Origin of the sequence: Alteromonas sp. CyTr2, from assembly GCF_947311905.1 — a bacterium.
Taxonomy (GTDB): Bacteria; Pseudomonadota; Gammaproteobacteria; order Enterobacterales; family Alteromonadaceae; genus Alteromonas; species Alteromonas macleodii.
The window spans coordinates 1-57,671 of the sequence record NZ_CAMZMZ010000019.1; the positions used below are offsets into that span (position 1 = coordinate 1).

General features: G+C 44.5%; 56 protein-coding genes. 12 read left to right on the forward strand and 44 right to left on the reverse strand.

Features of this window, described 5'->3' with window-relative positions:
• Nucleotides 1-81 precede the first annotated feature (81 nt).
• From tusA to rph, 3 genes are read right to left on the reverse strand one after another with little or no spacing between them, the layout of a single operon-like run.
• On the reverse strand, nucleotides 82-342 hold the full coding sequence (tusA, locus tag QME20_RS11360) for a sulfurtransferase TusA (RefSeq protein ID WP_014951430.1): 261 nt from the start codon (nucleotides 340-342) through the stop codon (nucleotides 82-84).
• Nucleotides 332-973: an orotate phosphoribosyltransferase gene (gene pyrE, locus QME20_RS11365; protein ID WP_039228851.1), complete on the reverse strand. Its 642-nt coding sequence runs from the start codon at nucleotides 971-973 to the stop codon at nucleotides 332-334. Before pyrE ends, tusA begins: the two co-directional genes overlap by 11 nt.
• A gap of 57 nt (nucleotides 974-1,030) precedes the next feature.
• Nucleotides 1,031-1,744, reverse strand: coding sequence for a ribonuclease PH (gene rph / locus QME20_RS11370; protein WP_014951432.1), 714 nt, complete (start codon nucleotides 1,742-1,744; stop codon nucleotides 1,031-1,033).
• A gap of 301 nt (nucleotides 1,745-2,045) precedes the next feature.
• On the opposite strand from rph, the gene QME20_RS11375 reads away from it, so the two are divergent.
• Nucleotides 2,046-2,909: a YicC/YloC family endoribonuclease gene (locus QME20_RS11375; protein WP_014977829.1), complete on the forward strand. Its 864-nt coding sequence runs from the start codon at nucleotides 2,046-2,048 to the stop codon at nucleotides 2,907-2,909.
• Between the two features lie 98 nt (nucleotides 2,910-3,007).
• On the opposite strand, the gene QME20_RS11380 is transcribed toward QME20_RS11375, so the two are convergent.
• The 5 genes from QME20_RS11380 to QME20_RS11400 all read right to left on the reverse strand — a co-directional run bounded on the left by QME20_RS11380 (nucleotide 3,008) and on the right by QME20_RS11400 (nucleotide 11,141).
• Nucleotides 3,008-3,289, reverse strand: a complete 282-nt coding sequence (locus tag QME20_RS11380) for a helix-turn-helix transcriptional regulator (protein WP_231514345.1) — start codon at nucleotides 3,287-3,289, stop codon at nucleotides 3,008-3,010.
• Nucleotides 3,279-4,619, reverse strand: a complete 1,341-nt coding sequence (locus tag QME20_RS11385; RefSeq protein WP_231514346.1) for a HipA domain-containing protein — start codon at nucleotides 4,617-4,619, stop codon at nucleotides 3,279-3,281. The genes QME20_RS11380 and QME20_RS11385 overlap by 11 nt, the downstream gene beginning before the upstream one ends.
• Before the next feature lie 291 nt (nucleotides 4,620-4,910).
• Entirely contained in the window at nucleotides 4,911-6,416 is a 1,506-nt protein-coding gene (locus QME20_RS11390; RefSeq protein WP_168534006.1) for a tryptophan halogenase family protein, read from the reverse strand.
• Complete coding sequence (locus QME20_RS11395) at nucleotides 6,394-8,067, reverse strand: tryptophan halogenase family protein (RefSeq protein ID WP_281715958.1); 1,674 nt, start codon at nucleotides 8,065-8,067, stop codon at nucleotides 6,394-6,396. The genes QME20_RS11390 and QME20_RS11395 overlap by 23 nt, the downstream gene beginning before the upstream one ends.
• 143 nt (nucleotides 8,068-8,210) lie before the next feature.
• Nucleotides 8,211-11,141 (reverse strand): TonB-dependent receptor, encoded by a 2,931-nt coding sequence (locus tag QME20_RS11400; RefSeq protein WP_014977831.1) that lies wholly within the window; start codon nucleotides 11,139-11,141, stop codon nucleotides 8,211-8,213.
• 524 nt (nucleotides 11,142-11,665) lie between these two features.
• On the opposite strand from QME20_RS11400, the gene QME20_RS11405 reads away from it, so the two are divergent.
• The 3 genes from QME20_RS11405 to QME20_RS11415 are packed head-to-tail and all read left to right on the forward strand — an operon-like array spanning nucleotide 11,666 to nucleotide 15,675.
• Nucleotides 11,666-13,003, forward strand: coding sequence for a GH1 family beta-glucosidase (locus tag QME20_RS11405; protein WP_281715959.1), 1,338 nt, complete (start codon nucleotides 11,666-11,668; stop codon nucleotides 13,001-13,003).
• 17 nt (nucleotides 13,004-13,020) lie between these two features.
• Nucleotides 13,021-14,628 (forward strand): MFS transporter, encoded by a 1,608-nt coding sequence (locus tag QME20_RS11410; protein WP_281715960.1) that lies wholly within the window; start codon nucleotides 13,021-13,023, stop codon nucleotides 14,626-14,628.
• Nucleotides 14,629-14,673: 45 nt separating this feature from the next.
• The gene (locus tag QME20_RS11415; protein WP_281715961.1) at nucleotides 14,674-15,675 is read left to right on the forward strand and encodes a LacI family DNA-binding transcriptional regulator; all 1,002 of its coding nucleotides are present in this window, start codon (nucleotides 14,674-14,676) and stop codon (nucleotides 15,673-15,675) included.
• Between the two features lie 139 nt (nucleotides 15,676-15,814).
• Here QME20_RS11415 and QME20_RS11420 read toward each other — a convergent pair whose 3' ends face one another.
• A complete protein-coding gene (locus QME20_RS11420; protein WP_049586385.1) occupies nucleotides 15,815-16,984 on the reverse strand; it encodes a heparan-alpha-glucosaminide N-acetyltransferase domain-containing protein in 1,170 nt (389 codons plus the stop codon).
• Between the two features lie 201 nt (nucleotides 16,985-17,185).
• On the opposite strand from QME20_RS11420, the gene QME20_RS11425 reads away from it, so the two are divergent.
• On the forward strand, nucleotides 17,186-17,653 hold the full coding sequence (locus tag QME20_RS11425; protein WP_281715962.1) for a nuclear transport factor 2 family protein: 468 nt from the start codon (nucleotides 17,186-17,188) through the stop codon (nucleotides 17,651-17,653).
• Between the two features lie 52 nt (nucleotides 17,654-17,705).
• Here QME20_RS11425 and QME20_RS11430 read toward each other — a convergent pair whose 3' ends face one another.
• The 3 genes from QME20_RS11430 to QME20_RS11440 all read right to left on the reverse strand — a co-directional run bounded on the left by QME20_RS11430 (nucleotide 17,706) and on the right by QME20_RS11440 (nucleotide 20,303).
• Nucleotides 17,706-18,347, reverse strand: coding sequence for an OmpA family protein (locus tag QME20_RS11430; protein WP_014951442.1), 642 nt, complete (start codon nucleotides 18,345-18,347; stop codon nucleotides 17,706-17,708).
• A gap of 350 nt (nucleotides 18,348-18,697) precedes the next feature.
• Nucleotides 18,698-19,897, reverse strand: coding sequence for an HD-GYP domain-containing protein (locus tag QME20_RS11435; protein ID WP_049586384.1), 1,200 nt, complete (start codon nucleotides 19,895-19,897; stop codon nucleotides 18,698-18,700).
• A 67-nt stretch (nucleotides 19,898-19,964) separates the two neighbouring features.
• Nucleotides 19,965-20,303 carry an MGMT family protein gene (locus QME20_RS11440; protein ID WP_014951444.1) on the reverse strand — a complete coding sequence of 113 codons (339 nt, stop codon included), beginning with the start codon at nucleotides 20,301-20,303 and terminating at the stop codon, nucleotides 19,965-19,967.
• 79 nt (nucleotides 20,304-20,382) lie between these two features.
• Here QME20_RS11440 and QME20_RS11445 point away from each other — a divergent pair, with 79 nt between their 5' ends.
• The gene (locus QME20_RS11445; protein WP_049586383.1) at nucleotides 20,383-20,964 is read left to right on the forward strand and encodes a tRNA-uridine aminocarboxypropyltransferase; all 582 of its coding nucleotides are present in this window, start codon (nucleotides 20,383-20,385) and stop codon (nucleotides 20,962-20,964) included.
• 23 nt (nucleotides 20,965-20,987) lie between these two features.
• Here QME20_RS11445 and QME20_RS11450 read toward each other — a convergent pair whose 3' ends face one another.
• From QME20_RS11450 to QME20_RS11570, 25 genes are all read right to left on the reverse strand, one after another.
• Entirely contained in the window at nucleotides 20,988-21,587 is a 600-nt protein-coding gene (locus QME20_RS11450) for a glutathione S-transferase family protein (RefSeq protein WP_039228873.1), read from the reverse strand.
• Between the two features lie 163 nt (nucleotides 21,588-21,750).
• Nucleotides 21,751-22,737 (reverse strand): hypothetical protein, encoded by a 987-nt coding sequence (locus QME20_RS11455; protein WP_239217919.1) that lies wholly within the window; start codon nucleotides 22,735-22,737, stop codon nucleotides 21,751-21,753.
• Nucleotides 22,738-22,936: 199 nt separating this feature from the next.
• Nucleotides 22,937-23,350, reverse strand: a complete 414-nt coding sequence (locus QME20_RS11460; RefSeq protein WP_014951448.1) for a F0F1 ATP synthase subunit epsilon — start codon at nucleotides 23,348-23,350, stop codon at nucleotides 22,937-22,939.
• Nucleotides 23,351-23,410: 60 nt separating this feature from the next.
• A complete protein-coding gene (atpD, locus tag QME20_RS11465) occupies nucleotides 23,411-24,796 on the reverse strand; it encodes a F0F1 ATP synthase subunit beta (RefSeq protein WP_281715963.1) in 1,386 nt (461 codons plus the stop codon).
• A gap of 33 nt (nucleotides 24,797-24,829) precedes the next feature.
• The gene (atpG, locus tag QME20_RS11470) at nucleotides 24,830-25,690 is read right to left on the reverse strand and encodes a F0F1 ATP synthase subunit gamma (protein ID WP_012520217.1); all 861 of its coding nucleotides are present in this window, start codon (nucleotides 25,688-25,690) and stop codon (nucleotides 24,830-24,832) included.
• Nucleotides 25,691-25,748: 58 nt separating this feature from the next.
• Entirely contained in the window at nucleotides 25,749-27,290 is a 1,542-nt protein-coding gene (atpA, locus tag QME20_RS11475) for a F0F1 ATP synthase subunit alpha (RefSeq protein WP_014951450.1), read from the reverse strand.
• A gap of 13 nt (nucleotides 27,291-27,303) precedes the next feature.
• The gene (gene atpH / locus QME20_RS11480; protein ID WP_281715964.1) at nucleotides 27,304-27,837 is read right to left on the reverse strand and encodes a F0F1 ATP synthase subunit delta; all 534 of its coding nucleotides are present in this window, start codon (nucleotides 27,835-27,837) and stop codon (nucleotides 27,304-27,306) included.
• A 14-nt stretch (nucleotides 27,838-27,851) separates the two neighbouring features.
• Nucleotides 27,852-28,322: a F0F1 ATP synthase subunit B gene (atpF, locus tag QME20_RS11485; protein ID WP_014951452.1), complete on the reverse strand. Its 471-nt coding sequence runs from the start codon at nucleotides 28,320-28,322 to the stop codon at nucleotides 27,852-27,854.
• Nucleotides 28,323-28,367: 45 nt separating this feature from the next.
• Nucleotides 28,368-28,589 (reverse strand): F0F1 ATP synthase subunit C, encoded by a 222-nt coding sequence (atpE, locus tag QME20_RS11490; RefSeq protein WP_012520222.1) that lies wholly within the window; start codon nucleotides 28,587-28,589, stop codon nucleotides 28,368-28,370.
• 99 nt (nucleotides 28,590-28,688) lie between these two features.
• Nucleotides 28,689-29,522 carry a F0F1 ATP synthase subunit A gene (atpB, locus tag QME20_RS11495; protein ID WP_012520223.1) on the reverse strand — a complete coding sequence of 278 codons (834 nt, stop codon included), beginning with the start codon at nucleotides 29,520-29,522 and terminating at the stop codon, nucleotides 28,689-28,691.
• A 101-nt stretch (nucleotides 29,523-29,623) separates the two neighbouring features.
• A complete protein-coding gene (locus QME20_RS11500; protein ID WP_014977839.1) occupies nucleotides 29,624-30,010 on the reverse strand; it encodes an ATP synthase subunit I in 387 nt (128 codons plus the stop codon).
• 206 nt (nucleotides 30,011-30,216) lie between these two features.
• A complete protein-coding gene (locus QME20_RS11505) occupies nucleotides 30,217-31,095 on the reverse strand; it encodes a ParB/RepB/Spo0J family partition protein (RefSeq protein WP_014951454.1) in 879 nt (292 codons plus the stop codon).
• 45 nt (nucleotides 31,096-31,140) lie between these two features.
• Nucleotides 31,141-31,935, reverse strand: coding sequence for a ParA family protein (locus QME20_RS11510; RefSeq protein ID WP_014951455.1), 795 nt, complete (start codon nucleotides 31,933-31,935; stop codon nucleotides 31,141-31,143).
• A gap of 35 nt (nucleotides 31,936-31,970) precedes the next feature.
• Entirely contained in the window at nucleotides 31,971-32,606 is a 636-nt protein-coding gene (rsmG, locus tag QME20_RS11515) for a 16S rRNA (guanine(527)-N(7))-methyltransferase RsmG (protein WP_014951456.1), read from the reverse strand.
• Nucleotides 32,607-32,924: 318 nt separating this feature from the next.
• Nucleotides 32,925-34,826 carry a tRNA uridine-5-carboxymethylaminomethyl(34) synthesis enzyme MnmG gene (gene mnmG, locus QME20_RS11520; RefSeq protein WP_014951457.1) on the reverse strand — a complete coding sequence of 634 codons (1,902 nt, stop codon included), beginning with the start codon at nucleotides 34,824-34,826 and terminating at the stop codon, nucleotides 32,925-32,927.
• An 898-nt stretch (nucleotides 34,827-35,724) separates the two neighbouring features.
• Nucleotides 35,725-36,552 carry an ATP-binding protein gene (locus QME20_RS11525; protein WP_281715965.1) on the reverse strand — a complete coding sequence of 276 codons (828 nt, stop codon included), beginning with the start codon at nucleotides 36,550-36,552 and terminating at the stop codon, nucleotides 35,725-35,727.
• Nucleotides 36,553-36,558: 6 nt separating this feature from the next.
• Nucleotides 36,559-37,227 carry a DnaT-like ssDNA-binding domain-containing protein gene (locus QME20_RS11530; RefSeq protein WP_187446846.1) on the reverse strand — a complete coding sequence of 223 codons (669 nt, stop codon included), beginning with the start codon at nucleotides 37,225-37,227 and terminating at the stop codon, nucleotides 36,559-36,561.
• A gap of 27 nt (nucleotides 37,228-37,254) precedes the next feature.
• Nucleotides 37,255-37,692: an FMN-binding protein MioC gene (gene mioC, locus QME20_RS11535; RefSeq protein WP_239217933.1), complete on the reverse strand. Its 438-nt coding sequence runs from the start codon at nucleotides 37,690-37,692 to the stop codon at nucleotides 37,255-37,257.
• 97 nt (nucleotides 37,693-37,789) lie between these two features.
• Entirely contained in the window at nucleotides 37,790-39,178 is a 1,389-nt protein-coding gene (gene mnmE, locus QME20_RS11540; protein ID WP_014951461.1) for a tRNA uridine-5-carboxymethylaminomethyl(34) synthesis GTPase MnmE, read from the reverse strand.
• A 2-nt stretch (nucleotides 39,179-39,180) separates the two neighbouring features.
• Nucleotides 39,181-39,663, reverse strand: a complete 483-nt coding sequence (locus QME20_RS11545; protein WP_039228889.1) for a YajQ family cyclic di-GMP-binding protein — start codon at nucleotides 39,661-39,663, stop codon at nucleotides 39,181-39,183.
• Nucleotides 39,664-39,727: 64 nt separating this feature from the next.
• Entirely contained in the window at nucleotides 39,728-41,386 is a 1,659-nt protein-coding gene (yidC, locus tag QME20_RS11550) for a membrane protein insertase YidC (protein ID WP_049586373.1), read from the reverse strand.
• A 10-nt stretch (nucleotides 41,387-41,396) separates the two neighbouring features.
• The gene (gene yidD, locus QME20_RS11555) at nucleotides 41,397-41,645 is read right to left on the reverse strand and encodes a membrane protein insertion efficiency factor YidD (protein WP_014951464.1); all 249 of its coding nucleotides are present in this window, start codon (nucleotides 41,643-41,645) and stop codon (nucleotides 41,397-41,399) included.
• On the reverse strand, nucleotides 41,630-41,989 hold the full coding sequence (gene rnpA, locus QME20_RS11560; RefSeq protein WP_015000154.1) for a ribonuclease P protein component: 360 nt from the start codon (nucleotides 41,987-41,989) through the stop codon (nucleotides 41,630-41,632). Before rnpA ends, yidD begins: the two co-directional genes overlap by 16 nt.
• A gap of 15 nt (nucleotides 41,990-42,004) precedes the next feature.
• Nucleotides 42,005-42,139, reverse strand: a complete 135-nt coding sequence (gene rpmH, locus QME20_RS11565; RefSeq protein ID WP_014290886.1) for a 50S ribosomal protein L34 — start codon at nucleotides 42,137-42,139, stop codon at nucleotides 42,005-42,007.
• A 20-nt stretch (nucleotides 42,140-42,159) separates the two neighbouring features.
• Nucleotides 42,160-42,327 carry a hypothetical protein gene (locus QME20_RS11570; protein WP_155279887.1) on the reverse strand — a complete coding sequence of 56 codons (168 nt, stop codon included), beginning with the start codon at nucleotides 42,325-42,327 and terminating at the stop codon, nucleotides 42,160-42,162.
• A gap of 438 nt (nucleotides 42,328-42,765) precedes the next feature.
• Between QME20_RS11570 and dnaA the strand changes: the two genes are divergently transcribed.
• From dnaA to gyrB, 4 genes are all read left to right on the forward strand, one after another.
• Nucleotides 42,766-44,421 (forward strand): chromosomal replication initiator protein DnaA, encoded by a 1,656-nt coding sequence (gene dnaA / locus QME20_RS11575; RefSeq protein WP_049586370.1) that lies wholly within the window; start codon nucleotides 42,766-42,768, stop codon nucleotides 44,419-44,421.
• A 32-nt stretch (nucleotides 44,422-44,453) separates the two neighbouring features.
• Complete coding sequence (gene dnaN, locus QME20_RS11580; protein WP_012516526.1) at nucleotides 44,454-45,554, forward strand: DNA polymerase III subunit beta; 1,101 nt, start codon at nucleotides 44,454-44,456, stop codon at nucleotides 45,552-45,554.
• 125 nt (nucleotides 45,555-45,679) lie between these two features.
• Nucleotides 45,680-46,768 carry a DNA replication/repair protein RecF gene (gene recF, locus QME20_RS11585; protein WP_101563203.1) on the forward strand — a complete coding sequence of 363 codons (1,089 nt, stop codon included), beginning with the start codon at nucleotides 45,680-45,682 and terminating at the stop codon, nucleotides 46,766-46,768.
• Between the two features lie 8 nt (nucleotides 46,769-46,776).
• Entirely contained in the window at nucleotides 46,777-49,197 is a 2,421-nt protein-coding gene (gene gyrB, locus QME20_RS11590) for a DNA topoisomerase (ATP-hydrolyzing) subunit B (RefSeq protein WP_239238868.1), read from the forward strand.
• A 171-nt stretch (nucleotides 49,198-49,368) separates the two neighbouring features.
• On the opposite strand, the gene QME20_RS11595 is transcribed toward gyrB, so the two are convergent.
• The 3 genes from QME20_RS11595 to glyQ all read right to left on the reverse strand — a co-directional run bounded on the left by QME20_RS11595 (nucleotide 49,369) and on the right by glyQ (nucleotide 52,884).
• Entirely contained in the window at nucleotides 49,369-49,812 is a 444-nt protein-coding gene (locus tag QME20_RS11595) for a hypothetical protein (RefSeq protein ID WP_039234509.1), read from the reverse strand.
• 85 nt (nucleotides 49,813-49,897) lie between these two features.
• Nucleotides 49,898-51,976, reverse strand: coding sequence for a glycine--tRNA ligase subunit beta (gene glyS / locus QME20_RS11600; RefSeq protein ID WP_110289606.1), 2,079 nt, complete (start codon nucleotides 51,974-51,976; stop codon nucleotides 49,898-49,900).
• Between the two features lie 2 nt (nucleotides 51,977-51,978).
• Entirely contained in the window at nucleotides 51,979-52,884 is a 906-nt protein-coding gene (glyQ, locus tag QME20_RS11605; RefSeq protein WP_014947716.1) for a glycine--tRNA ligase subunit alpha, read from the reverse strand.
• A 146-nt stretch (nucleotides 52,885-53,030) separates the two neighbouring features.
• Between glyQ and QME20_RS11610 the strand changes: the two genes are divergently transcribed.
• Complete coding sequence (locus QME20_RS11610) at nucleotides 53,031-53,639, forward strand: DNA-3-methyladenine glycosylase I (RefSeq protein ID WP_187446856.1); 609 nt, start codon at nucleotides 53,031-53,033, stop codon at nucleotides 53,637-53,639.
• Between the two features lie 112 nt (nucleotides 53,640-53,751).
• Here the strand turns inward: QME20_RS11610 and QME20_RS11615 are convergent, their stop codons facing one another.
• From QME20_RS11615 to QME20_RS11630, 4 genes are all read right to left on the reverse strand, one after another.
• Nucleotides 53,752-54,213: a DUF2489 domain-containing protein gene (locus QME20_RS11615; RefSeq protein WP_039222303.1), complete on the reverse strand. Its 462-nt coding sequence runs from the start codon at nucleotides 54,211-54,213 to the stop codon at nucleotides 53,752-53,754.
• Nucleotides 54,214-54,232: 19 nt separating this feature from the next.
• On the reverse strand, nucleotides 54,233-54,736 hold the full coding sequence (yihI, locus tag QME20_RS11620) for a Der GTPase-activating protein YihI (protein ID WP_014947719.1): 504 nt from the start codon (nucleotides 54,734-54,736) through the stop codon (nucleotides 54,233-54,235).
• Between the two features lie 127 nt (nucleotides 54,737-54,863).
• On the reverse strand, nucleotides 54,864-55,565 hold the full coding sequence (locus QME20_RS11625) for a class I SAM-dependent methyltransferase (protein WP_080986387.1): 702 nt from the start codon (nucleotides 55,563-55,565) through the stop codon (nucleotides 54,864-54,866).
• A 300-nt stretch (nucleotides 55,566-55,865) separates the two neighbouring features.
• The gene (locus tag QME20_RS11630; protein WP_281715966.1) at nucleotides 55,866-56,489 is read right to left on the reverse strand and encodes a c-type cytochrome; all 624 of its coding nucleotides are present in this window, start codon (nucleotides 56,487-56,489) and stop codon (nucleotides 55,866-55,868) included.
• Nucleotides 56,490-56,663: 174 nt separating this feature from the next.
• On the opposite strand from QME20_RS11630, the gene yihA reads away from it, so the two are divergent.
• Nucleotides 56,664-57,299 carry a ribosome biogenesis GTP-binding protein YihA/YsxC gene (gene yihA, locus QME20_RS11635; RefSeq protein WP_014947722.1) on the forward strand — a complete coding sequence of 212 codons (636 nt, stop codon included), beginning with the start codon at nucleotides 56,664-56,666 and terminating at the stop codon, nucleotides 57,297-57,299.
• Nucleotides 57,300-57,671: the final 372 nt, after the last annotated feature.

A 57,671-nucleotide genomic window follows, 5' to 3' on the forward strand; every position in this document is an offset into this window, starting at 1 on the left:
ATCTTCCCCTCAGTCAGGGTGATTCAGGTTTCTTTCAACCTGACGGGTTTGCCAGCTTCGCTGGGCAAACAAAAAAGGCGCTCAAGCGCGCCCTTTCTTAATTACGTATTGGTAAGGCATGGTCTCGGTTTGAGACGCAACCAGCGTGTGGTCCATAAAGCGGCAAAAGCTAGGAATATCTCTGGCCGTTGAGGGATCGTCAGCCGTGACCGATAAAGTTTCCCCATCGGCCAGCTTTCGAATATTCAGACGCACCATCATTACTGGCTCTGGGCAACGCAATCCTAGCGCATCTAAATGCTGACTAGCCGCGCTAAATGCGCTGTCAAAATCAGATGCCATAATTTTCACGATAGGTGTTAATGGCGCTGATTTCGCTATCAAACCCGCCTTTCTCGGTCAGATAAGCCACGACATCGGCAAGCGATACAATAGAGATAACCTGAGTGCCAAAGTCGCGCTCGACCTCTTGAATAGCTGACAGTTCGCCATTACCGCGCTCTTGTCTGTCTAGCGCAATCAGCACGCCAGACAAGCTAGCCTGCTGTTGCTCGATTAAGGTCATCGATTCGCGAATAGCCGTACCCGCAGTGATCACGTCATCCACCAGCATAACCTTACCTTCTAGTGGGCTGCCAACTAGATTGCCGCCTTCACCGTGGGTTTTCGCTTCTTTGCGGTTGAAGCAATAAGGGACATCAAGCTTGTGGCTATCGGCCAATGCAACGGCTGTTGTTGTCGCAATAGGAATGCCCTTATAGGCTGGACCAAAAAGTACATCGAACGCAACGCCTGCGTCCATTAACGCATCAGCGTAAAAACGCCCCAACTTAGCCAAATCGCCACCGCGATTAAACAAACCGGCATTGAAAAAGTACGGGCTAACGCGGCCTGACTTTAAAGTGAATTCGCCAAATTTAAGTACGCCACGTTCAATGGCAAACTCAATAAAATCACGCTGAAACGCTTTCATGATGACCTCTTAATTTCTAATTTACGCGTTGGTTCTAACTACGTGTCGATGACTCGCTTACGCTAGCGCCGCTTTTTGAATGTCGAACAATTCACGTAAACCGTGCTTACCAATTTTCAGCATCTCGTCAAGCTCTTCAAACGAGAACGGTTCGCCCTCTGCAGTACCTTGAACTTCAATCAGCTTGCCGGTTTCGGTCATTACAATGTTCATATCTGTTTCTGCCTCAGAGTCTTCGGTGTACTCAAGGTCAGCGATTGGCGTACCTTCGTAAATACCTACTGAAAGGGCGGCAATCATATGTTTAAGCGGGTTAGTTTTGATAATGCCTTTTGCACGCATGTAAGTAAGTGCATCAACAAGAGCTACACACGCACCGGTAATTGACGCTGTACGCGTACCGCCGTCGGCCTGAATAACGTCGCAGTCTAACGTAATGGTGTTTTCGCCCAGAAGTTTTAAATCTACCGCTGCGCGTAGTGAACGCGCAATTAGACGCTGGATCTCTAACGTGCGGCCGCCTTGTTTACCGCGCGCCGCTTCACGGCCGCTTCGCGTATGAGTAGCACGTGGAAGCATGCTGTACTCAGCTGTAATCCAGCCTTTCCCTTGGCCCTTCATAAAGCGTGGCACACCTTCTTCTACCGTCGCATTACACAACACCTTAGTGTTACCAAACTCTACAAGAACAGAGCCTTCTGCGTGACAAGTGTATTGGCGAGTAATTGTAACAGGGCGAATTTGACTGGCGGTTCTGCCGCTTGGACGCATAGTGTTCTCCACAACGTAAGTGCTTAAAAAAGGGTAGCGTTTTACAGGTTTTATTGGCGATATGTGAATAGAAAGCCCAATTCGCGGTCAAAACCTATAAATTCGATGTAGCTACGAAATTGCGCCTAAGTATAACGCAATACCCGCGGCCGTTAAAAACGAACTTTACATGTTTGCTTATTGAATTACGTAAATGTGCGCTAATATACAAAATACAAGAAAACCTGCTGTAGATATTCACGTATACAACACGACATTCGGGTTGTTTTTGCAGGCTTTCAGTTAAATTTAAAGGATATTTATGATTTACAGCATGACAGCGTTTGCACGCGTAGAAACCAAAAAAGAGTGGGGCTCAGCCGTGTGGGAAATACGCTCGGTCAACCAACGCTTTTTAGAAACTTACTTTCGCCTGCCGGAACAGTTTCGCTCATTGGAGCCGGTTTTACGTGAACGATTCCGTAAAAAGCTAGCCCGAGGTAAGGTGGAATGTGCGCTGCGTTTTACTGCCAACGATGCTGCTGTAACTAAGCTAAGCTTAAATGAAGAGTTGGCTAAGCAAGTGCTTCACGCCGCTGACTGGGTGCAATCCCATGGCCAATCCACGGGGGTTAACCCACTAGACGTTTTGCGCTGGCCTGGGGTAATTGCAGCGGAAGAAGCCGATATGGACGCCATCCACGCTGACGTAATGGCCGCGTTCGACCAAGCTCTTAACGATTTTATTAGTGCCCGCGCTACCGAAGGTGAAGCCCTTAAAGGTATGATCACGCAGCGCCTTGACGCTATAGAAGTGGAAGCTGAAAAAGTAGCCGCGCGTATGCCTGAAATCATGGTGTGGCAGCGAGAAAAAGTGCAAACCCGCTTTGAAGAAGCAAAGGTTGAACTTGATGCAGGCCGTTTTGAACAAGAAATGATCATGCTGGCGCAAAAAGTAGACGTGGCAGAAGAGTTAGACCGTCTGAATGCTCACGTTAAGGAAACCCGTAATATCCTTAAAAAGGGTGGAGCAGTAGGCCGCCGTCTTGATTTCATGATGCAGGAGTTTAACCGCGAATCGAACACGTTGGGCTCAAAGTCTATCAGCACCGACATCACACAATCGGCGGTTGAACTTAAAGTCCTGATTGAGCAGATGCGCGAGCAAATTCAGAATATCGAGTAATATCCGTTGGAGTCCAAAAGCCTCCGCTAAAGCCCAGCCATGCTGGGCTTTTTTATTTTTTATGAAACCCCATGAGTTGATGCACCTCAAAGATAATTTTATATATCGCGGCGAACTGATCGAACAGAAAGTTGAAAACCACCAGGCGCTAAAATTTTATTTAGTACCGAGACGCGAGGATCGGTATTCCCTTTCTCGATATCGCGCAATGTTTTATCAGACACCTTAATAAATTTCGCGTACTGTGTTTGGGTCATGCCATAAAGTTGGGTACGAACCTGCTTTACTAGATCGCCTATGCCGATAACATTGTTCGCAAGATCACTTTCAAGCTGAGCTAAAATTTCTTTTCGTCGTTCGCCCGTCAACCTAACCATCATAGACTCCCATTGCCACTAACTTAGTTTTAGTGTTACTAAAACCAATCGCCGGAAAATTTAATATCTCATCTGGGCAATGTAATCTTTTCAACCTCTCAGGCAGGTCGATTAGTTTTTCTGCCAGTTGCCGCAAAAATAAAATCATTTCATCAGGCTCACAAAAATCTGAAAGCTGCTCTGCAATGATTAAAAAATTAACGTGCCCACCTACTTCGCAACTTCGCCCCCACTTAAATAAACGGGTTATGCCTTCTTCATCGGCTTTCATAGGAGCAAAATCATAGATAGGTGCAAAACAAATATCGCCGTCAAATTTTAAAAATGAAATGTTGCGGCCGTGATTGTCTGAGTTACCGAAGACAATATTTAGAAAATCTCTCACAACATATTGCTTAGCAAATTCGTTTTTCGTCATTTGAGTTGCAGACTTTATTCTTTGCCACACCGTCTCCATCACATCAAAATGATCTTGATAGCTGCCAGGTTCGGCATTAATGATTGAATAAATACTTTCCAACCCAATACGACTAGCCACACCACTTTCTATGCGGACGTCAAAGCGAGGTAGCCATAAACTAGCTTGGCCACTTTGTTTATCTTCTAATGTTTTTAACTTTTCAACATCGATGGTGGAAACATTGGTACCTTTCAGGATCTCCGAAAGAGCCTTATAAAAAACGCCCTCAGCTTTTAAGATGTTGTTATCTCGTGCTGAGCGTCTATTTCTAGCAAACTTGGTTAAATAAGGTGTGGCGGTCAACGGCTTACCTGCAAAGTCCCCATCAATGAAAACATTATCGTCTTCAAGCATGAGTAGCAGTTTTGGGGCAACACCACCAGCTCCTGTCGCCCCTCCTACTGCGGAGCCTTGTTCATTAGCATACTCTAAAAAGTCATATTGCAATGAAATCACGTTCTCAATTGGAAAACGGCGAGAGTCGATATTAGCATCTGTCGGTACGGCTTCTTTTATTCTTAAGTTACCAACGGGCGACATACAAGCATTAGTCAGCAGTGCGTAATTTTGCTGAAACTCGTCTGAGCGACTGACATTAAGATAACTGAGCCACCAATCTCGAGACTTACCCACCGGCAAAATATCATCTAATAGAGCTGGCCAATGAGGGTAGTCTTTAGGAACAATGCTGATAGGTGCATTGACGGAGCATGCCCAGCAATCTTTGACCTCATAGCTTGCGACCTTAACAATATATTCATGCTCATAGTACAGCGAACAACTTGCATTGATCCGCTCATCAGAGAAACACAAAGTAGCAGCATCCCACCATTGACCTTGATTAAATAATTGCAGTGTGACTGTTTGCATCATTTATCCAGTAGTTTATTACCGTTAAGTACTAAATATTAGCAGAATTTCGGTACAATTCTACCGTTTAACTGCAAAGCAGCAATCATTTACAGTAACAAACTACCGTAAACTACAAAATGGATTATCTATTTCAGTACTTTGTATGCGTTTTTCCCAATTTAGATAGCACTAAACCCAGACTTCTAGCTGGGTATGGTGCTGATGCAGTGTGTTTGGTAACTCTTTAGTTAGAATCTGCTTGGTTCATCGTTAACGCGCTACCTGCCGCCAACACCTAACGCTTCTAATAACTCATCTCAGATACTGTGTTAAGAAGGCCTCGTGCGAGGGGAGTTTAGCTACGTGATTATCCACCTGCTGCTTTAATCCTGCCATAAACTGCTTAAGTGACTGTTCACTCATTTCATCGGCAACACGATGATACTGGCTAGGTGTCATGCCTTGGCCCATTAATACTTGGGTCCAGGAGTCAACACGGAAAATATCTCCGTCATCTAAAAACACGCGGCCAGACTCGGCAAATAAAGCCAATTTATGCTCAAGTGACGGCGGAATCTCCATGCGTTGGCATTGCTGCCAAAAGGGGCTGTCCTCGCGCTGTGTCACCTTGTAATGCATAACAATAAAATCGAGTATGGCCGACATTTCGCTATCAAACTTATTATTGTATTCGTCGATTGCGCTTTGGGTTATGCCATCGAAAGGGAATAGGCGCATTAAGCGTATAAGGCCAGTCATGATTAGATGGATACTGGTCGACTCTAAAGGCTCAATAAAGCCACTGGATAGCCCTAGCGCCACGCAGTTTTTATTCCAACCACGCCTGCGTTTTCCAGGAGTAAAACGAATCACTCTCGGCTCATTAATGGGCGCGCCTGTCACCTGCGATTTAAGTGTATTGATGGCGTCTTCATCGCTCATAAATCGGCTACAAAATACCAATCCATTACCCATTCGTTCTTGAAGAGGTATTTGCCAGCGCCAACCGGCCTGATGTGCCACACTTTTGGTGTATGGCACAGGTGGGGCTGTAAGCTCAGTTTGCATAGCTACCGCACTATCGCAGAAAAGATAGTGTCGCCAATCGTCGTAACCGGTGTGAAGGGCTTGTTCAATAAGCAGCCCTTTAAAGCCTGTACAGTCTATGAAAAAGTCGCCATCTATGACTTCATCGCTTGCTAATCGAAGGGACTGGATGTTGCCTGATTGCGGGCATACTACGACCTTTTCTATATCTCCTTCCTTGTGAGTTACCCCAGCATCACACGCTAAAGACTTTAAAAATCGACCGTAGGCAACAGCATCAAAATGATAGGCAAAGTTAAGCGGCATGGCTTCTGATGTGGCGAACTTGCTCTGTTTAGCGGCAATAAGTTCCGGGCAATAATCACCAAATTCACCACCAAATCCGTATTCTTTAGCCCTCAGCCAAAAATGGTGAAACTCGCCAGCCCAACACTCTCTTCCGGTTATACCAAAAGAATGAATATAGCTATGACCTTGTTCACGCCAATTTTCAAACTCAATACCCAGTTTGAACGTGGCTTGTGTGGCACGCATAAATGCTTTTTCGTCGATGCCAAGCAACTTGTGAAATGTTCTAATGGGCGGAATAGTCGCCTCGCCCACACCTACAATACCAATATCTTTCGACTCGACTAACGTAACGTTTATTGACTTACCCAAAAGCCGTGACAGCGCTGTGGCCGCCATCCATCCCGCAGTACCGCCACCCGCAATGACTACGTTCTTAACGGGCGTTTGATTTTTACTGCTATCTAAACCCAATACGGTCATAAGAGGCGTCCTTTTTATCTGAAGTATTTTTTATGTCATTACAACTCGAAGCTGAAGCGTGCTCGTTCTTTTCACGTTGAGCATGCGAGGGCACGTGTTGTTTTTCATTGTTGTAGCGCTTTGCAATATCATTGAGCAAAACTCTGTTAGACGGCAATCCCTGCAGATAAGCGTTTTTAGTTTGTTGTAAGGTTTCGCGAATGCGAACTGCTTTACGCTTATGCTTTTCATTTAGCCGTAAAGGCGATGTAGAAGAAGAAAAGCCCATTCCATATAGTACATACTGATAGCTAGCAGAGGGGAAAATCTCTTCGTTCTCGATAAGATCTAAGCGTGAAGGGCTTTGATACTTCCACAGTTCAAGCAATTCAGCGAGAGAATCGGGTATAGACGCCTTCTCTCTTTGCGCTAACCAATACGGCTCTTCTCTATCGCTTAAAGCATAATGTAGTTTTAGAAAGTCGATAACGCGCTGCCAGCGATATGCAAAGCGCGAGTTGTAGCGCTTACTGGCTATTTCCATGTGTGCTTTGTTTTGCGGAAAAGCCTCACAGAGCATACGTAAGCCAAGTTCGACCATGGCAATGGCTGATGCTTCAAGCGGTTCAACAAACCCCGAAGACATTCCTAAGCTCAAACAGTTTTTTACCCAAAACTGTGATCTATAGCCAGGCTCAAAGGAGAGTGTACGAAAAGAAAGCTCTGCATCTTGTGCACTAGGGTAACGTTCACGAACGTAGTCAATCAGCACCTGCTTTGCTTGCTCTTCGTTTGTGAATTGAGAAGAGTAAACTAGGCCTACACCTCGGCGGTGCTGCAACGCAATATCCCACGTCCACCCACAGGTTTGTGCAGTGGCCACTGTGGTACTTTTTATTTCAGCATCTTCGTTTGAATAAGGCACTTGAAGCGCAACGGCGCGATCGTTGAGCATTGTGCGCTTAACCGGTACCCAGGGAATATTAAAGTGTTCCTTGATAAGCAAGCCGCTGCTGCCAGAGCAGTCGATAAATAGATCGCCAACTATTTTTTCCCCGTCCTTTGTTGATACGCATTCAATATCTCCGTTTTGATGAGAGTGAACACTGTCAACATGACCAACGACATGGGCGACATTTAACTTGTCTACGCAATGATTTTTTAACAGCTCAGCAAGTTTTGTGGCGTCGAAGTGGTAACCGTAATTGAGCACATGGGCGTAGTCCGGCGTAGCAATTTGCTTGGGCGCCTTGCCTGCGGCACACATGGCGGCTTGTAACGAAAACGCATCTTCGTACGATGTGTTTGGTGCGATTGATTTCCAACATGTATAAATATCGAGCTCGTTGTAGCCTGTTGGAACGGTAAATGGATGATAATAGCAGTGCCCGCCTTTACGCCAATTAACAAAGCTGGAGCCTTGCTTGAAAGCACCATGACACACCGTTAAGAATTCCGTTTCACTAATACCAATATCAAGAAGGGTATCGCGCAGTGACGGCCAAGAGCCTTCGCCCACACCTAAAGAAGGGATGTTGGGTGACTCTATCAAGGTAACGGTGTGATTCGCGCTTAGTTTTGCGGCAAGTATCCCTGCTGCAAGCCACCCAGCCGTACCACCACCGACAATGACGACCCGATGCATACTGCAATGACTTTCATTATCACTCATACGTTAAGAACCACGATATGCCCCACTGTACTTCTACAAACATGTTCAGTCGTTTTTCTGGTTACTATTCAAACAGCACTATGACAAAAAAACCCGCTAAAGCGCAACCCTAAGCACTTTAGCGGGTAAACACACCCCAATCGTTAAAACTTGTAGCGAACTCCCAGTGCATAGCGAGCACCAAGCTCATCTAATTTCCACAACATAGCACTTGTTCTGCCGTGTCTACGGATATTTTCATCTGTGATGTTTATCCCTTCAAATGACACCGTAAGATCTTCAGTGATGTCGTAAGAAACATTGAAGTCTATTTGTGAATAGTCTTCGGTATAGCCCGGCTCATTAATGTACTGAGAGGTTGTATCAAGGAACTTATCACGCCAGTTGTAGGCAATACGCGCTTGCAAAGCATCTTTCTCATACATCAAGATGAGGTTTGCTGTGTCACTTAGTCCCACAAGGGCAAACTGAGTTATCGACGGATTTGCGTCATTATCAAAACCAATATCACCTTGCACTGTGGTGTAGTTAGCCAGTACCCCGAAGCCGCTATCACCAAAGAAGTGCTGCGCAGCAAGTTCGAAACCGTAAATATTTGCCGCTTTATTGTTAACAGGTTTAGAGTTAATGAAGGTAATCAACGGATCTTCGCTATTGGGCAGCACATCGAATTGCTGCTCAAACTGCTCGTCAGTCAACGAGTCATACTCGATACCGTTTTCCATCGCAGCAACCATGTTAAACAATGACGTGTCATTAATTGGAATACCACGCGCCTCTAATTCAGCGCGAGCCGCCTCTGCACGCGGTCCATTGGTAACGTCTCTCAACCCAAAGATATTTTCTTCAACTTGTTCATTACCGATAAAGTTCTTAACACGCTTATCGTAAAAACCAACCGACACATAGCTTGTCTCATCGAAATAATATTCGAATGAAAGATCAAGGTTGTCTGACTCTAATGGTATTAGCGATGGGTTACCTGAACTCGCGGTGGCGGTAATGCTGTCAGTAAGAATCGTCGGCCCGCTTTGAGGCGATACTGTCGCAGCGGCGCTCAAGTTGTTGTACGTGGGTCGCGCTATTGTCTTACTGTAAGAGAATCGCGCAATCATGTTTTCAACAACTTCGATATCGAAATCTAATGCAGGAAGTACATGGTCGTAACTTGATTCAACTTCAACATCTTCCATGTCGCTTCCAAAGCGGACGTTGAAGTCATTATTACCTTCCCACGCAATGCCGCTAGGTAAACTTATATTTGCAATTGAAGTTACATCGGTATTTTCGTAGCGTACACCTGCCAACAGGTTGTACTCCATGCCGTTTAACTCGCCAGATAAATCCAATTCGAAATAAACCGCAGTTATGTCTTCTTCAATAGTACGGTTAGTTGCAAACGGGTTGTTGGCAAGAAAATCAAAACCGTATTCTTGAGCAGCAAATGCACCAATTTGCGCAACGCTACCGGTAAAGCCCTGAGAGAACATCCCCTCAGTATTGAAATCGCTAAACTCACTCGCCAAATCCAGCGGTGTTAAAGAACCAGCAGGAAGCTCACCCGGGTTCTCAATTCCCCAGTTGCCCATGGTGTGGCGGGTTAGAGATTGGAGCGATGTGCTCTCCATTGAGCGTGACTCAATACCAAAGTTAATGCTTCCGGTATCCATAACGTAAGAGCCATCAAGACGAGCTTGAGTAATCTCGGTGTCTTGCGACGAGAAATTCATGTCCAATATCGATGTACCTACATCATCTTGGTCAAGCACGCCATTACCGTTAAGATTATCACGAGCTTCATCGTCAAAATCGACGAACATAATAGGGAAGTCACCTCTGAAATCGACACCTTGCCCTTTAACTACGTTTGCGCCTAAACCAAGATTTGTCCACGTTCCATAGGGCGCATCTGGGCGTCCTTCCGCCGTCGAATTATGAAGGTCGAAGACTAGAGTTAGCTCGTCATTTACGAAGTACTCAAGGTTTAAGCCGATCGATTTGTTTTCGTTGACTTGGTTTAGTTCTTGAAGCGCCAAGCCTAGATCACGAGGTAGCAAATCTCGGCGTTCCTGAGTGATTAATACTGGCGTTTTTACCGTTTCATCATCAAAGGTTAGTTCGGTGAAGTACCTATCATCCATCCATATCGATTGCTCGGCTCGAGCTTCGTATAAGTCTTGCTTTGAATAGGTGTAATCAAGCGTGGCCGTCATTTTTTCTGAAGGAGCAAACTGGAACGTTAGCTGTGCATTCGTTCTTTCACGCTCTCGGTCTGCCATGTAATAACGTAAATCTGAGGGAATGGCGAAAAGCTGTCCCATGGCTGGTGCGTTGTTCAGCACAATTGGGTCACCGCTATCTGGGTTCGCTGGATCAGGTGATTGGGGCACCGTGCCATCAAATGGATTTACGCGCCACTCGTTCACAAACGCACCTTGTGCAGCACTGTCGCGCTGTTGGAATGAACCGGTAAACGTAACGCCAAAGGTATTGTCATCATTGAGGTAATTGATGAAGCCTGATACTTCAGGCGTAACATCATCACCTACACGGTTAGTCGTATCATGCAGTGCTTTTGCGCCTACACTTGCGGTAATGCCATTGTCAGATGCTTGAAAGGGACGTGCTGTTCGTATATTTACCGTAGCCCCAATCCCCCCAGTTGCAATACTCGCTCTACCTGTTTTGTACACTTCAACCGCTCTAACACTTTCAGAAGCAAGGTCAGAAAAATCGAAGGCGCGAGAATTTGCTGCTCCGCCACCACCAGGTAACGCAGAACCAGGCATCGTACGTCCATTCAGCGTTACCATATTGAAGTCAGGTCCAAAACCACGCGCTGTGACTTGGCTTCCTTCACCATTATTCCGACTAATTGAAATACCAGTGATACGCTGTAGTGACTCTGCTAAGTTGGTATCAGGAAATTTACCAATATCTTCTGCTGAGATGGCATCAACAACACCAGCAGAGTCACGCTTGATACCCATCGACTCTTGAACACTACTTCGTATGCCTGATACCTGAATAACTTCTATGTCTTTTTCTGTTTCTTGCGCCGTCGCAGATGACATCACGCCGCTACTCAAAGCGGTCCCGAGTATCAATGACAAACTTGCTGCGATCTTGCTTTTATTTGGTGTTGTTTGTGTCACGGTCTATCTCTCTTTAATAGTGGCTTTTATGTGTGTTGTGAACCTTACGCGCTGCCAGAAAGGGCTTTCCCAAAGAGAAACTAGAACACCCAGACATAAGAAAGCGCTTTCCGAACATTAATTCAACAAAAGTTTAAGATCAACACATTTTTTACAATTAATTCACAGACAACAACTATATAGGAGAACACCAAACTCCTCATAAAAAATATAAACCATTACATTCAATAATTTACAAGAATACCAAAGCTCTATTAGATTCCTGTGATAGCCATAGAAATATTATCATTCGCTTAATTCCATTAACGTAAAAATGACATAAATATGAGAAAGCGCTTTCTATTTGTTTTTTATTTGTGCTATAAACCGCTTTGTTATTTCAGATTCATTGTACTGCCAGCAACCGTTTAGAATTTGTGCAGTAAGAAAAAGGTTATCAACATATGAACAGCATTTCGCTTCCCGCAGGCAGTCCCTTACTCAAAAATTCGTTTCTTTATGGAACTGCCACGTCAAGTTTTCAGATAGAAGGGGATGTCGATAACCGTCTCGAATGTATTTGGGATAGATTTTGTGAACGGCCTTCAGCCATTGCTGATCACTCCAATGGCGATGTCGCCTGTGATCATATTGCTCGCTGGAGAGAAGATTTCGACATTTTGTTAGACTTAAATGTAGACGCTTACCGTTTCTCTATTTCTTGGCCGCGCGTTATCACTCAAGAAGGTGAGCTAAACCCAAAAGGCGTTGCCTTTTATAAAACGCTAGTTGATGCGTTAAATGCAAAAGGCATTAAGCCATTTGTTACCCTTTATCACTGGGATCTCCCGCAGCACCTGGAAGATAAGGGTGGGTGGCTTTACCGACAAACTGCTTTTGCATTTGAAGACTATGTTGACAAAATAACGCAGGCGTTAGGCGAGTCCGTTTTTTCCTATGCAACGTTCAATGAACCTTTTTGCAGTGCTTATTTAGGGTATGAAATAGGCGTACACGCCCCGGGCAGAACGGGTAGAAAATACGGAAGAACTGCGGCTCATCACATTTTGCTAGCACACGGCCTTGGAATGAAGGTGCTTAGAAAAAATGTCCCAAATAGCGAAGCCGGTATAGTATTGAATTTTACGCCATGCTACCCCGCCACACAAAAGAAAGAAGACCTCTTAGCCACCCGCAAAGCAGATGACTATATCAACCAATGGTATATGCAGCCTGTAATGGAGGGAAGCTACCCCGAAGTGTTATTTGATATAGATGAAGCGGATAGACCACCAGTTGAAGCTGGTGATATGGAGACAATCTGTCAGCCCATCGATTTCTTAGGGGTAAATTTCTACACGCGATTACACTATTCTGCGCCCAAAGAGAAAGGCGCATTGTATTTCGAGCATCCTCATCAAGGTCCATTGACCGATATTGGTTGGGAAATCTATCCAAAAGCGCTTTATGATTTACTTACTTCATTAAACGAACGATATACGCTCCCTCCCATTTTTATAACTGAAAATGGTGCTGCAATGGCAGACGAACTCAAAGATGGTCTTGTTAATGATGTGGATCGGGTTGATTACTACAATGCCCATTTAAACATGGTACACAACGCAGTGATTGATGGAGTAGAAGTGAGTGGTTACTTCGCATGGAGCCTCCTTGATAACTTCGAGTGGGCGGAAGGATATGAAAAGCGATTTGGGCTAGTTTATGTGGATTTTGAAACGCAAAAGCGTACGCTTAAACTTAGCGCCAATGCTTATAAAGCGCTCATAGCAAGTCGAACATAACAACAGTGGAAATAGCAATGAACCATAAGCTGACATTAAAAGAAAAAGTGGGTTATGGCATGGGAGACGCTGCGGCCAATTTAGTTTGGCGGGGCGCACTTGCATATTTGGCGGTATTTTATACCGATACTTTCGGTATTACAGCCGCTGCAGCTGCGATGCTATTTCTTGTCGTTCGTCTTTCTGACGGTGTGACCGATATTATCATGGGAATGATTGCTGACAGAACCCAGACTAAGATGGGAAAGTTTCGCCCTTGGGTATTAGGCTCCACTCCTTTTCTTGGCCTTTTCATGGTCCTTTGCTTTACCACACCTGATCTCTCGTATTCAGGCAAACTCATTTACGCTTACCTGACCTACATCGGACTAACCTTAGCGTATACGGTTAATAATGTACCGTACTCAGCGCTAATGGGCGTGATGACCAGTGATGATAGAGAGCGTACAAGTTTGTCTGGCTTTCGTTTTGCTGGGGCATTCTTTGGTGGACTGCTTGTTATGGGATGTTTGCCTATGCTGGTGGACTTGCTAGGCCAAGGGAACACTGCTGTAGGGTATCAATATACCATGTGGTTGTTTGCCACGTTGCTTGTCATATTAATGTGTGTAACAGTTTTTACGACGAAAGAGCGCGTTACGTTGCAGCAGGTTTCGAAGCCTCAAGACACTAAACTGGACGCTCCAAAAACAGAGACAGGTACCCAAGTAGCGCCCGCTCCTCGTTCACTAACATCTGAACTCATCGACTTGGGAAAGCAACTACCGTTAATTCTCGTTCCTCTTTCAGCAATAACCGCCTTCTTTTACTATCGAGACGCTTTAACTGGGGCAATCTTCATTACTGTTATAGCGCTTACTACTATTGCAATTAAACGGTTAACTCGCCGACCGGAAGCTGAGAACACCCGTTCTCAGCAGGATATTATCGACCTGCTTTCCAATAAACCCTGGCTAATTTTGTTAGGAATGGGTTTTCTAACCATGATGTTTAATGGCATCAAATATGGCGTTATTGCCTACTATTTCAAATATTACATGGGCAATGAGCTACTCACAGGCTACTTTTTCATTTCGCTGCTGGTGGTGTCGATTTTCGGCGCATTAGCAACGTCCAAATTAGCCGCTATGTTTGGTCGCAAGAAGCTCTTTATTATCGCGCTGTTAGCAAGTAGCGTATTGACCTCTGGCATTTATTTTGTTCCTCAGAAAAGCGTGAGCGCCATATTCATTCTAGGTTGCAGTGCAGAGTTTTTTGCCGCCATATTGCCTACCTTATTTTTCTCTATGCTAGGAGACTCGGCAGACTACAGCGAATATAAGACAGGTCGAAGAGCCACCGGACTCGTCTACTCTGCAGGCTCTTTTGTTCAAAAAACGGGGGGAGGTTTCGCAGGGGCGCTCGTCTTGTTGGTATTAGGAAGCTATGGCTATAACGGTCTTGATATCAATACAATTAATCAAACGCTTCCAGGTATGAAGTCTTTAATGAGCTGGATACCGGCGCTATTTGGCTTCGCTGGCGCGGCGTTAATCTGTCTGTACCCATTAAATGACGAAAAACAAAAAGAAGTTACACAAGCTTTACTCTCTCGACGTAGCGAACAACCGCCGATATCGGCATAATACAGTCAGTTAAAGTGATTGTTTTAGAGAACGAGGTCTTATCACGTGCCCACCATTTATCAAGTTGCCGAGCGTGCAGGTGTTTCTTTATCTACGGTATCCCGCGTATTAAATGGTAAGGCTTCGGTAAACAAAGTACTGAAAGAACGCGTAGAGAAAGCGGTTAAAGAGCTAAATTACCGTCCAAACTCTGTCGCTCGTTCATTGGCAAATAACCGCACTGACAGCGTCGGGGTACTTGTACCTGAACTCAACGCCCCGTTTTTTGGCGATCTGATGCAGGCAGTAGAGTCAACGCTGCGCGCTGCAGATAAACATGTCATTATTTCGGTAGGACAAAACTGTGTTGAAACCGAGAAAGATGCTGTTGAGTTCCTTATCAGCCGCAACTGCGATGCACTTATCATGCATGCCGAAGCGTTATCCGATGAATATCTATTGGAGTTAAATCAGTCGAAACTCCCTGTAGCTTTGGTTAACAGACAGGTGGAAGGGCTACCTGAGGCATGTACTAGCCTCGATAATGAAAAGGGTGGATATCTGGCTACCCGCCACTTACTCGAGCTAGGCCATAAAGACATTGCATATATTTCTGGACCGACTGACAAGTGTGACGCGAGCTTGCGCTTGGAAGGACATAAACGCGCCTTATCTGAAGCAGGGTTGCCCATAAACCCACAGTTGATATTTAACGGCGACTATTCTGAAGAAGACGGGAAAATTGGCTTGTTAGAGCTCATGGCACGCGATGTACCTTTCACGGCTTTAGTGTGCGCCAACGATTGGATGGCATCGGGTGCGATAAGCTGCGCGAGAGATTTAGGAATGAGCCTTCCCCACGACTTGTCTGTAGTCGGTTTCGATGACGTGGTATTTGCCCACCATGTTTTTCCTCGTCTTACCACGGTCAGTAACCCAATTGCGGAAATGGCTGAAATGTCAGCCAAGTACATACTTAATAAAGTATATGGTCAGGCTAATAACGTTCAGCTGTACTTCGAACCTTCCTTGGTTGTTCGGGAATCTACGGTAAAACATGAAGGATGAAGCCAAGCTGGTAAGTCGAAAACCGACCTTCATCTAAACTCTTAATTAAAACTTTCAATTAAGTGCCTTTCGCTCCAATAGCGCACTTTGCTATCCACCTTAATGATGATACGACCCACAATAGACGCGAAGGCCTGTCTTACAAGTATTTAAGCCAAGGGGCGTGGTGCTTTGATTTATAGGCGCTAAACCATTTAACAGGGAAATAAAGCACTAAACTAAGGCCAGCAGCTATTAACCATATTTGCCAAATATGGTCTACGCCCACGTATTTTCCTTTATTCGCCCCCCAAATAAAGAATGCAATACCGTACATCACCAGCAATACGTACAAATGCAGGATGTAGAAAAACATCGGGACCGAGCCAAAGGTGTCAAGAAACGCAAACTGCGTATCCTTAACGCGCTCGAAAGCAAACAACAATAGAAACATGCCGGCCAGTGTAAAGAGCAAAAATGCTAAAGACGGGGGGTACTTAGTCAAATTAAGTAATGACATCAACGTAGTGATGGCACTTTGTTGTAGCTCCCAAGGCAAGGTCTCACCATAAATATTTGAACCGCGAAGTAGGAAAAATAGGCTGAGCGACACTGCAAATAAACCAAGCAACCACCGACCGCGTCGCGCTTTATCAAGCTGTTGACTGTAAAGAGGCCCACATGCATAACCGAGCAGTATTACCCCTATCCAAGGAAGCACGGGATAACTCACTTTAATGTTTAGGGCGGCTGACTGAAGTATATATCCTCTATCGTGCAGCATTGTCCAAAGCGTATAGCCTGTTTCATGTGGAACATAGCTAATTGGCGTTAGTGCATTATGTCCAAAGACAATTAAGAGGCCTAAAATGAGCAACAGAGTTCTTGGAAGATAACTCAATACAGCCAGAGCAATCATACTGATACCTATGGCCCACATCACCTGAAGATAAAGCGTTTGGAAACTCGCTCCCCAGCTAAACGTAATAAATGTGACCTCTAAGAACAAAATAAACAATCCACGCTTAATTAAGAACTCTCTGACATTGCGTGTCGGCTTGGCCTTATTCGCTGAGTCCATTGGATTGGCATAGAGCCATGCAGACAGCCCCGTCAAAAACACGAATGTGGGTGCACAGTAATGGGCGGCTAACCGTGTGAAAAATAGAGAAGGTGACGTGGTATCGATATCCATAGGATCAGATACCTGCAAATGCAGAAAAAAGCGCTCTCGCACGTGATCGATAAGCATAATCAGCATGACCAAGCCACGCATCATATCGATGCTTCGAATACGGTTTCGTTGAATACTAGAGGACATTTTAGCCATTACATCAAGGAGGAAATATTTGCTATTAACACAACTTCGTTCAGAATTTAGCGGTAGTTTTAGCCACTTACAGCATCGATAGTTAAACGATTAACCCAATGCTATAACATTGCAGTAAACAGTGGCAATTATTTGCTTCGAATATATTAATGATGCGTTCAACAGCATAATAAGAAATACTAGAAGAAAAACGGAGTCACTATGAAATATCTATTGTTAGGTCTGGTCATGCTTGCTGTTGCGACGACGGCCGTTGCGAACAACGACCGCGACGCAGTGAATCAGACACTTAATGCTCTACATCACAATGCGTCTATTGCAGACTTTGAGCAGTATTTTGGTTTGTATCACGACAGCGCGATCTTTATTGGCACCGACGCATCTGAGGTATGGACCAAAGAAGCGTTTAAGGCGTATGCCAAACCTCACTTTGACAAGGGCAGAGGATGGACATACCACCCGCGAGACAGGCATATCTATTTTTCCCCTAATCACGATGTAGCCTGGTTCGATGAACTGCTCGATAATGAAAGCCTGGGAGAAACACGAGGCACGGGTGTCTTAATAAAAGAGGGAGCGAAGTGGAAAGTCACCCAATACCATTTAACGATCCCTATCCCCAACGCGCTTGCAGATAGCTTTGCTAATCAAATTAAAACCATGCAATAAAAAAAGCCCCGACGTAACGGGGCCTTTGTTTCTCTTTAAGTCTTAACTACCTTTAGGTATTAGACTGTGTGAGTGGTTGAATTTCCATCTCTACTCGACGGTTCATCGAGCGGTTTGCTGCACTATTGTTAGGTACTTTAGGTGCGTATTCGCCCATACCTACCGTCGTGATACGCGTCGGGTTAACGGAATAGTTAATAAGTAAATTCTTAACCGCTCCTGCACGACGCTCAGATAAAGACTGGTTGTACTGCTCAGAGCCAGTGTCATCCGTATGACCTTTGATCATAAGAACGGTTTTTTCGTAATTGTTTACGACTTTGGCAACGTCTTGAAGAACCGGATTGAAGTTAGGGCTGATGCTAGAACTGTCAGTAGCAAAGGTAATGTCGCCCGGCATGATCAATCGCAGATTATCGCCTTCTCGCACAACTTGAACGCCAGTATCAGAAAGCTCATTTCGAAGCTCTTCTTCCTGTTTGTCCATGTAGTTACCTATCGCACCACCTGCGATTGCACCTACCGCAGCGCCCCATGCATAACGACTTTTGTCGTTATCACCTGTCGCTTTACCCAGCAATGCGCCTACTACCGCACCAATAGCGGCACCTTTTTGCGTATTATTCGGATCGGTTGCGCAACCTGCTACCGTTAGTGACGCAGCAATCAAACTTACAGCAAGAGTCTTTTTCATAACTTCCTCTTATTTCAATTAAAAGCTTAATATTGATGAGTTGCATTTATCCATTGCCACTCTCAATAAGCTCAGTGTTAGTTTTGCATTAAACAACTACTGTGATAGCAATTAGCGTTCCACTGGCAAATATTCTGTATATAAGCAACAACGAGTATCTGAGCGCCACGAGTTCGCTTCCTGCTTAACTTTTCCTAAAGATCAGCACTCAAAGGCACTACAGCACTTCATGTTTAGAGGATTGTAGGACATCAAACCTGAACGTTAGCTAAATGAACGTTGGAATAAAGAAGAAAAAATGCGTTGGTACACAGTGTAAATACTACACTGTGTTGCTAAAAAGTAACGTTTTAGCCTATTGAAACTGAACGCTCAAAGAATGCGTTCACATCAATCTTATAGTCAGACGCTATGACGGCTTTGTTGATACTGATTGTTTTATCCGATGATAGGTCAACATCTTTCGGCGTTAGATAGTGGTTACTGCGAACCGAATAAAAAACCTTTACGAGTGGCGTAAGCGGGGAGTCTCTCTGTTCAAGCACCATCGCTAATTTATCATTTGACAATAGAACGAGGCTCCCTACGGGATAAACGCCCAGACACTTTATAAACTGTTGAACAAGCGACTGGTCAAGACGCGTTGGCGCATCACTCATCAAAATAGAGAATGCCTTTTGGCTAGACATACCGGCCTTATACACCCGGTCCGCGGTGAGTGCATCGTACATATCGGCAATGGCAAGCATTCGGCCTGCTTGACTAATATCCTCACCTTTGATCCCAGCAGGGTAGCCTAACCCGTCCAATCGCTCATGATGCTCACTAATCGCTTGAATCAGTGGCTGCGCAATTTCCGTACTTTTTAAATAGTCGACCCCGTGCTTTACATGACCTTTCATAATCTCCATTTCGCTGTCTGTGAGGCGGCCTGGCTTATGAAGAATTTCATCTGGAATTTTGATTTTGCCCAAGTCATGTAGAAAGCCAGCATAGGAAAGGTCTTGCACCTCTTCTTCAGACATCCCTAAATACTTGCCAAAATTGGCGAGTAAAATAGCGACGTTCAGAGAATGCTCTAGTAAATAGTCGTCTTTTTCTCGAATTTTAGTTAGACAAAGCAACGCATCGGGGTTTCTATCTACCGACTCGACTAACTTATTTGAAAATGCTTTGGGAATACTCGCATCAAAAGGCGTCTCTTTTTGTACATTGGCAAGTAACAACTTTTGAATTGCCTTTCCTTGCTCGTGAAGCTTTTCGGCTCTTACCAGCTCATTTTCTAGTGATACTTTTTTTGATTTTACCGGCTGATCAGAAGGCGAGTTTTGGTGCTTTTCCACAGTGGCCGATGAGCTAGGTTGCTCAACGTTAAACGCCTTATCTGTATCAATGGCGAGGGTTTTCACACCTCGCTTTCTAAGTGTTTTAACCACGTCATCAGACGTAACGCGGCCTTGGCTCGTAACCCTCAACGCACCTTTTTGCTCTAAAATTTGATGAACAAACATGCCTGGCACTAACTGATCAATAGTAATCTTTTTTATCATCTTATATGCACTGCACTATATTAATCGCCATATATTTGCTAACTGCTTTCATATAAAAAGTGAAAGCTCAGTACTCTAACTCTACTAGTATAGTGTGTAAATCTGGCTTCCAACCAAACTTCGTCATATTCACTCGGTAGTTTTTAACGACCACACCTTCCTCTGCTAATCGCTCTCGCTGCTCATCCGCTTTATCAGAGCCAGCAGGAAAAGCAATTTTACCGTCAGCACGTAGTACGCGATGCCAGTGGCAGTCAGCATTTATCTCTCTTAAACACTTTCCCATCATTCTAGCTCTGCCGGGTAATCCACACAGGTCAGCGAGCAAGGCGTAACTTATTACCTGTCCCTCTGGCACTAAAGAAAGCGTTTTCTCTACTCGAGATTGTACTGCTTCATTCGGCATGTTGTATATTATCCTATCTATTAAGTTACTTAGTTAATAAGTGCGATAAACGTTCAAAAGAGAATAAAGAAATTCAGTTATGCGCCTTTATTGTGAACACTGTGGATATCCTCAAAAAACCTGTATTTGCTCTCACATTAACACAGTAGATACATCGTTAGAGATTGTGATAATTCAACACGAAAAAGAAGCACTTCACGCCAAGAATACGGCGCGCTTAGTTTCATTGTGTATTCCTTCGACGCGAATCATACTTGCTAATGATGTCGTCGCTATGCAATCCCTATCCGAACACTGCTCACGTCGACATTCAGTGCTTGTTTACCCAAGTGAATGCAGTACACCGATAGAAAATGTCGATGCCGTTGCACGTTCTGAGATCACAACGCTAATTCTAATAGATGGAAGTTGGAAACAAGCATTTGGTCTAGTTAAACAGAACCCATGGTTAACAAAGTTACCAGCGTTTCACTTCATTTCTGCACCCACTTCTAACTATGCTATTCGTCATACGACATTAAGCAATGCCCTCTCTACGCTAGAAGCAACAGCTTATGCACTACAGTGCTTAGATCAAATCGACGTTTCTGGGCTTTACAGAGCGCAGACAGCCTTACAAGATAAGTGGCAAGGCCCTATGTCACATAGAAGGCATTTGTAGCGTAGAACTTCGTTTAGCGCACATTACGCGTTCATGGGAATGAAGCCCTTTTGATCTTTGACTAAACTTATCCAATTTCGAATGGCAGGATAGGCGGAAAGGTCAAACCCGCCCTCGTGGGCAACGTGGGTATACGCAAACAATGAAATATCCGCAAGAGTTAACGTGTCACCTAGCAAAAACGGGGTAGTTTTAAGTTGATGCTCCATGACAGCTAGTGCTCGATATCCACCCGCTTGTTTAGATTCGTACTCCGCTTTCCTGTCCTCGGGTAGCCCTAAATAAACATTGATGTAGCGAGCAACGGCGATATAAGGCTCGTGACTGTATTGTTCGAAAAACTGCCACTGTAAAAGTTGCGAAAAACTATAGGGAGAAGAGGGGATTAAAGGAGTGTTAGATGCCAGGTAGTGCATGATGGCATTGGATTCTGACAACACCCTGCCGTCGTCTAGTTCAAGCAACGGAATTTTCCCATTAGGGGTCTTTTCTAGGAAAGAAGGAGCGCGTGTTTCTCCTTTCATAATGTCCACATCAATCCATTCGCAGGTTTTACCTAACAAAGAAAGAAGCAGTTGGAGTTTGTAACAGTTTCCTGAACGCGTGTCGCCGTATATTCGCATAATGATATCTCTATGACCTAAGAAGATTTACCATACCAACGCAATGTGAATACGACAATTATTAATAGCTGTTAGGGTGCGAGAAGGGGTTAAGCGTGCCTTGTCTAAATACCACATAGACCGCTGCGAAAAGATAAGGCAAAGAACAACAGACCCGAATAGACTAATGATAGCGAGAGAGTTGAATTAACCATTCAACAATGAACAATAGAACCCAAGAAATCGGTATTAACGCAATACATGCAGCCACTCTAGCCTTATCTCTTGGGGCAAAAACCCGCGCCCCCATTTTTAAGACTCGTTCTTTTTCGCTTTCTAGTTGCTCAATTGACGCAGCTGTAGAGAATTCTTCGTGCTTTGCACATCGTTTAATACCGTCTTCTATGTTTTCCTCAAGGTGCAGAACAGCAGCTTTCTGCTCTTTCTCAAGCATACTTTTAAGCTTTATTACCGGCCAAAATAGATAAACGCTCACTATGCCCGTGAAGAACGTGACTACTAGTACATCAATGGAAGGAATGTCTTTTTTCAACCAAAAGATAGGAAAAATGGCCAGTGCCCCCATCGCAAATATGCTGTTGGTTGTTCCTAATTTTAAAATCGTCATGATGGACTTAAGTCGGTCAATATTCCCACCGGCTTGGGGCAAAACTTTAGAAGTTAGGTACTTAATGTTGGAGGAGATCTGAAACAAAAATAAAATGGCCAAGAACCAAAAGGGGACGGCTGTGGCCGTTAAGAATAAAACGTGTATTTCTTGTTTTACCGTGATCAATCCTTCGAATATGCAGTACACAATCGTGATCATAATAGAAATGATGATTGCATTAAAAATATGGTGTCTAAATTCAATGGCGAGTTCTCGCCTATGCGCCGAAAACTGACTAAGCTGATTGGTTTTTACAAGCAAAGAAATAAGGGTGCTAGCCACGTTTTGATGCATTAAACGAAGCGCAAACCAAAAGTATCCTGTAATAAGCGACATACCAATAGCAGAGTTGAAGTCGCGCTGTGCACGTACATTTCCCACTTCAGGCCAATCTAACGCACCCGTAAAATAATGCACTGAAAGTAAAATCAGTGTTGTTAGCAGAGGAAAAAATCCAATAGAGGCACCTTTGTGCATGTTGGAATACGGGTTAAGCTTCATTTCTATAATTCGTTACAGGCAAAGGTGGCACTAGAATTAGCGCCGATTACGTTTTAATTTAAATCGGTTAAAACGCTCTAACGATAAGCTTTGTGTAGTGCGATAGCAATAAAAATAAACGTAAGAGAATGTGAACGACCACTTTTCGTTCGGCAATAAAAAACCCGCCATTTGGCGGGTTTTTTCAAAGCTGTGCTTTTTATTTGCGTAACTTCTGAATAAGACGAAGTTGAGCAATAGCTTCTGCAAGCTCGTGAGCTGCTTCAGCGTAGTTAAAGTCAGCGCCTGGGTTGGCGATGTGCTCTTCTGCACGTCGTTTGGCTTCTTCTGCTGCCTGCTCGTCAAGATCTTCAGCTCGAACCGCGGTATCAGCCAGTACGGTAACATTGCCAGGTTGTACTTCTAGTACACCACCAGCAACATAGATTACTTCTTCTTCACCGTGCTGTTTAACCAAACGCACCATACCAGGTTTAATAGCAGAGATAAGTGGCGCGTGCCCTGGGTGAATACCCAGCTCACCTTCGCTACCTGTCACCTGAATCGCTTCAACGCGACCTGAGAAAATCGCTTTCTCCGCGCTTACTACGTCCAAATGTACTGTCATTGCCATGTGAACCTCCTGATTAGGTACGTTAGCATGATGCTAGGCTAGCAACTGCTAGCCCTGTCATTATGCTTTCTTGGCTTTCTCTAGCGCTTCTTCGATAGAACCAACCATGTAGAAGGCTTGCTCTGGAAGGTGATCGTACTCACCGTCTAGGATGCCTTTAAAGCCACTGATTGTGTCTTTTAGCGATACATATTTACCAGGTGCACCAGTAAATACTTCTGCTACGAAGAACGGCTGAGATAGGAAACGCTGAATCTTACGAGCACGTGATACCACTTGCTTGTCTTCTTCAGATAGTTCGTCCATACCTAGGATCGCGATGATGTCTTTCAGCTCTTTATAGCGCTGAAGAACAGTCTGTACGCCACGTGCTACGTCATAGTGCTCTTGACCAATTACTAGCGGGTCTAGCTGACGAGACGTTGAATCTAGTGGGTCTACCGCAGGGTAGATACCAAGAGACGCGATATCACGAGAAAGTACTACCGTTGCATCCAAGTGAGCAAAGGTTGTCGCTGGAGATGGGTCAGTCAAGTCATCCGCAGGTACGTATACCGCTTGAATTGAAGTGATTGAACCTGTCTTCGTTGACGTAATACGTTCCTGAAGTACACCCATCTCTTCTGCTAGAGTAGGCTGGTAACCTACCGCAGATGGCATACGACCTAGAAGTGCTGATACTTCAGTACCTGCTAGGGTATAACGATAGATGTTATCTACGAAGAATAGAACGTCACGGCCTTCGTCACGGAACTTCTCAGCCATTGTTAGACCGGTAAGTGCAACACGTAGACGGTTACCCGGTGGCTCGTTCATCTGACCGTATACAAGCGATACTTTATCAAGTACGTTTGATTCGTTCATTTCGTGATAGAAGTCGTTACCCTCACGCGTACGCTCACCAACACCAGCGAATACTGAGAAACCGCTGTGCTCGATTGCGATGTTACGGATAAGTTCCATCATGTTTACGGTTTTACCTACACCCGCACCACCGAATAGACCAACTTTACCACCCTTAGCGAATGGACAAACCAAGTCGATTACTTTGATACCAGTTTCTAGTAGTTCTACAGAGCTAGACTGATCTTCGTAGCTAGGCGCTTCACGGTGAATAGACATACGCTCTTCTTCACCAATTGGGCCTGCTTCGTCGATTGGGTTACCCAATACGTCCATGATACGACCAAGTGTCTTCGTACCAACTGGAACCATGATTGGGTTATCGGTATTTTCTACTGCAAGACCACGTTTTAGTCCGTCAGTAGTACCTAGTGCGATGCCGCGAACAACACCGCCACCTAATTGCTGTTGCACTTCCAGGGTTAGACCTGACAAGTCACCTTCGGTAACTTGTAGTGCGTCATAAACTCTTGGTACCGCATTTTGTGGAAATTCAATATCCACAACGGCGCCAATGATTTGGACGACCTTACCTTGACTCATAATTTGTCCTCGTTATCTCTTTTAAACCTTTGCCTACACCGCTGCGGCACCGCTCACAATCTCACTGATTTCTTGTGTGATTGCAGCCTGACGCGCTTTGTTATATACCAGTTGTAACTCATCAATGAGGTTACCGGCGTTGTCGGTTGCTGCCTTCATGGCAACCATTCGCGCAGCTTGTTCTGACGCCGCGTTTTCTACAACACCCTGATACACCTGAGACTCAATGTAACGAACCATTAGTGCTTCCAAAATTTCTTTTGGATCAGGCTCGTAGATGTAGTCCCAACGATGTTGATATTCTTCGTCTTCTGACTTTGGCAAAGGCAATAACTGATTGATCACAGGTTTCTGTGTCATGGTGTTAACGAAGTCATTGAATACCAAGAATACTCGGTCAATTTGTCCTTCGTCGTACGCTTTAAGCATAACGCGTACAACACCCACTACATCGCTCACAGACGGCTTGTCACCTAAACCAGATTCAGCAGCAAGCAACTTGCCACCAAAGCGGTTGAAGAAACTGCACGCTTTAGAACCTAATGCAGCGAAATCCACTTCTACACCCTGTTCACGCCATTTTTTGACGTCTTGAGTGACGAGCTTAAATTCATTGGTGTTCAAGCCACCACATAAGCCTCGGTCAGTGGAAATCACAATGTAACCGACGCGCTTGACTTCACGCTCTTCCAAATAAGGATGGCGATATTCAAGGTTACCGTTTGCAATGTGACCAATCACTTTAAGCATATTTTGTGCATATGGACGGCCAGAAGCCATGCGTTCCTGCGCCTTTTTCATTTTAGACGCAGCAACCATTTCCATCGCACTGGTAATCTTCTGAGTATTTTTGATACTCCCAATCTTACCTTTTATTTCTTTACCGCTGGCCATGACTATCTCTCCGATTACTCAACGAATTGCGCTGGTGGTTAAACACCAGCACCATTGATTACCAAGTTTGTGTCGCTTTAAAGTTTGTTAAAGCGTCGTTCAACTTAGAGGCAATCTCGTCGTTGTAGTTACCTGATTCGTTGATAGTCTTCATAAGGTCAGCGTGTTCGCTGTTCATGTAAGAGTGAAGAGCGGCTTCAAAATCTAGAATTTTGTTAAGCTCGATACCCTTAAGGAAACCTTTTTCTACCGCGAACAGAGATACACCCATATCAGCAATTGAAAGTGGTGCGTACTGCTTCTGCTTCATTAGCTCAGTTACGCGCTCACCGTGCTCAAGTTGCTCACGAGTTGCGTCATCAAGGTCAGAAGCAAACTGCGAGAATGCCGCAAGTTCACGATACTGAGCTAGGGCTAGACGAATACCGCCACCCAACTTCTTGATGATTTTAGTCTGTGCAGCACCACCAACACGAGATACCGAGATACCAGCGTTAACCGCTGGACGGATACCTGCGTTAAACAAGTCAGTTTCTAGGAAGATCTGACCGTCGGTAATTGAGATTACGTTAGTTGGTACGAATGCAGATACGTCACCAGCTTGCGTTTCGATAATTGGAAGCGCAGTCAATGAACCTGTCTTACCTTTCACTTCGCCGTTTGTGTAACGCTCAACGTATTGTTCGTTTACACGTGCAGCACGTTCTAGTAGACGTGAGTGAAGGTAGAATACGTCACCTGGGTAAGCTTCACGGCCTGGTGGACGCTTAAGTAGTAGTGAGATTTGACGGTAAGCAACAGCTTGCTTAGACAAATCATCATATACGATTAGCGCGTCTTCACCGCGGTCACGGAAGAATTCACCCATAGTACAACCAGAGTAAGGCGCTAGGTATTGAAGCGCAGCAGACTCAGATGCAGATGCTGCAACCACGATAGTGTGGTCAAGTGCACCGTGCTCTTCTAGTTTACGTACTACGTTAGCGATAGTAGATGCTTTCTGACCAACCGCAACGTACACACATTTAATGCCTGTACCTTTTTGGTTAATGATAGCGTCAACAGCCATTGCTGTTTTACCACACTGACGGTCACCGATGATAAGCTCACGCTGACCACGACCTACTGGGATCATGGCGTCAACTGACTTATAACCAGTTTGTACTGGCTGGTCTACCGATTGACGCTCGATTACGCCAGGTGCAATTTTTTCAACTGGCTCGAAACCAGCAGCGTCGATTGCGCCTTTACCATCGATAGGCTCACCTAGTGTGTTAACAACACGACCTAGTAGTGCGTTACCTACTGGTACTTCAAGAATACGACCAGTAGACTGTACTTTATCGCCTTCTTTAAGGTCCGCATAAGGACCCATAACAACTGCACCCACAGAGTCTCGCTCAAGGTTTAGTGCAATTGCGTAACGGCTTCCAGGAAGCTCGATCATTTCACCTTGCATTACATCTGCAAGGCCATGAATGCGGATAATACCGTCAGTTACTGCGACGATAGTACCTTCATTACGTGCTTCACTGCTTACATTGAACTGTTCAATTCTTTTCTTGATCAGTTCAGCAATTTCAGTGGAATTAAGTTGCATGCTCTTATCCCCGTTATGCTTGCAACGCGTCTGCTAGACGGTTCAATTTCGACTTTACGGAACCATCAATAACTGTATCGCCGGCATTAATTACCATTCCAGCGATCAGGGCAGGGTCCACGTTACAATTAAGCTTCACTTTACGTGCCAAACGTTTTTCCAAAGATGCAACCAACTCATTTTGTTGCGCATCAGTCAGCGTAGATGCTGAGGTTACGTCCACTTCTATTTCTTTGTCGTAATCTGCTTTAAATGCATCAAACAAAGTAGAAATTTCAGGCAACGCGGCTAAACGTTTATTCTCAGCCAAAACCTTAACCAGGTTTTGGCCGTGTTCGTCGAGTTGCTCACCACAAACATTGTTAAAAATGTCGGCAAGCGTGTCAGCGGCAACCGCACCAGACAAAAGCTGGTGCATGTCATTGTTCGCTGCTACAGCGCCTGCAAAGGCGAGCATTTCTTGCCATTTTGCAACGGCATCTTTCTCGACAGCAAAATCGAAAGCAGCTTTAGCATAAGGACGAGCAACGGTTGTCAATTCAGACATGGCTCATCTCCCTATTAAAGCTCAGCGACAAGTTTTTCAACAATGTCGTTTTGTGCGTTTGCATCGATTTCACGTTGTAAGATTTGCTGTGCGCCAGCTACTGCAAGTGCAGAAACCTGCTTGCGCAAATCTTCTTTGGCACGATTGCGTTCAGCTTCAATCTCGGCATAACCAGAAGCGATAATCTTTTCGCGTTCCGCATGGCCTTTTTGCGTTTCTTCGTCAACCAATTGGTTGGCACGCTTTTTAGCCTGCTCGATAATTTCAGCTGCTTGCGCTTTCGCATCTTTCAATTGCTCAGTAGCTTTCGCTTGAGCAAGCTCTAGGTCTTTCTCTGCACGCTCAGAAGCTTCAAGCCCATCGGCAATTTTCTTCTGACGTTCTTCAATCGCTGCCATTAGTGGAGGCCATACATATTTCATGCAGAACACCACGAACACAGCGAAGGCGATTAATTGACCAATAAAAGTGGCGTTAAAATTCACAATCGCCCCTCCTCTTAAAGTTCGCTAAAAAAGTGTTTAGTAGAATTAGGCACCAACAGCGAACAATAGGTATAGAGCGATACCAACACCGATCATCGCGATGGCGTCGATAAGACCCGCTACGATGAACATCTTAACTTGTAGTTGAGGTGCTAGTTCAGGTTGACGAGCAGCAGATTCAAGGAATTTACCACCTAGTAGACCGAAACCAATAGCGGTACCTAGGGCACCAAGACCAATCAGTAGTGCAACAGCGATGTATAACATTTACGTCTCCGATTTAAGTTAAATTTAAAGTTAATGTTTAAAAGTCAAACTCTGTAAAAACGGTGTCGATTAAAAATCAAAACCGACACCCGTTAATGCTTAGTGGTCTTCACACGCCAGGCTTAAGTACACGATGGTAAGCATCATGAAAATAAACGCTTGAAGCGGAAGTACCAGAATATGGAACACAGCCCACATGAAGTGCAGTGGAAGCTGGAAATAACCAATTGTAGCAATCAAAATGAAGATTAGCTCACTGGCATACAAGTTACCGAACAAACGCAGTGCTAGTGAAAGCGGACGCGCAAGCAAAGTAACGGTTTCAAGAATAAAGTTCACCGGAATAAAGATAGGGTGACCGAAAGGCTGCATAGTCAGTTCTTTTGCAAAACCGCCAATGCCTTTCATCTTGATTGAATAGAAAAGAATAAGAATAAACACGCCTGAAGCCAGTGCGAACGTTAAGTTAAGGTCAGTGGTTGGAACTGCCTTGTTGTAAACGTCGTGTGGATCCATGCCAAAAGCCGCTTGGCCGATAAGACCAGATACCCATGGAATAAGATCAACTGGCACCAAGTCCATAAGGTTCATTAGCAATACCCATACAAAGATAGTCAGTGCTAATGGCGCAATAAGTGCGCTCTTACCATGGAAAGTGCTTTTAACGTTGTCGTCAACAAACTCAACAACAAGCTCAACAAACGCCTGCATTTTGCCAGGTACGCCGGTTGTCGCTTTTGAAGCAACGCTTCTAAAGATAATTAGGAAAAGAAGACCAAGACCGATAGACCATGCCAGTGTATCAACATGCCATGCCCAAAAACCGGCGTCAGAACACGCTTTGTTAAAAGCAATTCCGTTGTCAGTAGAGCACATGGTGGCATTGGTCAAGTGGTGCTTGATGTATTCTGAGGTAGTGTATTCAGATGCCATTGTTTAACCCAAGTTGTAAAGTGTAAAAATTTGGTGACTGGTTCTTTTGTCTCAATCGGTCGAATACGTTGTTTTCGTTATCGCAACGCCTCGCGCTGTCTTTATTCTTTCGTACCGTAATGAAACATGGCTAGCCCGTGGCTAGCGGTTGTAATCACAAATGCCATGAAAATCTCTAATGGCGCGGCGTTTAAGCCTTTAAAAGCAATTACAAATAAAATGATTGTCAGTGCCAGCTTCAATTTTGAGCCTTGGCTAAAACTCCGTGCAACAAGGTCGTTTTTACTGGCACCTGCGTAACGAAACGCGAAAGCCATAAAAACACTGTTCGGCAGAATGCTGATTAAAGCGCCTGCCGCTGCCGACATGGCGGAATGACTTCCTCCTGCGGCGCCTGCGAAAGCGGTAACGACTAGGGCCGTGACAGCCTGAAAAAGTAGCCCTTTCTTGGCGAGGTCTAACCCGCGTTTTGCTAACTTGTTCGTCACTTTTACTCGCAGCTTGTTCACGTCTTACAAAAAGCGTCAGAAGTATACTGTTTTACCGACAATTTTCAACAGTACAACGCTTTTTGAAAGTTATTCTGAAAATTTTCTATTGCTATAACCGGAAAGGAGAGTGTCCGGCGTTTGCACCGAACAGCGTATCAATTGCGGGTAGGCAAAGGGAGCTTCTCTAGTAATTTTACTTTAAGCTATTGAATTTTAGAGATAATTCCATCTAATTGTTCAAGGTCGCTAAAGCTAATTGTCAGCTTGCCTTTGCCTTTCGCATTGTGGTCAATACTCACAGGAGTGCCTAAATTTTCTGAAAGTCGTGTCATAAGGTTTTGCACATCGGGATCAACTTTCTTCTCAGGCTTAGGTTTAGCTGGCTCCAAAAGCTTTTTAACAAGCTTTTCTGTATCGCGCACGGTAAGACCTTTGCCCGATACTACTTGCGCAGTTTCCGACTGGGTATCACCTTCTAGCGCTAACAGCGCTCTAGCATGACCCATTTCAATATCGCCATGCTCGACTAACAGTTTCACGTCGTCGTTCAAATTATTCAGACGAAGTAAATTTGTCACTGTGGTGCGTGATTTGCCCACCGCTTCAGCAACTTCTTGATGGGTAAGCGCGAACTCATTCATTAAACGGTCGAGGGCTTGCGCCTCTTCCATGGCATTTAAATCTTCACGCTGAATATTTTCGATAAGCGCAATGGCCACTGCCGCTTCATCAGGCACGTTCTTAACCAAACAAGGTACTTCGTCTAGCTGTGCCAGTTGTGAAGCTCGCCAGCGACGTTCACCGGCAATGATTTCATAGCGGTGCTCGTCGACTTTTCTCACTACGATAGGCTGAATAATACCTTGCGCACGAATGGACGATGCCAATTCTTCTAATGCCTCAGGTGACATGTCTTTACGAGGCTGATACTTGCCCGGCACTAAGTATTCAATAGGGAGTTTACTCAACTCACCGTTGGTTGAATTTACCTCGGCGGCATCTTGTTCTTTTTGAGCAGATGATTGGCTGGTTGCGAGTAGCGCATCTAAACCGCGGCCAAGGCCTCTTTTACGTGCTGACATAGTGTCCTCTATGGCATGTGCTGATAGTGTTCAGCTTATTGTCGTTTAACTTGCTTTTGCCTGTGCAGGCGTTGTTTTGTCCCTACGACGCAGTATTTCACCCGCCAGTGCCAAGTAGGCTTTAGCGCCTGTCGATGACTTATCATAGTACATCGCTGGCGTACCGAAGCTTGGTGCTTCAGCTAGACGAACATTGCGCGGAATAACCGTACGATAAACCTGTTCACCAAAATGGCGCTTCAACTGTTCTGAAACGTCGTTAGCAAGGCGATTGCGCGGGTCGTACATAGTACGCAATACGCCTTCAATCTTCAATTCTGGATTCACTACGGATGCCAATTTTTGAATGGTATCCATAAGGGCAGTGAGGCCTTCTAGTGCGTAATATTCACACTGCATAGGCACCATTACCGAATCGGCAGCCGCCAGGGCGTTCACAGTTAACTGGTTTAGCGAAGGCGGGCAGTCGATAAAGACAAAATCGTAGTAATCCATAACGGGCTTCAGCGCGTTGCGAAGCCTTACTTCACGGGCAAACATTTCCATCAGCTTAATTTCTGCCGCGGTTACGTCACCGTTCGCCGCGATGAGGTCATACTTGCCGCTTGTCGCTTTAACGATAACATCGTTAATTGGCTTTTCTTCAATCAACAATTCAAATGCCGTAGATTCAACGTCGTATTTATCAACGCCGCTTCCCATGGTCGCATTACCTTGTGGATCGAGATCAATGAGCAACACCTTACGCTTGGTTGCTGCCATTGACGCTGCCACGTTAACTGCGGTGGTTGTCTTTCCAACACCACCTTTTTGATTCGCGATCGCGATTACCTTAGCCACGTTAGATCCTGTTCTCGTCTATTTCTATTTTTCGGCTATTTCTTTTTTAGCCAAACCAGATGTCGTTCGCCTACCAAATTTGGCACAGTGAGGTTTTCCGTTTTGCTCACATGGAAGTGATCACTCACTTCGTCTATCTCATCTTGTGGAAACTGACCTTTAAGCGCCAAAAATTGACCTTCTGAATCTACCAGATGCTGACACCAGTGCAACATATCTTTTAGCGAAGCGAAAGCTCGGCTTAGCACAATATCGTAAGGCGTATCGCCATTGTGCTCTTCAACGCGGCTTTGCACAGGAGTTACGTTAGTTAATCCAAGCGTGTGCACACATTGGGTCATAAACCGTACACGCTTGCCCAATGAGTCAAGCAATGTGAATGATTTATCTGGAAACGCGATTGCCAACGGCATACCTGGAAGGCCAGGGCCCGTTCCAACATCAATGATATTGTTACCATCAAGAAAGGGCACAATCGCCAGCGAATCTAGAATGTGTTTCACCATCATTTGCTTAGGATCGCGCACAGAAGTCAGGTTGTACGCCTTATTCCATTTGTCCATAAGCAGCACATAGTCAACTAACTGCTGCTGTTGCTTATCACTTAAATCTAGTGAAAGGGCATCGAGTCCAGACACCAAAATGGTGTGCAATTCTTGCTGTATCGTCATCGAAAAATCTGTCTGTTCGCGTTAATGTTTTTTGCTCTACACAGTCCATACCATAAACACGCGTGGCGAATCGTTATTTGCCGCTCATTTACAGCCGTTTGTTACTGCAGCTCTTCATGCTCGATACAAGTGCGCTTGAAGAAGGCACATAAATTAATCAAAGCCGCACAACGAATGTAAATTGGTGCAATGGGACAGTGTGAAAAGCGCCGAGTTTTTCTAGTTTTCGCATAGTTTAGGCAATTATGATTATCATAATACGCGAATAAATTGGAAAAACTAAGCGCTGCGAGTAATGTGTTGAGTTAAGCGCGTGTTTTACGCACTGATTTTCTCTTGCTTGCGCAACATGCCGTGTTTTTTAAGGTAAACCAGCAGTAAAGAGATGGCCGCCGGGGTAATGCCCGAAATACGCGATGCTTTACCGATTGTTTCCGGTCTGGCTTCGGTTAACTTGGCTACAACCTCGTTCGACAAGCCGGAAATCTTGCTGAAGTCCATATCAACCGGCAACAGGGTGTTTTCGTGTCGCTGCGTTTTCGCGATTTCATCCATTTGACGGGCAATGTAGCCAGCGTACTTAATTTGAATTTCCACTTGCTCTGCAGCAACCGGATCTTCAAGACCTGGGCCAACACTTTCAATTTCCATTAACTGACCGTAAGTCATTTCAGGTCGACGGATCAGTTCTTCAAGAGAATGTTCACGACTCACAGGATTTTTCAGCATGGTATTAAGTTCCGGCGTTGCCGCGTGATCAGGGTGGATCCACTGACCGCGTAGACGCTGCAGCTCACTTTCTACCGCTTCCATCTTGTCGTTAAATTTCGCCCAGCGCGCATCATCAACAAGACCAATCTCTCGGCCCATCGCGGTTAAACGGCTATCGGCATTGTCTTCACGAAGCAGTAGTCTGTATTCTGCACGGCTAGTGAACATGCGGTACGGCTCTTTCGTACCCATGGTGGCTAAGTCGTCGATAAGTACGCCCATGTATGCTTGGTCGCGGCGTAAAATCATCGGGTCTTTTTCTTGAACTTGTAGCGCTGCGTTTGCGCCTGCTACTAACCCTTGCGCACCCGCTTCTTCATAGCCAGTGGTACCGTTAATTTGGCCAGCAAAGAACAAACCTCGAATAAACTTCGTTTCCAGTGTTTGTTTCAGATCGCGTGGATCAAAGAAATCATATTCAATCGCATAGCCCGGGCGAACAATGTGCGCATTTTCGAAACCTTTGATCGAGCGGACAAGGTTCATCTGTACGTCAAATGGCAAACTGGTTGAAATACCATTTGGATAAACTTCAATGCTGTTTAAACCTTCTGGCTCAACAAAAATTTGATGCGATGTCTTGTCTGCAAAACGGGTGATCTTATCTTCAATACTTGGGCAATAGCGCGGTCCGATACCTTCGATAACCCCAGTAAACATGGGTGAGCGATCTAATCCCCCGCGAATGATATCGTGGGTTTTTTCGTTAGTGTGGGTGATATAGCACGGGATCTGTGTAGGGTGCATGGTTCTATCACCCATGAACGAAAATACCGGCGTAGGATTGTCACCAGGTTGAGGCTGCATTACAGAAAAATCTAACGAGCGAGCATCAAGTCTTGCTGGTGTCCCAGTTTTTAAACGGTCAACACGAAACGGAAGCGCACGTAGTCTATCTGCAAGTGCGATAGACGGTGGATCGCCGGCACGACCGCCGCGATAGTTTTCAAGGCCAATGTGAATGGTTCCGCCAAGGAAAGTACCCACTGTCAGTACCACTGATTTGGCTTTAAACTTCAAGCCCATTTGCGTAACAACACCGCATACCTGATCGTTTTCAACAATCAGATCGTCAACGCTCTGTTGGAACAAGGTTAGGTTTTCTTGATTTTCAACAATGTCGCGAATAGCGTTTTTGTAAAGCGTACGGTCCGCTTGCGCACGCGTTGCACGAACAGCTGGGCCTTTAGAAGAATTCAATGTTCTAAACTGAATACCACCTTTGTCGATAGCCAGTGCCATTGCACCACCTAACGCATCGATCTCTTTTACAAGATGGCCTTTACCGATCCCACCAATTGCAGGGTTACACGACATCTGGCCTATCGTCTCAATATTGTGAGTGAGCAACAGCGTATTTGCACCCATGCGAGCAGCTGCAAGTGCCGCTTCTGTACCTGCATGTCCACCACCTACAACGATGACATCAAATGCTTCAGCATAAAACATGGTTAAACCTCACTATTAACTTACGATAAGCCGATTAAAAACTAATTTTTCTCACGCAGAGACTGCTGAAAAAAGGGCGCGTATTTTATCTGACTTATTGGATAAAGAAAATGATTAAATTTTCCTCAAAACCTGTTTTTGAAAAGGTGTGATCGAATTATAAGATCTTAAGATCTCTTTTAGATCTGTTTATTTTTACTTTTATTAGGATCATCAAGATCTGTGGGTAACCGATCAAAGCACATAAAGATCATCAAGTTACGCGATCAATAACATTGGGAAACCCCGATCCATAACCCTACCTCAAACTTGTGTATAAATGGCCTTTTTATCCACACCCCGAATCGTTTGAAAAGTTATTCTTTTTTCGATCAAAGCTTATACACAGTGGTTTGTAGGATCCTATCCACAGGGGTGATCAAGATGTGATCCAGCTGGGGATAAAATGTTTGCTATTTATGTATCGCGATCAAAAGATCGTGTAGTTACGTGCGTTATAGCGTGATCTCATTGTGGAGGAGATCTTTTCCAAAAGCTGTGATTAGATCGCCCGATCGCATTTATCAACATTTTCAAAAAATGTGCAGGCTTTTATGAACGACAAGATTATTTTTTCAAAACAGCCCATTTTTCAGGAGAAAAACATAGGAGCTGACCAAAATACAGTCACTTTTATAAGGTAGAAGTGGGTCTGAAAGAATGGTTATTTGTTTAACTGAAGGAGATCGTTGAGTGTATCTATGAATTGAAACCGTATCGTTTTGGTAAAAAGCGGGATCAACAGACTAAGTGATTCGCTATTACTTAGCACAACAGGAACATGCAATAAGGTTTAATGAAGGAAAAGACCAAGCAGAGTAAGGGCAAGGTTTTGAGAGAGATAGGAAACCAGGTGCTATTAGCGCACCTGGTTGGGTTGATAGCGTGGCTGTGAAACAGAGCCTTGCATGTCTTCTTGTTCAATGGTTAAGCCTTCACGGCGGCTTGGGCCTTGGAACCTAACCTTGTAAGTATCGTACTCTTTAATCGACTCAAAACAGTAAGGACCAAGGGCATTTTGAAGTTCGGCTAAATTGTGATTGGTGATCAAAATACAGTTTTTCTTGTTTACCAAGCGTTGTCTTAGCAGGTTACCAAACCAACTCTGCGCATTTTTCTTTAACACGCTTTCGTTTACACACACCTCATCAAGAATAAGCAGATCAACGTCTAGCAGTTCCTGATTGATCTCCCTGAAGCGCTGCCCCGCGTTGTCCGAAGCCCCAAAATCAAACGAGAAATTGCGCATTTCAAGCAGTGTAGACAGTTGACGATAAAGCACTGAAATTTCGTACTGCTCTATAAGTTGATGGGCTATGGCGCCGGCGATATGTGATTTACCACGACCGTAATCGCCGTAAAACAGCATCATATGCGAGCCGCTTTGACGCCATGCAGGGTCGTCATGAGCAGCAATAAAAGACTGAGCTATAGATACGGCTTCAATCACATCGTCACTGTCTTCAACTAAGTTGGCGAAGGTCCATTTAGGATTCAGATCAGAACGGCCATGAATAGCCTCTACACGCGCTTTTTTACTACGCTGCTGTAGTTGTGATACTTCTTCGTTCGCTTTCGCCTCGTACTGCTTACGCAGCGTTTTATAGTCGATGTATTCACGATTGGGATCGACGTCTTTGTTGAGCGCTCTCGCTAAATTAGCAATTTTGTCGGTTATACGATCCATAACGAATTAACTCTTCTTAGTTGCGGCATACTTTTCCACCAGCTTTCTAGCATTATCATCTGCTTCTATGCCGGCTGCAACTTTCACTTGTTGCGTTCCCACCACCTTTGTTGGGGCGTAGCCTGAAGCGAGACGCTTGCGCTTGATATTGTTGGCAAACTTTTGTGTCCATTGGAATTCGCTAAACACTGAACTTGGTCTTCCTAACCAATAGGCAATGAATTCACCCACCTCGTTGTCATCAAATGTTTTATCGATAATACCAAGTAGCGAGGCCATTTCTTCAAACAACGCCTTGTTGGGTGCCCAATTAGGGGTCATGGCGCTATGACGGACATGTAGTTGGTCGAAGTCTGACTGCGGCTCGCTTAGAAGCGGAAGAAGTAGGGTTTTCCCGTTGATTGTATGCTCAAGATCAAGTTCAAGGGGCAGGGCAACCAAACCCACTTGTTCAAGCTGCTTCACCAAGCTATTGATTTGACGACCGCGTTGGTAAGGCTCGTCTTTGCTGTCGCCGTTTAGCAAATTCAATAATTGCTTATAATCAATAGGTGCCGACGATGTCGTTGCCGAATTTGCACCTGTTCGAAGCCCAAGTAAATACAGTACCCGGCAATCGTTAGAAAGGGGAGATTGCAACGCCGCTAGTTCAGCTTGGGTAAGGTTGCTGTTCATCGCATTGGTTCCACGTAAAAACGCTTGTTAAGCATTGGCCAGCTTTTCGTCAAACCATTCTACGGCGGCATCTTCAGGGATAGGGTGTTCTAGCACATCGATGTATAGCGCGTCGGTAATTAACGTGCCACCTGCGTTTTTAATATGCTTTTCCATTTCTTTTGCGCCGAAACAAAAGGTGTCGTAACTGGTGTCACCTAGCCCAATAACATAGGCATTTACTGCGCTTAAATCCGCGTCCTCTAGCTGTTTTGCGAACGGCTGGATGTTGTCAGGTAATTCGCCAGCACCGTGGGTTGATGTACACACGATCCACGTTGATTCCGTTTTAATCTCATCTAAATTTGGTTCAGCGTGAATAGTGTGGGTGTGCCCGCTCGCATCAAGTTTTTCCGCAATGGCATCTGCCACGTATTCTGCGGCACCTAACATGGTGCCAACGATGATTTCAAAATGCTTGCTCATTACTGGGTCGCTTCTCTATTTACAATTGTCGTCTTAACGTAAGTACGGCTTATCCGTTACGTTATTCACCATCTTACTTATAACTTTATTGGTTGCGCTACTTACCAATACAGAACGATGAAAAAATCTTACCAAGTAGGTCGTCTGACGTGAATTCACCGGTTATCTCACATAGTGCCTGGTGAGCCAAGCGCAATTCTTCAGCAAGCAACTCACCCGCCATAGCGTCATGCAGTTGTTGTTCGCCAGTGCTTACATAACTGTAGGCTTGGTCGAGTGCATCTATGTGTCGTCTGCGCGCAATAAATTGACCTTCAGTTGTAGTATCGAAGCCCATGGTTTTGGCCAGATGTGCTTTTAGCGTGTCGACGCCGCTACCTTCTTTGGCTGATAGATTGATAACTGAGATATCACCTTGCTCGGTGGCAACTGTACTTTGTCCAATATCTAAGGTACTAAGGTCGGCCTTGTTGCGAACTACGGTAACGGGGATGCCTTGTGGCAATCGGGCCATAAATTCTGGCCATATTTCATAAGGGTCGATAACAGCAGTTGCGGTAGAGTCTACAACGAATAATACGTGGTCAGCTTCATTGATAGCTTGCCACGCGCGCTCAATACCAATTTGTTCCACTTTATCTGGGCTTTCTCGAAGTCCTGCTGTGTCGATAATGTGAACAGGCATACCATCAATGTGAATATGCTCTTTAAGTACGTCTCGTGTGGTACCGGCTATATCGGTAACAATGGCGCTATCACGTCCTGCCAGGGCGTTTAATAAGCTCGATTTACCTGCGTTAGGGCGCCCCGCAATCACTACCTGCATACCTTCGCGTAACAAGGTGCCTTGCTTAGCCTGTTCGCGCACTTTGGTTAAGCTTTGCATAATTGCGCTTAAGTCACCTGATACTTTCCCGTCAGATAAGAAATCAATTTCTTCTTCAGGAAAATCGATGGCCGCCTCTACGTACATACGAAGATGCACGATTTGGTCAGATAGCGTTTGAATTTGTGTAGAAAACTCACCCTGTAGCGAGCGCAGCGCACTTTTTGCTGCCTGTTTAGAACTTGCATCAATCAAGTCGGCAATCGCCTCTGCTTGCGCAAGGTCTAATTTATCATTTAAAAAGGCTTGTTCACTGAATTCACCTGGATTGGCAAGCCGGGCATCGCCCGTTGCAAGCACGGCATCAATCAGCATGTCCATGACAACTTGACCGCCATGGCCCTGCAGTTCAAGTACATCTTCACCGGTAAATGAGTTAGGCCCTTTAAAAAACAGTGCTATGCCCTGGTCTATTACGCTGTTGTTAGCATCAACAAACGGCGTATAGGTCGCAAGACGTGGTGTTAGTGCGCTTGGTACTAACGCCTCTGCGATGGCTTTAGCCTTAGGACCTGAAACACGTACAATACCTACGCCGCCACGACCGGGCGCTGTCGCTTGTGCGGTAATAGTGTCGGTAGAAAGGGTGAGTGATTCCATAATTAGTCGCGGAAGTTTTTAAATTGGAAAGGTTGGCCTAAGTTCGACTCTTTAACCAGTGAAATCACTTGCTGCAAATCATCACGCTTTTTACCTGTTACGCGAAGTTCTTCGCCTTGAATAGCCGTTTGCACTTTGATTTTGGCGTCTTTCACCAGCTTCACAATCTTCTTCGCCATCGGCTGCTCAATACCTTCTTTAAAGGTAATGGTCTGACGGTAAGTTTTACCGTGGGCATCGTAGGGTTTAACATCCATAGATGAAGTGTCGACGTTACGTTTAGACATCGCCGTTCTAAACATGCTTTCCATTTGCTGAAGTTGGAATTCAGCTTCAGCTTTCATGACCACGGTTTTATCTTTGTACTCAAAGCTCGCGTCAATACCGCGAAAGTCGAAACGCGTTGATAGCTCACGGCTTGCGTTTTCAGTGGCGTTGCGTACTTCTTCCATGTTGATTTCAGAAACAATATCAAATGATGGCACAGGTTATTCCTCTTAAGACAAAACAGCCCGCATAGGCGGGCTGTATAATTCATTGATCAGCGTGTTATTTACTGCTGATGCCCCGCTTCTCCATTGAAGCATAAATCATTTTGGCTTGAACCAAGGTAATCACGTTACTGACTAGCCAGTATAGTACCAGACCTGCAGGGAACCACAGGAAGAATACACTCATTGCTACCGGCATCCATTGCATGATTTTCTGCTGCATTGGATCAGTAATGGTGGTTGGCTGAAGTTTTTGCAATAGGTACATACTTGCGCCAGTCAGAATTGGCAGCACAAAGTACGGGTCTTTTGTAGAAAGGTCAGTGATCCAAAGCACAAAGTCTGCATGGCGTAGTTCAACACTTTCCATCAGTACCCAGTAAAGCGCAAGGAAGATAGGCATTTGCAGAAGAAGAGGTAAGCAACCGCCCATTGGGTTTACTTTCTCTTTGCGGTAAAGCTCCATCATAGCTTGAGACATTTTTTGTCTGTCGTCGCCAAAACGGTCTTTTAGCTGCTGCATCTTAGGTGCTAAGTTGCGCATACGTGCCATTGACTCGTATTGCTTCTTAGTTAGCCAGTACATCGCGCCTTTCACTACAATAGTGATAAGGATAATTGCCACACCCCAGTTATTAACTAGGCTATGAAGGAAGGTAAGAAGGGCGAACAGCGGCTGTGAAATCCAGAAAAGAATACCGTAATCAACGGTTAGGTCTAATCCGCGCGCAATTTTCGCTAGGCTTTCTTGATCTTTAGGACCCATGTAAAGGGTAGACGCAAGGGTTTTGGTTTCACCAGGCGCTACGCTCTCAGACGGCGATAATACACCAATTACCGCATACTGATTTTTCAGGTTACGAGAATAAAGCGTGTTAGTTTGCTCTTGTGAAGGTACCCATGCTGATACAAAGTAATGTTCAAGCATGCCAACCCAACCCGCTTTCGTGGTTTCGCGTAGGTTGTCATCTTCAATCTCGTCAAACGAGTACTTTTGATAACGGTCATCTTCCGTTGAGTAAGCGGCACCACGGTACGTTGGCATAAACATGTTGCTGTCGTCTTCAAACTCCATCACTTGCTTAAGCTGCGCATACGGCTGAACTGTTGCTGCGCTGCCGGTGCCATTTTCAACGTTATAGCTCACGTTTACGTCGTACTGACCTTTAGTGAAAGTGAAAGTTTTGGTAACTGACAAGCCTTGGTTGTTTTTCCATGTAAGAGGAATAACAAGGGTGTCGCCAGTCATTTCATAATAGTCACTTTGTGCATTATACACCGGGCGGCCACTGCTGCTTGCATCAGGCCCTTGAGCACCTATTAGGCCACTTTGCGCTACATAAAGACCGTTGCCAGAGCGAAGTAGGCTGTAAGGAATATCCGAACCTTGCTCTACCGGAAACTTCAGTAAGTCTGCTGATACTACATCGCCGCCTAGCAAATCGATGCGTAAATCAAGCGTATCGGTTTTTACTTCAATAATGCGGTTTGAGCTTTGCGCCGCTGCGATAGGTTGTGCAGCAGGAACGCTATCACTACTAGGTACATCTTCGCTGCCATTTTCATTAAATGACGGTACGCCTTGTGATGTCTCTTGCGTTTGTTGTTGCTCAACAGGCACAACTGGCTGTGGCCCATAATCTTTTTGCCATGATTGCCAAAGCAAAAAGCTAACTAGCGCAAGGCCAATTATCAGAAAACTACGTTGCGATTCCATAGAGGTCTCTTTATTTTGAGTGTTTATCTTGTTGTTTTTCCGGCACTGGATCATATCCGCCGGCATGCAAAGGGTGGCATTTTAATATGCGTTTAATAGATAACCAACCGCCTTTTACTAATCCGTGCGTTTTTAATGCGTCTATAGCATACCAAGAACAAGAAGGATGGAAACGACATCGTTGCCCTAACATAGGGGAAATGAACCATTGATAGAATTTTATCAATGCCAAAGGCACTGCAATTAAGAGTTGCCGCAACGCTTGTTTAATTTTTTCCATAGCTTGTCCAATGTAGCGAAAACTTCTTGGTTGCTAAGGTTGTCAGCGCCAGACTTGCCAATAACGATAATATCGACATTGGGTAAGTTGTGCTGTTTATGCCTAAAACTTTCTCTGACTAATCGCTTCAAACGATTTCTATCGTGAGCTTTACGGATACGTTTTTTCGCGAGCGTAATGCCTAAACGAGGAGTTGAAAGTGTATTTTTTCTGGCTAGGACAGTAAAAGAGGGAGATACAGCTGGGGTTGCGTTATCAAACACATAGGTAAAGTGGGTGGGAGTTAACAGACGTAACTCCCTAGAAAAATTATTCTCGCCCACTTTGGCGTCTTTCAATTAAGCTGAAAGACGAGCGCGGCCTTTTGCACGGCGAGCTGCTAGTACTTTACGACCATTTTTAGTCGCCATACGAGCACGAAAACCGTGAGAACGCTTGCGCTTTAGATTGCTCGGTTGAAATGTTCTTTTCATGACCAAAGTCTCACTTATATTTAGTTAAACATAGGCGTTTTTGGTAACACATTATGCTGTTGCCAGAACAATGTGGTGTTTTCACCAGAAAAGCCCATCGAAAAAGGACGCTGAATTCTAGAGATCTCGGGGCGTGCTGTCAATGCATATTCTCGCTTTTCGGATGAATAAGTGAACAATTTTTGCATTTTCTAATCGATAGCTTAATCGATAACGCAGTTTTCGTACAAATCGTCTGTGAATAACGCGTAAAATTTGGTTAGGTTATCCACAGTGCGTTGTGAAAAACACAGAGATATATATAAAAAGCAAGGTGATCTAACGGTTTTTTAGCACAAATTTAGAATGAATTTTTCTCGTTATAGTTTGATTTGATCTAAAAGAAAAAAGCTTGCTAATCAGTTGCTTGTTGTTTTGATCGAAAAGATCGATCGGGATCGCCATTTACATTGTGTTGATAAAGTAAGATAATCCACAGCGATTAAAACGATAACTTAATTTCTCGCTGCTACCCAACACTTCCAACGCTATTTTCTTCTAATGGCGCTTTTTAGTGCCTGCTTTCTTTATGCTTGGCTTTTCAGGAGTTGGTTTTTCTAGCGAGTTACGGGAGCTAACTACGTACCATGTCCTTGTGGAACCAATGCCTTGAAAGATTGCGTCAAGAATTACCAACGCAGCAGTTTAGTATGTGGATACGACCGCTTGTTTGTGAAGAACAACAAGGCGTGGTTGCACTCTATGCTCCCAATCGTTTTGTACTTGATTGGGTAAGAGACAAGTACCTGAATAATATTACCGCACTACTAAAAGAGTTTGCCGGAAGTGACGCACCACAATTGCGTTTAGAAGTGATGAATCGTCACAGCGTAAGCCGTAGTCAGCCTGTAAGTACCAGCGGATCTTCGCCTGCTCCAAATACGCCTAATAATCAACCAAGTAAGCCTAGTGCACCTGCGGGCGGTCAAGGGTATCAGAACTATAATCCTAGTAATCAGCCTGTTCACAGCGGCAGTAATGGGCAGCACACATCGTCTTATTCACCAATGTCGAATAGCGGTATGCCATCATCGGCAAGCCAAGCGGGTGATCAAGGACAAAACAATGCGTTTTCAAAATCACCTTCATACACACAGGGTATGGATCTAAATGATCGCGGTGCGCAAAACCACGACCGTAATGGATATAATGCATACGCAGATCAAGCGCCAAGATCGTCTACACCGCCGAAAGTGATCCCGATCCCTGAGGCGATGAAGCATAAAAGTAATATTAATCCGACTTATCAATTCGACAACTTTGTCGAAGGTAAATCTAACCAGCTAGCACGTGCGGCTGCAACTCAAGTTGCAAATAACCCAGGCGGTTCTTACAACCCACTGTTCATTTACGGTGGTACGGGCTTAGGTAAAACTCACTTATTACATGCAGTGGGTAATGGCATCGTAGCTAATAACGGTGACGCTAAAATTGTGTATATGCATTCAGAGCGTTTCGTGCAGGATATGGTTAAGGCACTACAAAATAACGCTATAGAGGACTTTAAGCGCTTCTATCGCAGCGTTGATGCGTTACTTATCGATGATATTCAATTCTTTGCTAATAAAGAGCGTTCACAAGAAGAGTTCTTCCACACGTTCAATGCGCTTCTTGAAGGTAACCAACAAATCATACTTACTTCTGATAGATATCCTAAAGAGATTGATGGGGTAGAGGATCGATTGAAATCGCGCTTCGGTTGGGGTTTAACTATTGCTATAGAGCCACCAGAGCTTGAAACCCGAGTGGCTATTTTGATGCGCAAAGCGGCAGAGAACCGGATTCACTTACCTAATGAAGTGGCGTTCTTTATAGCTAAGCGATTGCGTTCAAACGTACGTGAGCTCGAGGGTGCACTTAACCGTGTTATTGCTAACGCAAACTTTACCGGTCGCCCTATCACTATTGATTTCGTTCGTGAAGCGCTTCGAGACCTTCTCGCACTTCAAGAAAAATTGGTAACCGTTGATAATATTCAGAAAACCGTCGCAGATTATTATAAGATAAAAGTAGCTGATATTTTGTCTAAACGACGTAGTCGTAGTGTGGCGCGTCCTCGCCAAGTCGCGATGGCGCTGGCCAAAGAACTTACCAACCACAGTTTACCTGAACTAGGAAACGCGTTTGGTGGACGAGACCACACTACGGTTTTACACGCTTGTAGAAAAATAGAGCAGCTAAGAGAAGAAAGTCATGATATAAAAGAGGACTATAAGAACCTCATTAGGACTTTGTCTTCCTAACACCACGACCTTAGAGGCGAGATAGCACTGCGATGAAATTTACTATAAGCCGCGAACAATTTTTACAACCCCTACAGTTGGTATCTGGTGCTGTAGAGCGTAGACACACACTGCCAATTCTTTCCAATGTTCTCATCAAAGTAAGTGAGGACGCACTTTGGCTTACTGGTACAGATTTAGAGGTAGAACTAATTTCTAGCGTGAAATTAGAAGGTGAATTCACGGAAGGTGAAATTACTGTTCCTGCTAAAAAGCTGTTTGATATTATTCGCGGTATTTCTGAAGGAACAGATATTCATTTCTCGTTAGACGGCAGCAAAGCACTTATTCGTGCCGGTCGAGGTCGTTATACGCTTTCTACTTTATCTGCCAACGACTACCCAAATTTAGAAGACTGGGAAGGTGAAGTTGAGTTTGAATTATCGTGCAGTGATCTAAAACGTCTTATCGATGCAACGAGCTTTTCAATGGCTCAACAAGACGTACGTTATTACTTAAATGGTATGTCCCTTGAAACGGAAGAGAATATCATTCGTACCGTTGCAACAGACGGTCACCGTCTTGCTCTTTGTCGCCTAAACTACGAGACCGCTTTGCCATCTCGTCAGGTGATTATTCCACGTAAAGGCGTGTTAGAAATTTCTCGTCTTATTAGCGAAGATGATAAATCTCTTAAGGTGCAAATAGGCGCCAACCATCTTCGAATTTTCTCAAACGATTTCATTTTCACTTCGAAATTAGTTGATGGCAGATTTCCTGATTATCGCCGTGTTTTACCTCAAAATGGCGACAAGGAAATTATTGCGAGTAAAGCCGTATTAAAAGAAGCATTTTCACGTGCGGCCATTCTATCTAACGAAAAGTTTAGAGGCGTACGATTAAACTTGTCTTCTGGTGAGCTTAAGATAACGGCTAATAACCCAGAGCAAGAAGAAGCGGAAGAAATCGTTGATGTTCAATATCAAGGTGACGATTTAGAAATTGGCTTTAACGTTGCCTATTTAATTGACGTGTTGAATGCGCTTGGATCTGATGGTGTTAAAGTTAGCCTATCAGACTCAAACGCAAGTGCGCTAATCGAAGATGATGCTGATGACGCCGCGTTATACGTTATTATGCCAATGCGACTGTAGTCACTACTACATTAAGTGTTTGCAGCGTTTCGCATATTCCACGTTATTTTGTTATTTAAATTATCAATTCAAGAAGCGATGAGTGTTGATACTCCTCGCTTCTTTTCTTTCATCAGTGTGACCTCATGAAACTGGACCGCGTCCAGATTACACAGTTTCGTAATCTTACTTCCGTATCACTTTCTCCTTCACCAGCGTTGACTATCATTAAAGGCGTGAATGGGAGTGGAAAATCCTCGTTAATCGAAGCACTTTATTACCTGGGCTTTGGACGTTCTTTTAGAACAAATAAACACAGTTCGGTTATTCAAAATGAGAAGGACAGCTTCAGTGTTTTCGCGTCATGCAAAACTGAAGAAGGGGATGAATTAAAGCTAGGTTTTCAACGAAGTAGAAATGAGACATTCACCTGTAGTATTAACGGTGAACATTCAAATAAGTTATCAGATTTAGTTAGCTTGGTACCACTTCAACTTTTTACTCCGCAGAGTACTGACCTTATAATTGGTTCGCCTTCCGAGCGTCGACGTTTTTGTGATTGGGGATTGTTTCACGTGGAACATCAGTTTCAATCACTTGCTAATCAGTATGGTAAATTTTTAAAACATAGAAATGCCTTACTGAAACAGCAGGCAAATTTAAGCGCACCACAAAATCAATATTGGGAGTCTCAGTTCTCAGAACTAGGTGAATCTCTATCGGCTACGCGTCAGGAATATGTGGATACCCTTACGCCTATTTTTAAGCAATATGCGCAAGAATTTCTTCCTAACTTCGATGTGGAATTAAGTTACTATAAAGGGTGGGAAAAAGATGTCGGTTTATCAGAAAGCCTAGTTAAAAAACGTGAGTATGATGGTAAAATAGGACATACCTCTTCTGGGCCCCATAAAGCCGATTTAAGGCTTAAAGTGAATGGAGTAAACGCCCAGGAGCTTTTATCGAGAGGGCAGCTTAGAATGGCTGTGGCAGCGCTTCAAATGTCACAGACTAAGCTATTTAATAAGGCAACGCAGCGTAAAAGTATCTTTTTACTTGATGATGTAGGTGCCGAACTAGATGCCGATAAAAGAGAACAATTTATTGATGGGTTGCTCAAAATGGATACGCAGGTTTTCGTTACTGCAATAGAATCCACGCAGCTCGCTTTTATACAAAAATACAACGAAAAGAAAATGTTTCACGTGGAACATGGAAACGTGAAAGAGGAGTAAAAGCTAGTATGTCAGCAGAGAACAACTACGACTCGTCCAGTATTAAAGTACTTAAAGGATTAGATGCCGTAAGAAAGCGTCCTGGTATGTATATCGGTGATACTGATGATGGTACCGGATTACACCACATGGTTTTCGAGGTGGTCGATAACTCTATCGATGAAGCACTTGCTGGACATTGTTCTGAGATTACTGTGCTCATTCACAGCGATGGCTCAGTATCTGTGTCTGACGATGGACGTGGTATACCAACTGAAATGCACCCAGAAGAGGGTGTGTCTGCAGCTGAAGTTATTATGACGGTTCTTCACGCCGGCGGTAAGTTCGACGATAACTCTTATAAAGTATCGGGCGGTTTGCACGGTGTAGGTGTATCAGTAGTAAATGCACTTTCAAGCCGTCTGAAGCTTCGTATTCGTCGCGGCGGTAAAGCGCATGAACAAGAATATCATCATGGTGTTCCACAGGCGCCACTAGCCGTAACAGGCGATACTGACAAAACGGGAACTATGATCCGTTTCTGGCCAAGTTCAGACACCTTCACAGATACGCTTTACCACTACGATATTCTTGCTAAACGTCTTCGTGAACTATCATTTTTGAACTCTGGTGTGTCTATTCGCTTGAAAGACGAACGCGATGGAAAAGAAGACCACTTCATGTACGAAGGTGGTATCAAAGCTTTCGTTGAGTACCTAAATGAAAAGAAAACACCTGTTCACCAGAAAGTGTTTCATTTCAGCAGTGAACAAGAAGACGGTATTGCAGTAGAAGTAGCGATGCAATGGAACGATAGCTTCCAAGAAAACGTGTTCTGTTTCACCAACAATATTCCTCAGCGCGACGGCGGTACTCATTTGGCGGGCTTCCGTGGAGCGTTGACGCGTACATTGAATAACTACATGGAAAAGGAAGGCCTGAACAAAAAGGCTAAAACGAATGCCAGTGGTGACGACGCGCGTGAAGGTCTAACCGCGGTTATTTCCGTTAAAGTACCAGATCCGAAATTCAGCTCACAGACTAAAGATAAGCTTGTATCTTCTGAAGTTCGTCCAGCTGTCGAATCGGCAATGAATGAAAAGCTAGCAGAGTTCTTATTAGAAAACCCTGCAGAAAGTAAAATTATTGCGGGTAAGATTATTGATGCTGCTCGTGCTCGTGAAGCTGCACGAAAGGCCCGTGAAATGACACGCCGTAAAGGTGCGCTAGATTTGGCTGGTCTGCCGGGTAAGCTAGCTGACTGTCAGGAAAAAGATCCTGCACTTAGTGAATTATACATAGTGGAGGGTGACTCTGCGGGCGGTTCAGCTAAGCAGGGTCGTAACCGTAAAAACCAAGCTATTCTGCCGCTTAAAGGTAAAATCCTAAACGTTGAGAAAGCGCGTTTTGATAAGATGCTTTCTTCTCAGGAAGTTGCGACGCTTATCACGGCACTAGGTTGTGGTATCGGTCGTGACGAGTATGACCCTGAAAAATTACGCTATCACAGCATCATTATCATGACCGATGCTGACGTAGATGGTTCTCACATTCGTACGCTTCTACTCACATTTTTCTATCGTCAAATGCCTGAAATCATTGAGCGTGGATATGTATATATTGCACAGCCACCGCTATACAAAGTGAAGAAGGGTAAACAAGAGCAGTATCTTAAAGATGACGATGCGCTAATTAACTACCTAACATCAATCGCAATTGACGGTGCGTCTTTGCACACCAGCGATAAAGACCCAGGTATTAGTGGTGTAGGCCTTGAAAACCTTGTTAAGCAGTACCAATCGGTAGAGAAGATGATTGCACGTATGAAACGTCTTATGCCTGCATCTATCCTCTACAGAATGCTTTACACGCCTACGCTAAACCTTGAAGACCTTAAAGATGAGTCTGCACTAGAGCATGTGGCGAAACACTTCGTAGAGCAGCTTACAGAGCGCGAAAACGATGGTGCTACATACCGTTATGAAATTCGCACTGATGCTGAGCTTAGCGAGTACTACATTACAATCATTATGCGTATGCACGGAATTGATTATGAGTACATTATCGATCATGAGTTCATCGAGTCGTCGGAATACCAGCGTCTTAAAGAGCTTAACCTTGCCATTAACGACATGATGGGCAAAGACGCCTACATTCAGCGTGGCGAGCGTAGACAGCCAGTTGAGTCTTTCAAAGAAGCACTAGAGTGGCTAATGAACGAAGCGAAACGCGGCCAATACATTCAGCGCTATAAAGGGCTAGGTGAAATGAACCCTGAGCAACTCTGGGAAACCACCATGGATCCTGAAAGCCGCCGTATGCTACAAGTTACCATTGAGGATGCCATTGGTTGTGACCAGCTGTTCACTACATTGATGGGTGACCAAGTTGAGCCTCGTCGAGAGTTTATCGAAGCTAACGCGCTGAAAGTGGAAAACTTAGACGTGTAGAGCTTTTATTTATTTGAAAAAAGCGACCAACGGGTCGCTTTTTTTTTGCCTAAGCTCAGGTGAATTACTCGTACAAAACAGAGAACTTTTTATTGGCATTGAACGTGAGGCAAGAGTCTTTACAATGAAAAAAGCTTGGTGAATGCCGCTACTACTACACGGCACTCAAGTCTAAACTTTAGAAACAACCAGAGCGACTTCCCCCGCACTTGCTGCTGTTGCTGTAAAGCGATAGGTGCCAGTTGAGGAGGGGGTAAATTGCAAGTTCTCTGAGCCCTGTTCACAGACTAAATAAACAGTGGAGCCTAACATTACAGGCTGCCCTTTATATTTGCCGCCACAGCTTTGTGAGGGCGTCCATTTTGCATCGGACAACCTAAAATCATAAGGTTGTCCGTCGGCTATGAGTTCAACGTCCACTGTCCAGCCTGAATTTGATCGTTTGAACTTGTAACTTGGGTCAGCCTCCCACCAGTTAAATACACCTCTTAGGAACATGTTTTCGAATTGAATGCGAGGCACGTCCGGTGCTATTTCTGGAATTTTAAAACTTCCACTGCTTGAGCATGCTGAAAGTGCTATGCACATAGAAGCAATAGTTAGTAACTTTTTCACAGCGTCTCCATTTATAAAAAAAGCCCAACGTTAAAGCTGGGCTCTTTGTTTTTCGCGGCATAAAACCGCATTAACTCTTACTAGCCTACGACTTCGCGAGAATAGATATATCTGCGGTAGTAAGGAAAAGTTGCCTTAAAAGCGACAGTAAAGCAAGTCGGTTATTTTTAACCGCTTCGTCATCAGCCATAACCATTACGTTATCGAAGAAGTTATCGATTACATTACGTAAGGTTGCAAGCGCAGTAAGAATACGCGTGTAGTCCTGTGAAGGAACAGCAATATCAACTTCTTTCTGTGCGGCTTTCAGCTCAACGTAAAGCGCTTTTTCAGCTTCTTCAGCTAACAGTGACTCATCAATATTCACTGTGTCTGTCACTTCAACGTTCTGCTTAGCAAGGATGTTTGCAACACGCTTGTTAGCGGCAGCTAGCGCTTCGGCTTCTTCCAATGCTCTGAACTTATCTACCGCATGAACTCGGGCTAAGTAGTCAGCTGGCTTAGTAGGGCGACGAGCAGCAACGGCCTGAATAACGTCAATGGCGATAGCTTGATCTTGTAGGAGCGCAGTAAATCGACCCAATACAAAATCAACAACCTGAGATTGTGTTTCTGCATTCGTTAACTTATCGCCATACACATCGATAGCTTTGCTTACTAACGTTTCAAGATCTAGCGGCAGTGACAGCTCAGTGACAATACGTAATACACCGATAGCTGCACGACGAAGCGCAAATGGGTCTTTATCACCCTTAGGTAACTGGCCAATACCAAAAATACCCACAAGAGTATCTAGTTTGTCAGCAAGCGCGACCGACGCGCTAACGCCTGAACTAGGAAGTGCGTCACCAGCAAAACGCGGCATGTATTGTTCATACAGTGCTTCTGCAACGGGCGCATCTTCACCGTCGTTTAGCGCATAGTATTTACCCATAACACCTTGAACGTCAGGGAACTCCATAACCATGTTCGACATCAAGTCGGTTTTAGCTAGAAGACCTGCTCGTGCAGCTTGTGTTTCATTCGCATCTATTTGCGACGCGATAAACGCCGATAGGGCAGATATACGCTCAGACTTTTCTTTTAGCGTACCAAGCTGTTTTTGGAACAACACGGTTTCTAAGCTTTCAAGGCGGCTTTCTAATGTCGTCTTTTTATCGCTGTTAAAGAAGAACTCAGCGTCTGCAAGACGAGGGCGGATAACCTTTTCATTGCCAGAAATAACTTGAGACGCATCGCGACTTTCGATATTCGTTACGAATAAGAAAGTGTTTGAAAGTGCACCATCGCTATCTAGCAGCGGCACATATTTTTGGTCGTCTTTCATGGTATAGATAAGCGCTTCTTTCGGTACTGCTAAGAAAGCCTCATCAAAACCAGCTTGAAGTACAACCGGCCACTCTACAAGTGACGCGATTTCTTCTAGTAAGTCTTCATTATAGTCTGGCTTAAGCGACAAGCTTTGCGCTGCGTCTTCAAGCTGCTGACGCACTTTATCTTTACGCGCCTCAAAATCTGCCAGCACATATTGTTGCTCTAGGGCAGAGGCGTAATTGTCAGCATGATCCAGTTCAAAGCGACCTTCGCCGTGGAATCGGTGACCCTGAACAACGCGGCCGCTTGTTAGGCCCAATACAGAAACGTTAACCACTTCGCTTCCGTAAAGCACGCAAAGGGTGTGAACCGGGCGTATAAACTGAGTGTTGTAATTACCCCAACGCATTGGCTTTGGAATAGGTAGCTTGCTTACCGCTTGGTTTATCAGCCCTTCTAGAAGCTCTGCAACTAATTGCCCTGGAACGTGGGCTTTATGAAGTAACCACTCTCCTTTGTCAGTTACAAGGCGTTCTGCGTCAGCAACGTCAATGCCGTTACCGCGAGCCCAACCTTGTGCTGCTTTAGTGGGATTACCGTCGGCGTCAAACGCGGCTGATACTGCTGGGCCGCGTTTCTCTACTACTTTGTCAGCCTGACCTTCAGCAAGACCTGAAACATAAACGGCTAAGCGGCGAGGGGCTGCAAACCAGCTGACTGAATCAAAGCTTAAGTCAGCTTGCGTAAGCGCAGCTTCAAACTGCGTGGCGAAGGCTTCACCTAAAGACTTAAGCGCTTTTGGTGGGAGTTCTTCAGTACCTAATTCAACTAAACAATTTTCTGTACGCACGCTTATGCCTCCTTGTTACATAGTGGGAAGCCAAGTGCTTCACGTGCTTGGTAATAGCTTTCTGCACACGCTTTGGCTAGCGTTCGAACGCGAAGAATATAGCGCTGGCGTTCGGTCACTGAGATAGCATGACGAGCATCAAGCAAGTTAAATGCGTGTGACGCCTTCATAACCTGCTCATAGGCAGGAAGTGGAAGGTTGTTTTCGATAAGCTTTTTGCTTTCTGCTTCACATTCGTCGAAGGTTCTAAATAAAGCTTCAACATTGGCGTGTTCGAAGTTATACGTCGATTGTTCTACTTCGTTTTGATGGAACACATCGCCATAGGTCACTTTGCCCATAGGGCCGTCAGTCCAAACCAGGTCGTAGATACTATCGACACCTTGAACGTACATGGCGAGTCGCTCTAAGCCGTAGGTAATTTCGCCGGTAACAGGCTTACACTCTAGACCGCCTACCTGCTGGAAGTACGTAAACTGAGTTACTTCCATGCCGTTTAGCCACACTTCCCAACCTAGACCCCATGCACCAAGCGTGGGTGATTCCCAGTTGTCTTCTACGAAGCGAATGTCATGAACCAGCGGATCGAAACCTAACTCTTTCAAAGAGCCCAAGTACAACTCCTGAATATTGTCAGGTGAAGGCTTAAGCATTACTTGGAACTGATAGTAATGTTGTAAGCGGTTTGGGTTCTCACCGTAACGACCATCGGTCGGTCTACGGCACGGTTGAACATAGGCGCTACTCATTGGCTCTGGACCTAAAGAACGTAGGAACGTCATAGGGTGAAAAGTACCGGCACCCACTTCCATATCCAGAGGCTGAATAATAACGCAGCCCTGACGCGCCCAATAATCTTGAAGCGCAAGGATCAACCCTTGAAAGGTCTTAATATCGTATTTCTGCATACATCCGCTGCTTATTAGTTATCTGACTTAAAATAAAGGTGGGATAGTATACAATTTGTGAGGCATAGTATGTAGGTGTAAAGGGTGAAAAAACGTCACGAATAAAGCCAATATGCCACTTCACAACAAGGATTTAATCTTAAGCCATGCCCAATCAAACAAAAATAGAAAAAAATATGCCTTTGCATCGCTGCGGTTGGGTAAGCAGCGACCCTATTTATTTAGCGTATCATGATAACGAATGGGGGGTACCCGAGCTAGATAGTCGCGCGTTGTTTGCTAAGTTATGCCTCGATGGACAGCAGGCTGGTTTATCTTGGCTGACCATTTTGAAAAAACAGCAGAATTTTGAACAGGCATTCTACCAGTTCGACCCTGAGAAAATTTCGAAAATGGGCCCCGATGATGTCGACAGACTTATGCAAGACAGCGGCATAATCAGAAACAAGCTCAAAATAGAGTCGGTTATCAAAAATGCCAAGGGTTTTTTAGCTATTGAAGCGTCGCAGCCATTCAGTGATTTTATTTGGCAATTTACAGATGGACGTACGGTCATTAATGCGTGGGAAGACTTCAGGCAAGCACCCACATCAACTGATGCGTCTAAAGCAATGTCAAAAGCACTTAAAAAGCACGGATTTAATTTTGTAGGTGAAACGATTTGCTATGCTTTTATGCAAGCTGTGGGTATGGTCAATGACCACGAAGTAGGGTGTCATTGTTACGAACGTACCTGCGAGCTCGCGATAAAGTGACATAGGCAAAGGTAACCGGGTTAAAAAAATGGCCGACTACATACTGTACTCGGCCATTTTCGATATTGATTGCATTAGTTTTTATCTTTTAAATCAGCGTCGCGCTTACTCGTTATTTAGTGGCTACGAGTGTCTCACAATACGCCTTCAGCGGTGGTAATTCGTCCAGCACCTTAGATTCGTATTCCGATTCAATCTGCTCGCGAGCGATATCTTGCTTTCTTCGCTCATTCTTAGGTAGCTGTTGCCTTGCTTCTAAAATCGCAAAACCGCTTACCTCTGTGAATAGTGCATGAATGTTGGGATACTGCGCTTTAAAATCAGGCGGAGTACTTATTGGAAGCGCGTTAAGCAAGTTCACGATGCGAATTACGCCTTCTGACAAATCACATTGCTGCTGCTCCATCGCCTTAGCTATTACTATAATACTGTCGGTTATAGTGGCTACGCGCGACTGCCTTGCCGCTTCTTGTCGCTCTTTTTGTTGTTTTAACATAAACAGCAGTTTGCCTGCGTAAAAACCTAGCGCAAGAATAATTAGTAGCGCGATGCCTGAAAGTACTGCCCAAAGCATGACTCTTTCCCGTTTTTTATTAGTGCTTAAAGTCGTCGATATTAATAGCGTCTAAATCATTAAACGGATCCATATCGTCGTCTTCATCATCCTCTTCTACTATTCCTAATAGATCACAAAGAATGCGGTGGCGTGCCATTTTCTCGTCGACATAAGCTTGTTGCTCACGGGTGAGCGGTTTATCGTCGTCAAGTTTGTCGAGTAAATCTGACAAGCGTTGATCTGCTTCAAGCGCTGCCAGTTCTTGGGCTGGTGTGGCGTACTTTTTCTTTTGAGCAGGGGTGGGCGTCACTGCTTTTACAAGCTGAATAGGCTTTTTACTGCCGTGGCGCGGATCTTTATTCTCTGCACTCTTTTTGCCCGTCACTTTTTTCTGTTCAACATTGTGGCGATTACCAGCGGGCTTACCTTTATGCTTTTTAGGGCGAGGCGAGTCTGATTTACGGTTTTCGCTTGGTTTAAAGTCAGGATCTTTACGAACGCCGATTAGGCCGACTTTACGTGATTTCTTTGAACGTGCCATAATTTCCAAATAACAAAGAGAGTGAAAAAACAGCGCTATTATAGCGCGAATTAGTGTCTACGTATTGATCTTTGGGTATGCAGTGCAAAATCAATACGGGGAACATAAAGTATTACGGGAATTTGTTTCAGCGCTTTCTCAATAGAACGACATCGCTGGCAGGAAAAGTGACATCATAGCCATCTCGTTGTGCCAAATATTGAAAGGTTGCTTCGCTGAAAAAGCTAACGTGGGTGACGTCGTTTTTATAGTGCCAATTTGCAAACCTGGCTTTATCAAGTACGCGCTTGGTCATGATGGCAAGAACGCCACCAGAAGCTACAAGTTTGTTAAAAAGCGCCCATTCCACATGAGGGGCGTGAAAGTGTTCTATAGCCTCTGTACATGTCACTATGTCATAGCTTTGCTCAAGTACCGATAAGTTGTGTGCATAGAAGGGATCGTACATATTCATCCTAACGCCTTCTTCTTCCAGCATACTTGCTAAAACAGGCGCAGGGCCACAGCCAAAGTCTAGTCCTCGGAGTTCACCAAATTTCATGTCTTTTATAAAAGGTGTAAGTGGCGTTAAAACCTTTCCTAAAAACTTTCGATACCCTTCGTCTTCAAAGCTATTCTCGTGAAGGTCATACTCCTGCTTTTCTACTTCTTTAGATGGCAAGAATTCAGGAGAAACATAAACGAGTTTGCATTGATTGCATTGGAGGTAATCGCGCTTTTTATCTGAGTGATAGTGAGATGGCGCGTTAGCGCTTTTGCATAAAGGACAGTACATAGGAAAGTGAACAATAATAAGGGGCTTAAAAAAGAAAAAGGTGATGGTTCTCACCATCACCTTACATTGTATGAGTGTCAGATGACACCTCTCCCGTTATACACTTCTATGTGTATTTTGCTTCCCTAGCCGTGCTCCCCTTATTTTTATTGTTAGCAGAGCTGTATTGTTGTTTTTGGCCCTCGTGGCTCTTTATCCCGTCTTCCATGCTGCATTTTTATTATTATTCTTGTTATTTAGCTTGTAGCTTTTCAAAGGCACCTACAAACTACGCCGTTAGATTACACGAATAATTTCAAAATACAACTTTTTCGGTAACAAATTTTTAACAACAATGTGCAAAAACGGTAATGCTTAGTGTAAGCCCGCGATATAGTTAGATAAAATCTCAATATCTTCGTCGGTTAATTTCATCGCAATATCACGCATCATGCCATTCATGTCATTGTGACGTTGGCCTGAACGGAATGCTTTCAATTGAGCTGCAGTGTAAGTTGCATGTTGACCGCTGATATCAGGGAAACCTGCTAAGCCCATGCCGTTGCCCTTAGGACCGTGACACGCGATACATGCAGTTACGCCTCGAGACTCGTCGCCACCTTGGTACAATGCACGGCCAGCTTCAACGTATTGCTCTGGTGTTTCACCCGCCTTTGGCTCTTGGCTTGAGAAATAAGCGGCTAGGTCTTTCATGTCTTGCTCTGAAAGTGGGGCAGCCATGCCGTTCATGACAGCATTGTTACGACCTTCCTCGCCACCTGTTTGAGAGGCAAGTTTAAATTCGGTTAATTGCTTAACAATGTACTCCTCATGCTGGCCAGCAATCTTTGGGTTCATGTCAATCATGCTGTTGCCATCAGGGCCATGACAGGCTGCACATACTGCAGATTTCGCTTTACCTGCCTCGGCGTCGCCTTCTGCCATAGCAGTTGCGCTTAAACCTAAAGACATACATACCAACAAACACAGTTTTTTCATAATAAATCTCTTAAATGGATCCAACGGCTCGCGTGATATACGTGATATCATGCGTATTTTACACATTTAACGCGTCAGAAAAACCTATTCCATGATAAAACTATGGTTTTTAGTTGGTTTATTCATTAAAAAACTGTAAACCGAAGGTTGAGACGCATGTGGAGGTAAGTCTAGATGTCGTATTACACCAAAGCAAAATTCTTTACGAGCGCACCTGATATTCGTCATTTAAAGAATGATACCGGAATTGAAGTAGCGTTCGCGGGCCGCTCTAATGCGGGTAAATCGAGTGCACTTAACACGTTAACTCGTCAGAAGAACTTGGCAAGAACGAGTAAAACACCGGGTCGCACCCAATTGATCAACGTCTTTGAGTTAGAAGAAGACTTACGCTTGGTTGATTTGCCAGGATATGGCTTTGCAAAAGTGCCAGTAGCCATGAAAAAGAAGTGGCAGGCGTCACTTGGTGAATATCTTCAAAAGCGCAAGTCCCTTAAAGGATTAGTCGTTCTAATGGATATTCGTCACCCCTTCAAAGATTTAGACCAAGATCTTATCCATTGGGCAGTAGCCTCAAATATTCCAGTACTGGCACTTCTCACTAAAGCCGACAAACTTAAAAGCGGTAAGCGAAAGGCACAGCTGTTAATGGCGCGTGAAGCTGCGATGGCATTTATGGGCGATGTTACCGTGCAAACCTTCTCGTCATTAAATAAGCACGGGTTACCCGAATTAGAGCGTATTTTGGATACGTGGTTTGGCTTAGATAAACAAGACGAAACAGAAGAGTCTGATAGCGAAGTACAGTAGCTCAATTCACCCTTACCGTTTGTGCTGATCTGACGTGCCCGATGTATAGGTATGATGGGGTGTTAGACAAAAGAACGCCCCGCATAGAGCGAGGCGTAAACTGAGAGAAAACACATAAAAACCGTAGATATAGAGTCGTGATAAATAGAAAAGTTCAGAAAAATTAAAATAAAATTCGCTTTATTTTTTAAGTTATTGATATTTATGAATTATTTATTTCCCGTAGATATAAAAAAACCCCGACAAAACTGTCGGGGTTAAAGCAAAGGTTTGAAAACAGCTTTCTCACCTCTGTACCCTACATGTGTAATATTACAACAAAGCACAGAAAAGGCAAGGGTGTTATGTAATTAAATTACCAAATTTAATGAA

Coding starts and splice junctions, on each gene's coding strand:
- QME20_RS11530 (WP_187446846.1), bottom strand. CDS start 37,227: ATGAACAGCAACCTTACCCAAGCTGAACTAGCGGCGTTGCAATCTCCC.
- dnaN (WP_012516526.1), top strand. CDS start 44,454: ATGAAATTTACTATAAGCCGCGAACAATTTTTACAACCCCTACAGTTG.
- QME20_RS11420 (WP_049586385.1), bottom strand. CDS start 16,984: ATGGCTAAAATGTCCTCTAGTATTCAACGAAACCGTATTCGAAGCATC.
- QME20_RS11460 (WP_014951448.1), bottom strand. CDS start 23,350: ATGGCAATGACAGTACATTTGGACGTAGTAAGCGCGGAGAAAGCGATT.
- yihA (WP_014947722.1), top strand. CDS start 56,664: ATGTCGTATTACACCAAAGCAAAATTCTTTACGAGCGCACCTGATATT.
- QME20_RS11570 (WP_155279887.1), bottom strand. CDS start 42,327: ATGCAAAAATTGTTCACTTATTCATCCGAAAAGCGAGAATATGCATTG.
- QME20_RS11410 (WP_281715960.1), top strand. CDS start 13,021: ATGAACCATAAGCTGACATTAAAAGAAAAAGTGGGTTATGGCATGGGA.
- QME20_RS11610 (WP_187446856.1), top strand. CDS start 53,031: ATGCCCAATCAAACAAAAATAGAAAAAAATATGCCTTTGCATCGCTGC.
- QME20_RS11430 (WP_014951442.1), bottom strand. CDS start 18,347: ATGAAAAAGACTCTTGCTGTAAGTTTGATTGCTGCGTCACTAACGGTA.
- pyrE (WP_039228851.1), bottom strand. CDS start 973: ATGAAAGCGTTTCAGCGTGATTTTATTGAGTTTGCCATTGAACGTGGC.
- QME20_RS11405 (WP_281715959.1), top strand. CDS start 11,666: ATGAACAGCATTTCGCTTCCCGCAGGCAGTCCCTTACTCAAAAATTCG.
- recF (WP_101563203.1), top strand. CDS start 45,680: ATGAAACTGGACCGCGTCCAGATTACACAGTTTCGTAATCTTACTTCC.
- QME20_RS11435 (WP_049586384.1), bottom strand. CDS start 19,897: ATGATAAAAAAGATTACTATTGATCAGTTAGTGCCAGGCATGTTTGTT.
- QME20_RS11630 (WP_281715966.1), bottom strand. CDS start 56,489: ATGAAAAAACTGTGTTTGTTGGTATGTATGTCTTTAGGTTTAAGCGCA.
- QME20_RS11455 (WP_239217919.1), bottom strand. CDS start 22,737: ATGAAGCTTAACCCGTATTCCAACATGCACAAAGGTGCCTCTATTGGA.
- QME20_RS11525 (WP_281715965.1), bottom strand. CDS start 36,552: ATGGATCGTATAACCGACAAAATTGCTAATTTAGCGAGAGCGCTCAAC.
- QME20_RS11390 (WP_168534006.1), bottom strand. CDS start 6,416: ATGACCGTATTGGGTTTAGATAGCAGTAAAAATCAAACGCCCGTTAAG.
- atpG (WP_012520217.1), bottom strand. CDS start 25,690: ATGGCCAGCGGTAAAGAAATAAAAGGTAAGATTGGGAGTATCAAAAAT.
- QME20_RS11450 (WP_039228873.1), bottom strand. CDS start 21,587: ATGCGAATATACGGCGACACGCGTTCAGGAAACTGTTACAAACTCCAA.
- mioC (WP_239217933.1), bottom strand. CDS start 37,692: ATGAGCAAGCATTTTGAAATCATCGTTGGCACCATGTTAGGTGCCGCA.
- rph (WP_014951432.1), bottom strand. CDS start 1,744: ATGCGTCCAAGCGGCAGAACCGCCAGTCAAATTCGCCCTGTTACAATT.
- atpB (WP_012520223.1), bottom strand. CDS start 29,522: ATGGCATCTGAATACACTACCTCAGAATACATCAAGCACCACTTGACC.
- QME20_RS11425 (WP_281715962.1), top strand. CDS start 17,186: ATGAAATATCTATTGTTAGGTCTGGTCATGCTTGCTGTTGCGACGACG.
- glyQ (WP_014947716.1), bottom strand. CDS start 52,884: ATGCAGAAATACGATATTAAGACCTTTCAAGGGTTGATCCTTGCGCTT.
- atpD (WP_281715963.1), bottom strand. CDS start 24,796: ATGAGTCAAGGTAAGGTCGTCCAAATCATTGGCGCCGTTGTGGATATT.
- QME20_RS11445 (WP_049586383.1), top strand. CDS start 20,383: ATGCGCCTTTATTGTGAACACTGTGGATATCCTCAAAAAACCTGTATT.
- atpH (WP_281715964.1), bottom strand. CDS start 27,837: ATGTCTGAATTGACAACCGTTGCTCGTCCTTATGCTAAAGCTGCTTTC.
- rpmH (WP_014290886.1), bottom strand. CDS start 42,139: ATGAAAAGAACATTTCAACCGAGCAATCTAAAGCGCAAGCGTTCTCAC.
- QME20_RS11385 (WP_231514346.1), bottom strand. CDS start 4,619: ATGATGCAAACAGTCACACTGCAATTATTTAATCAAGGTCAATGGTGG.
- QME20_RS11400 (WP_014977831.1), bottom strand. CDS start 11,141: ATGTCATCTGCGACGGCGCAAGAAACAGAAAAAGACATAGAAGTTATT.
- QME20_RS11380 (WP_231514345.1), bottom strand. CDS start 3,289: ATGATGGTTAGGTTGACGGGCGAACGACGAAAAGAAATTTTAGCTCAG.
- mnmE (WP_014951461.1), bottom strand. CDS start 39,178: ATGGAATCACTCACCCTTTCTACCGACACTATTACCGCACAAGCGACA.
- tusA (WP_014951430.1), bottom strand. CDS start 342: ATGGCATCTGATTTTGACAGCGCATTTAGCGCGGCTAGTCAGCATTTA.
- atpE (WP_012520222.1), bottom strand. CDS start 28,589: ATGTTATACATCGCTGTTGCACTACTGATTGGTCTTGGTGCCCTAGGT.
- QME20_RS11615 (WP_039222303.1), bottom strand. CDS start 54,213: ATGCTTTGGGCAGTACTTTCAGGCATCGCGCTACTAATTATTCTTGCG.
- QME20_RS11395 (WP_281715958.1), bottom strand. CDS start 8,067: ATGAGTGATAATGAAAGTCATTGCAGTATGCATCGGGTCGTCATTGTC.
- atpA (WP_014951450.1), bottom strand. CDS start 27,290: ATGCAACTTAATTCCACTGAAATTGCTGAACTGATCAAGAAAAGAATT.
- QME20_RS11440 (WP_014951444.1), bottom strand. CDS start 20,303: ATGCCGAATGAAGCAGTACAATCTCGAGTAGAGAAAACGCTTTCTTTA.
- yidC (WP_049586373.1), bottom strand. CDS start 41,386: ATGGAATCGCAACGTAGTTTTCTGATAATTGGCCTTGCGCTAGTTAGC.
- gyrB (WP_239238868.1), top strand. CDS start 46,777: ATGTCAGCAGAGAACAACTACGACTCGTCCAGTATTAAAGTACTTAAA.
- rsmG (WP_014951456.1), bottom strand. CDS start 32,606: ATGACGATACAGCAAGAATTGCACACCATTTTGGTGTCTGGACTCGAT.
- QME20_RS11505 (WP_014951454.1), bottom strand. CDS start 31,095: ATGTCAGCACGTAAAAGAGGCCTTGGCCGCGGTTTAGATGCGCTACTC.
- mnmG (WP_014951457.1), bottom strand. CDS start 34,826: ATGTTTTATGCTGAAGCATTTGATGTCATCGTTGTAGGTGGTGGACAT.
- dnaA (WP_049586370.1), top strand. CDS start 42,766: ATGTCCTTGTGGAACCAATGCCTTGAAAGATTGCGTCAAGAATTACCA.
- yihI (WP_014947719.1), bottom strand. CDS start 54,736: ATGGCACGTTCAAAGAAATCACGTAAAGTCGGCCTAATCGGCGTTCGT.
- QME20_RS11375 (WP_014977829.1), top strand. CDS start 2,046: ATGATTTACAGCATGACAGCGTTTGCACGCGTAGAAACCAAAAAAGAG.